Source organism: Tannerella serpentiformis (assembly GCF_003033925.1).
GTDB classification, from domain to species: Bacteria; Bacteroidota; Bacteroidia; order Bacteroidales; family Tannerellaceae; genus Tannerella; species Tannerella serpentiformis.
This window is the reverse complement of the sequence record NZ_CP028365.1, coordinates 2652885-2710555: the sequence shown is the minus strand read 5'-3', so window position 1 is coordinate 2710555 and position 57671 is coordinate 2652885. Positions and strand designations below refer to the sequence as shown.

Annotated in this window: 51 protein-coding genes, 1 other RNA gene and 2 pseudogenes (2 of these 54 cut by a window edge); 17 read left to right on the top strand and 37 right to left on the bottom strand. The window is 56.1% G+C overall.

From position 1 onward, the window contains the following. A protein-coding gene (gene ccsA, locus C7123_RS11470) for a cytochrome c biogenesis protein CcsA (RefSeq protein WP_069175127.1) crosses the window boundary here: on the top strand, nt 1-1771 show its 3' portion. 470 nt of this gene lie to the left of the window's left edge; the window shows 1771 of its 2241 coding nt (coding positions 471-2241); its start codon lies off the left edge, out of view; its stop codon occupies nt 1769-1771. Between the two features lie 140 nt (nt 1772-1911). Here the strand turns inward: ccsA and C7123_RS11465 are convergent, their stop codons facing one another. Beyond that, nucleotides 1912-3552, bottom strand: coding sequence for a dipeptidase (locus C7123_RS11465; RefSeq protein ID WP_069175126.1), 1641 nt, complete (start codon nt 3550-3552; stop codon nt 1912-1914). A 161-nt stretch (nt 3553-3713) separates the two neighbouring features. Between C7123_RS11465 and C7123_RS11460 the strand changes: the two genes are divergently transcribed. The 7 genes from C7123_RS11460 (at nt 3714) to C7123_RS13040 (ending at nt 11809) form a co-directional block, all read left to right on the top strand. Next, complete coding sequence (locus C7123_RS11460) at nt 3714-6104, top strand: outer membrane beta-barrel family protein (RefSeq protein ID WP_107490663.1); 2391 nt, start codon at nt 3714-3716, stop codon at nt 6102-6104. Between the two features lie 1081 nt (nt 6105-7185). Beyond that, nucleotides 7186-8415 carry a site-specific integrase gene (locus tag C7123_RS11455; RefSeq protein ID WP_069175124.1) on the top strand — a complete coding sequence of 410 codons (1230 nt, stop codon included), beginning with the start codon at nt 7186-7188 and terminating at the stop codon, nt 8413-8415. 12 nt (nt 8416-8427) lie between these two features. Continuing rightward, on the top strand, nt 8428-9675 hold the full coding sequence (locus tag C7123_RS11450) for a site-specific integrase (protein WP_069175123.1): 1248 nt from the start codon (nt 8428-8430) through the stop codon (nt 9673-9675). A 58-nt stretch (nt 9676-9733) separates the two neighbouring features. Next, complete coding sequence (locus C7123_RS11445; protein ID WP_069175122.1) at nt 9734-10039, top strand: helix-turn-helix domain-containing protein; 306 nt, start codon at nt 9734-9736, stop codon at nt 10037-10039. Nucleotides 10040-10377: 338 nt separating this feature from the next. Next, on the top strand, nt 10378-10719 hold the full coding sequence (locus C7123_RS11440) for a helix-turn-helix domain-containing protein (RefSeq protein ID WP_069175121.1): 342 nt from the start codon (nt 10378-10380) through the stop codon (nt 10717-10719). Then, the gene (locus tag C7123_RS11435; protein WP_069175120.1) at nt 10716-11168 is read left to right on the top strand and encodes a DUF1896 family protein; all 453 of its coding nucleotides are present in this window, start codon (nt 10716-10718) and stop codon (nt 11166-11168) included. Before C7123_RS11440 ends, C7123_RS11435 begins: the two co-directional genes overlap by 4 nt. Before the next feature lie 365 nt (nt 11169-11533). After that, on the top strand, nt 11534-11809 hold the full coding sequence (locus C7123_RS13040) for a hypothetical protein (protein WP_159049919.1): 276 nt from the start codon (nt 11534-11536) through the stop codon (nt 11807-11809). Between the two features lie 51 nt (nt 11810-11860). On the opposite strand, the gene C7123_RS11425 is transcribed toward C7123_RS13040, so the two are convergent. From C7123_RS11425 to C7123_RS13035, 17 genes are all read right to left on the bottom strand, one after another. Then, the gene (locus C7123_RS11425; protein WP_069175118.1) at nt 11861-12382 is read right to left on the bottom strand and encodes a lysozyme; all 522 of its coding nucleotides are present in this window, start codon (nt 12380-12382) and stop codon (nt 11861-11863) included. Between the two features lie 116 nt (nt 12383-12498). Beyond that, nucleotides 12499-12957, bottom strand: coding sequence for a TraQ conjugal transfer family protein (locus C7123_RS11420; protein ID WP_069175117.1), 459 nt, complete (start codon nt 12955-12957; stop codon nt 12499-12501). Nucleotides 12958-12969: 12 nt separating this feature from the next. Then, nucleotides 12970-13548, bottom strand: a complete 579-nt coding sequence (locus C7123_RS11415; RefSeq protein ID WP_069175116.1) for a conjugal transfer protein TraO — start codon at nt 13546-13548, stop codon at nt 12970-12972. After that, entirely contained in the window at nt 13539-14486 is a 948-nt protein-coding gene (gene traN / locus C7123_RS11410) for a conjugative transposon protein TraN (RefSeq protein WP_069175115.1), read from the bottom strand. The genes C7123_RS11415 and traN overlap by 10 nt, the downstream gene beginning before the upstream one ends. Before the next feature lie 24 nt (nt 14487-14510). Beyond that, complete coding sequence (gene traM / locus C7123_RS11405; RefSeq protein WP_069175114.1) at nt 14511-15737, bottom strand: conjugative transposon protein TraM; 1227 nt, start codon at nt 15735-15737, stop codon at nt 14511-14513. A gap of 15 nt (nt 15738-15752) precedes the next feature. Next, nucleotides 15753-16019 (bottom strand): hypothetical protein, encoded by a 267-nt coding sequence (locus C7123_RS11400; RefSeq protein WP_069175113.1) that lies wholly within the window; start codon nt 16017-16019, stop codon nt 15753-15755. A 3-nt stretch (nt 16020-16022) separates the two neighbouring features. Beyond that, nucleotides 16023-16646 carry a conjugative transposon protein TraK gene (gene traK, locus C7123_RS11395; protein WP_069176353.1) on the bottom strand — a complete coding sequence of 208 codons (624 nt, stop codon included), beginning with the start codon at nt 16644-16646 and terminating at the stop codon, nt 16023-16025. Between the two features lie 9 nt (nt 16647-16655). Then, on the bottom strand, nt 16656-17687 hold the full coding sequence (gene traJ / locus C7123_RS11390) for a conjugative transposon protein TraJ (RefSeq protein WP_038011010.1): 1032 nt from the start codon (nt 17685-17687) through the stop codon (nt 16656-16658). A gap of 6 nt (nt 17688-17693) precedes the next feature. Further along, entirely contained in the window at nt 17694-18323 is a 630-nt protein-coding gene (locus tag C7123_RS11385) for a DUF4141 domain-containing protein (RefSeq protein WP_069175112.1), read from the bottom strand. Between the two features lie 300 nt (nt 18324-18623). Beyond that, nucleotides 18624-21131 carry a TraG family conjugative transposon ATPase gene (locus C7123_RS11380; protein ID WP_069175111.1) on the bottom strand — a complete coding sequence of 836 codons (2508 nt, stop codon included), beginning with the start codon at nt 21129-21131 and terminating at the stop codon, nt 18624-18626. Next, nucleotides 21128-21463 carry a DUF4133 domain-containing protein gene (locus C7123_RS11375; protein WP_037999611.1) on the bottom strand — a complete coding sequence of 112 codons (336 nt, stop codon included), beginning with the start codon at nt 21461-21463 and terminating at the stop codon, nt 21128-21130. The genes C7123_RS11380 and C7123_RS11375 overlap by 4 nt, the downstream gene beginning before the upstream one ends. Continuing rightward, nucleotides 21463-21768, bottom strand: a complete 306-nt coding sequence (locus C7123_RS11370) for a DUF4134 domain-containing protein (RefSeq protein WP_037982607.1) — start codon at nt 21766-21768, stop codon at nt 21463-21465. The genes C7123_RS11375 and C7123_RS11370 overlap by 1 nt, the downstream gene beginning before the upstream one ends. Before the next feature lie 41 nt (nt 21769-21809). Beyond that, a complete protein-coding gene (locus C7123_RS11365; RefSeq protein ID WP_069175110.1) occupies nt 21810-22409 on the bottom strand; it encodes a hypothetical protein in 600 nt (199 codons plus the stop codon). Next, nucleotides 22406-22789 carry a DUF3408 domain-containing protein gene (locus C7123_RS11360; RefSeq protein ID WP_069175109.1) on the bottom strand — a complete coding sequence of 128 codons (384 nt, stop codon included), beginning with the start codon at nt 22787-22789 and terminating at the stop codon, nt 22406-22408. The genes C7123_RS11365 and C7123_RS11360 overlap by 4 nt, the downstream gene beginning before the upstream one ends. Further along, nucleotides 22786-23592 carry a ParA family protein gene (locus tag C7123_RS11355; RefSeq protein ID WP_083206854.1) on the bottom strand — a complete coding sequence of 269 codons (807 nt, stop codon included), beginning with the start codon at nt 23590-23592 and terminating at the stop codon, nt 22786-22788. The genes C7123_RS11360 and C7123_RS11355 overlap by 4 nt, the downstream gene beginning before the upstream one ends. A gap of 925 nt (nt 23593-24517) precedes the next feature. Next, nucleotides 24518-25933, bottom strand: a complete 1416-nt coding sequence (locus C7123_RS11350; RefSeq protein WP_083206853.1) for a matrixin family metalloprotease — start codon at nt 25931-25933, stop codon at nt 24518-24520. A 1-nt stretch (nt 25934) separates the two neighbouring features. Further along, the gene (locus C7123_RS13035) at nt 25935-26300 is read right to left on the bottom strand and encodes a hypothetical protein (protein ID WP_159049918.1); all 366 of its coding nucleotides are present in this window, start codon (nt 26298-26300) and stop codon (nt 25935-25937) included. Nucleotides 26301-27036: 736 nt separating this feature from the next. On the opposite strand from C7123_RS13035, the gene C7123_RS11345 reads away from it, so the two are divergent. Together C7123_RS11345 and C7123_RS11335 are read left to right on the top strand one after the other, a co-directional pair. Further along, on the top strand, nt 27037-27669 hold the full coding sequence (locus C7123_RS11345) for an HdeD family acid-resistance protein (protein WP_069175107.1): 633 nt from the start codon (nt 27037-27039) through the stop codon (nt 27667-27669). Nucleotides 27670-28388: 719 nt separating this feature from the next. Continuing rightward, nucleotides 28389-29975, top strand: a pseudogene (locus tag C7123_RS11335) (helicase-related protein); the annotation flags it as partial. A 277-nt stretch (nt 29976-30252) separates the two neighbouring features. Here the strand turns inward: C7123_RS11335 and C7123_RS11330 are convergent. From C7123_RS11330 to C7123_RS11295, 7 genes are all read right to left on the bottom strand, one after another. Further along, nucleotides 30253-31047 (bottom strand): nucleotidyl transferase AbiEii/AbiGii toxin family protein, encoded by a 795-nt coding sequence (locus C7123_RS11330; RefSeq protein ID WP_069175105.1) that lies wholly within the window; start codon nt 31045-31047, stop codon nt 30253-30255. Continuing rightward, nucleotides 31044-31847, bottom strand: a complete 804-nt coding sequence (locus C7123_RS11325) for a type IV toxin-antitoxin system AbiEi family antitoxin domain-containing protein (protein WP_069175104.1) — start codon at nt 31845-31847, stop codon at nt 31044-31046. The genes C7123_RS11330 and C7123_RS11325 overlap by 4 nt, the downstream gene beginning before the upstream one ends. Nucleotides 31848-31971: 124 nt before the next feature. Further along, complete coding sequence (locus C7123_RS11320) at nt 31972-32154, bottom strand: helix-turn-helix domain-containing protein (RefSeq protein WP_237269316.1); 183 nt, start codon at nt 32152-32154, stop codon at nt 31972-31974. Nucleotides 32155-32162: 8 nt separating this feature from the next. After that, the gene (locus C7123_RS11315; protein ID WP_069175103.1) at nt 32163-34205 is read right to left on the bottom strand and encodes a bifunctional DNA primase/helicase; all 2043 of its coding nucleotides are present in this window, start codon (nt 34203-34205) and stop codon (nt 32163-32165) included. Further along, nucleotides 34202-34582, bottom strand: a complete 381-nt coding sequence (locus C7123_RS13030) for a helix-turn-helix domain-containing protein (RefSeq protein ID WP_159049917.1) — start codon at nt 34580-34582, stop codon at nt 34202-34204. Before C7123_RS13030 ends, C7123_RS11315 begins: the two co-directional genes overlap by 4 nt. A 2088-nt stretch (nt 34583-36670) precedes the next feature. Then, nucleotides 36671-38245 (bottom strand): peptide MFS transporter, encoded by a 1575-nt coding sequence (locus C7123_RS11300; protein WP_069175100.1) that lies wholly within the window; start codon nt 38243-38245, stop codon nt 36671-36673. Nucleotides 38246-38284: 39 nt separating this feature from the next. After that, nucleotides 38285-39358, bottom strand: a complete 1074-nt coding sequence (locus C7123_RS11295) for a DUF4831 family protein (protein WP_069175099.1) — start codon at nt 39356-39358, stop codon at nt 38285-38287. Between the two features lie 127 nt (nt 39359-39485). Here C7123_RS11295 and C7123_RS11290 point away from each other — a divergent pair, with 127 nt between their 5' ends. Further along, nucleotides 39486-39803: a DUF3467 domain-containing protein gene (locus C7123_RS11290; protein ID WP_037982416.1), complete on the top strand. Its 318-nt coding sequence runs from the start codon at nt 39486-39488 to the stop codon at nt 39801-39803. A gap of 594 nt (nt 39804-40397) precedes the next feature. On the opposite strand, the gene C7123_RS11285 is transcribed toward C7123_RS11290, so the two are convergent. From C7123_RS11285 to C7123_RS13025, 5 genes are read right to left on the bottom strand one after another with little or no spacing between them, the layout of a single operon-like run. Then, entirely contained in the window at nt 40398-41657 is a 1260-nt protein-coding gene (locus C7123_RS11285; RefSeq protein WP_069175098.1) for a murein hydrolase activator EnvC family protein, read from the bottom strand. After that, a complete protein-coding gene (locus C7123_RS11280; RefSeq protein WP_069175097.1) occupies nt 41633-42493 on the bottom strand; it encodes a DUF4292 domain-containing protein in 861 nt (286 codons plus the stop codon). The genes C7123_RS11285 and C7123_RS11280 overlap by 25 nt, the downstream gene beginning before the upstream one ends. Next, entirely contained in the window at nt 42474-44225 is a 1752-nt protein-coding gene (locus C7123_RS11275; protein ID WP_107490702.1) for a tetratricopeptide repeat protein, read from the bottom strand. Before C7123_RS11275 ends, C7123_RS11280 begins: the two co-directional genes overlap by 20 nt. 25 nt (nt 44226-44250) lie before the next feature. Continuing rightward, on the bottom strand, nt 44251-44682 hold the full coding sequence (gene dut, locus C7123_RS11270) for a dUTP diphosphatase (protein WP_038012026.1): 432 nt from the start codon (nt 44680-44682) through the stop codon (nt 44251-44253). Between the two features lie 45 nt (nt 44683-44727). Continuing rightward, entirely contained in the window at nt 44728-45246 is a 519-nt protein-coding gene (locus C7123_RS13025) for a hypothetical protein (protein ID WP_159049916.1), read from the bottom strand. 70 nt (nt 45247-45316) lie between these two features. On the opposite strand from C7123_RS13025, the gene C7123_RS11265 reads away from it, so the two are divergent. From C7123_RS11265 to C7123_RS11250, 4 genes are all read left to right on the top strand, one after another. Further along, nucleotides 45317-46567 (top strand): serpin family protein, encoded by a 1251-nt coding sequence (locus C7123_RS11265; protein ID WP_159049915.1) that lies wholly within the window; start codon nt 45317-45319, stop codon nt 46565-46567. A 219-nt stretch (nt 46568-46786) separates the two neighbouring features. Further along, nucleotides 46787-48070, top strand: a complete 1284-nt coding sequence (locus C7123_RS11260) for a serpin family protein (RefSeq protein ID WP_069175096.1) — start codon at nt 46787-46789, stop codon at nt 48068-48070. Nucleotides 48071-48111: 41 nt separating this feature from the next. Next, complete coding sequence (locus tag C7123_RS11255; protein WP_069175095.1) at nt 48112-49389, top strand: serpin family protein; 1278 nt, start codon at nt 48112-48114, stop codon at nt 49387-49389. A 41-nt stretch (nt 49390-49430) separates the two neighbouring features. Beyond that, a complete protein-coding gene (locus C7123_RS11250; RefSeq protein ID WP_069175094.1) occupies nt 49431-50708 on the top strand; it encodes a serpin family protein in 1278 nt (425 codons plus the stop codon). 89 nt (nt 50709-50797) lie between these two features. Here the strand turns inward: C7123_RS11250 and C7123_RS11245 are convergent, their stop codons facing one another. The 4 genes from C7123_RS11245 to C7123_RS11230 form a co-directional block, all read right to left on the bottom strand. Next, entirely contained in the window at nt 50798-52168 is a 1371-nt protein-coding gene (locus C7123_RS11245; protein ID WP_069175093.1) for a YihY/virulence factor BrkB family protein, read from the bottom strand. Between the two features lie 65 nt (nt 52169-52233). Then, nucleotides 52234-52599, bottom strand: an RNA gene (rnpB, locus tag C7123_RS11240) — RNase P RNA component class A. A 200-nt stretch (nt 52600-52799) separates the two neighbouring features. Further along, on the bottom strand, nt 52800-53132 hold the full coding sequence (locus C7123_RS11235; RefSeq protein ID WP_069175092.1) for a hypothetical protein: 333 nt from the start codon (nt 53130-53132) through the stop codon (nt 52800-52802). Between the two features lie 2 nt (nt 53133-53134). Further along, nucleotides 53135-53437: a septum formation initiator family protein gene (locus C7123_RS11230; RefSeq protein WP_037985181.1), complete on the bottom strand. Its 303-nt coding sequence runs from the start codon at nt 53435-53437 to the stop codon at nt 53135-53137. A gap of 873 nt (nt 53438-54310) precedes the next feature. Here C7123_RS11230 and C7123_RS11225 point away from each other — a divergent pair. After that, a pseudogene (locus tag C7123_RS11225) lies at nt 54311-55414 on the top strand (DNA polymerase III subunit gamma/tau); the annotation flags it as partial. A gap of 197 nt (nt 55415-55611) precedes the next feature. Further along, the gene (locus C7123_RS13405) at nt 55612-56037 is read left to right on the top strand and encodes a hypothetical protein (protein WP_107490661.1); all 426 of its coding nucleotides are present in this window, start codon (nt 55612-55614) and stop codon (nt 56035-56037) included. A 348-nt stretch (nt 56038-56385) separates the two neighbouring features. Here the strand turns inward: C7123_RS13405 and C7123_RS11205 are convergent, their stop codons facing one another. From C7123_RS11205 to C7123_RS11195, 3 genes are all read right to left on the bottom strand, one after another. Beyond that, nucleotides 56386-56802, bottom strand: a complete 417-nt coding sequence (locus C7123_RS11205; protein WP_069175091.1) for a lipocalin-like domain-containing protein — start codon at nt 56800-56802, stop codon at nt 56386-56388. 15 nt (nt 56803-56817) lie between these two features. After that, nucleotides 56818-57408: a DUF417 family protein gene (locus C7123_RS11200; RefSeq protein ID WP_037982749.1), complete on the bottom strand. Its 591-nt coding sequence runs from the start codon at nt 57406-57408 to the stop codon at nt 56818-56820. A gap of 163 nt (nt 57409-57571) precedes the next feature. Next, nucleotides 57572-57671, bottom strand: the 3' end of a protein-coding gene (locus C7123_RS11195; protein ID WP_069175090.1) for a bile acid:sodium symporter family protein. 752 nt of this gene lie beyond the right edge of the window; 100 of the gene's 852 nt are visible here — the last part of the coding sequence; the start codon falls outside the window, past its right edge; the stop codon is at nt 57572-57574.

Here is a 57671-nt window from a genome sequence, read left to right as displayed (position 1 = left end):
GGCGATGAACCGCATCTTCACCTTCCGCTCTGTCCGGCTCTATCAGAACGCTTACGACCCCGACATGGCCGGCAGTTACCTGGCCGTCAACACCGATCCCTACGGCATTCCCATCACTTACACCGGCTACGGGCTGCTCTTCGCCGCCCTCGTCGGACTGCTCATCGATCCGCGCGGCACCTTCCGCCGACTGCTCTCCGACGCCCGCCTGCGCCGCGGGGCCTTCCTCGTGCTCGTCCTCCTGTCCATCGGGCGTGAGGCGTCGGCCGACCCCCTGATCGTGCCCCGCGAGACGGCCGACCGCTTCGGGCGCCTGCACCTCCTTTATAGCGACCGCATCGCCCCGGTGCAGACCTTCGCCATCGACTTCACGAAGAAGCTCTACGGCCGCGCCTCGTATCGCGGACTGACGGCCGAGCAGGTGCTGATGGGGCGCCTCTTCGACCCGCGCGGATGGGACAAGGAGCCGATGATCCGCGTCAAAGACGCCGCCCTGCGCCGTCAGCTGCGCCTGCCGCGCTACGCGTCCGTCAACCATTTCTTCTCGCCCGACCGGGGCTATATCCTCGGGACTTACCTGATGGAATACGAGCAGGGGCAGCGCGACGCCTTCCACACGGCCTGCGTAGACATGGACGCCAAGATCCGCCTCATCATGTCCCTACGCGACGGATCGGCGCTGGCGCTCTTCCCCCATGCCGACGTCTACGGCGCCGTCCGCTGGCGTCACCCGGCCACGCCCCTCTCCCCCGGCGAGTTGCCCCGCATGGATGCGCTCTTCCTGCGCAGCTACCTCAGCCTGCTCCGCGAGCAGATCGTCAAAGCCGACTATGCCACCGCCAACACGCTGATCGAGAAGCTCGACAAATACCAACGCCTGCACGCCGGCGGCACCCTCCCCTCGCCCATGGCCGAGCGCGCCGAACGCCTCACGAACGCCTTCCCCTTCGCCACGGTGCTCTTCATCGTCAACCTCACCGTCGGCCTCTTGGCGCTGCTTTACACCATCCGCCGACTCGTCCGGCGGCACGACGCGCCGCGCACCGATCGCCTCGTCCGACGCGCCACGCTCGGCCTGCTCCTCCTTTCCTTCGCCGCGCTGACCCTCTGCGAGGTGCTCCGCTGGATCGTGGCCGGCCGTGCGCCCGTGGCCAACGGTTACGAGACGATGCTGCTCATCGCCTGGTTCACCCTCCTCTTCGCCTTCGTAGCCGGACGCCGCTTCCCCATCGCCCTCCCCTTCGGCGCGCTCATCTCCGGCTTCTTCCTTCTGGTCAGCCACCTGGCCCTGATGGATCCGCGCATCACGCCCCTCATGCCCGTCCTCGGTTCGCCGCTGCTCAGCCTGCACGTCTCCGTCATTATGATGGCTTATGCACTGCTCAGCCTCACGTTCGTCTGCGCCCTCACGGCCCTCCTTCTGGCCGCCATCGGCCGCCGCGATCCGGAGCGCACGGCCGAGCGCATGGACGCGCTGCGCCTCCTCTCGCTCCTCTTCCTCTACCCCGCGCTCGTCACGCTCGGCGTCGGCATCTTCGTCGGCGCCATCTGGGCCAACGTCTCGTGGGGCACGTATTGGAGCTGGGACCCGAAGGAGACGTGGGCCTTGATCACGTTCATGGTCTACGCCGTCGTCATCCACACCCACACTTGGCCCGCCTTCCGTCGCCCGATGGCCTATCACGTCTACCTCCTCCTCTCCTTCCTCACGCTGCTGATGACCTACTTCGGCGTCAACTACCTGCTCGGCGGCATGCATTCCTACGCATAAACGGGCTGCGACCGCCCAGCGAATTGGGTCGGGTGCGCGCAAAAAAAGCCGGGTACACGATGGGATCCGATCCCAATCATGTACCCGGCGTGCTGGGGGGGGCTGACCGATGTGTCCGCCCCCTAACGGCCGATTCAGAATTACTTGGCCTTGAGGTTCTCTCCGCCCTCCTTGACAATGCTGCGATAGTATTCCTCGTCATAGCCGGGCCACTCCGGAGCAGCAGGCAGGCCGTACGGGTTACGCTTGAAGTGGCCATTCTCCTCCTTCTTCACATTGCCGTCGATATACTTCACCAGGAGGTACTCGCCCAGCTCCTTCCAGCGTGCAGTAGCGGACTCCGCCGTGGTGGTGCTAAACCAAGTCAGAAAGCGACGCGCCTCCTCGGGGCTCTTTTCGTAGAGCGTCTGAGCCGCCTTGTCGATGGCCGGGATACGATCGCGATAGCCATCCTCCAGCTCCGACTGCACCTTGCGGATGTCCTTAATCATGAAGCTGTACTTGTGGTAGGCCATGTTGGCCACCCAGTTGTAGATCCAGAAGGCCGATGTCCACGAGAAGGTCAGCAGGTCGCCGTTGCCCTCGCGATAGCACTCCGGCACAGCCAGCGTGGAGGAGTAAACGGGCGTGAAGACGGCCGTGTTGGCATCGTCGACACCGAACCAGAGGATGCCGCCGATCTCGTCCGGCAACCAGTTGCGCATCTGCGGCACGATCACGAAGCCCGTCTGCTGCGTAGCGATGGCGCGTTCGTGGAGGTACTTCTGCCCGTCGACGGTGAAGTTCATCGGGCGCCAGCGATAAGGCACCTTGTACGCACCCGATCCGGGCTCCTCGACCATGTCCATGCTTGTGCCCTCGTAGTGGTCACGCATAGCGTTCTGCACATCTTGTACAGAGATCTTACGCGTGGGGCGCACGTAGAGCGGCATCGGCTCCTTCGAGGCGTCACCACGGACGAACTGTTCGTACTTGCTCATGTCCGTGAACTTGCGGAAGAAGGCCCACACGCGAGCCTCGCAGGCACGCAGGCCATCAAATTCGTAGGGGCAATAGGCATTGACGAAGCTGAAATCCTTGTCGGCGCCCTTGAAATAGCCCTTCTCGCGAGCAAAGGAGACGATGTCCGGCGAGTACATGCAGTTCTCCTTGTCGCCGAACGGGATGTGGTGGATACGCGCCTGATTGGCGTGGGCCGCGATGCAGTCGTCCGGGATGCGGATAGCTACCCATACGGCGCCCTTACGGCCGGGTCCCTTGCCGATCATTTCCATGATCCATGCCTCGTTCTTGTCGGCGATGGTGAACGATTCGCCGCTGCTGTAATAGCCGTGCGCAGCCACAAGGTCGGTCATCACCTTGATCGCTTCGCGGGCTGAGCGCGAGCGCTGGAGGGCGATGTAGATCAGGCTGCCGTAATCCATGATGCCGGTCGAGTCCACCAGCTCGTGGCGCCCGCCGAAGGTGCTCTCGGTGATGGCCACCTGGTGCTCATTCATGTTGCCCACGACGGAGTACGTCCGTTCCACCTGCGGGATGCGCCCGAGCGGTTTGCCCGTGTCCCACTCCACCACGTCGAGCATGGCGCCCTTTGGGTGAGTCGCTGCCGGCCAACGATACATCACGCCGTACAGCGTGTGCGAGTCGGCCGCATAACTGATAATCACTGATCCGTCAACGGATGCTTTCTTGCCCACTATCAAGTCGGTGCAAGCCTCGGCCTTCGTCCCGCCCATAGCCAGGAACAATGCGGCCGCTAATGCGATAGCATACTTCTTCATACGATACTGTTTGATGTTTCTCTATTGTGTAAATAAATCTTGTGGCCAAAGGTAGATGAATTGTCAAGGGGAGGCTCAACCGACTGCGTCTTACCGTCAATTGCCCACTGCGCCCCCTATTTTTGTCATCCGATTATTCACTCTATTAAACAACAGGCACAATGGAAACACGAATTCATCATGCACACCCCATGCGGCGTGGGATCATCCCCGCGCTCATCCTTTTTGTTTCACTCCTTCCGCTGCTCGCCGCCGCGCAACTCCACGACGTCCGGCTGCGGGTGCTGGAGCCAGACGGTACGCCGGCGGCCAACCTGATGTGCGCGCTTAAAGCGCCCGGAGCCGCCGATGCCGCCGCGTTTGCCTTCACCGACAGCACGGGCGTGACCGTCCTGCGCGTCGCGGCGACGGGGCACTACGGACTGTCGGTCTTGTCGTTTGGCAAAGTCCTTCACGAGCAAGAAGTGGACATCGCGGGCGCCGTCGATCTGGGCGACATCACCCTCCGCACGGCCACACAGCAGCTGGACGAGGTGATGGTGACGGCCGAGCGGCGCGCCGTGAGCAACCGCGAGGGACGGCTCATCTTTGACGTCTCCTCGTTACCCCTCAAAGCCGACTATACGGCTGTCGATGCCCTCGTGCGCACGCCGCTCGTCAACTTCTCGTCCGACGGTGTCACCATCGCCGGACTCGGCGCCGAGATCCGCATCAATGGCATCCGTCAGCAACGCGCCGGCGGACTCTACGCCTACCTCAGCGCCATCCCCATCGATCGTGTGGAGCGCATCGAGGTGCACGCCGGTCGTAGCGCCGACCTCGACGCCTCGAATAGCGGCGGCTACGTGGATATCATCCTCCGTTCGCTTTACGGCGTCTCCGGCTTCCTTCACGGCGGCCTCTCCTACTACGGCATGAGCTACGACGCCCGCCGTCGCGCCCTGTTCACCGGGTCGGGTGGCGCAGGCATCACGTACGGCAAAGAGCGGTGGAGCGCCTACGCCGACGTCAGCTTCGGTGCCGGACGCAGCACGGGTGTCAAAAGTCGGCGCGAGACGACCTTCCTCTCCAGCGGCGAGGAGCGCACAGGTACGAACACGACTTACGGCGACCGTCGCCGCGGCCTGAACATGAACGTGGGTCTGAACGTCCACCCGAGCGAGCTACACACCTTCGGCCTCGAAGCTTCCCTCGCGTACATGTTTCCACCCACGAATTATGCCGAGGGCGCGCAGCAGATCCAGCGAGGCAGTCGGCGCGAGCAGTACACTCGAACGACGGAAACGGACCGCACCACCTTTGCCGGTAATCTCTTAGCCAACTATCGTTACGCTTCGAAAGACGGTCGCCACAAGGTGAATTGGTTAGCGAACTACATCCACGATCACAAAGACGAAGAGGTGCGTTGGGATGTGCTGTACACCCTGCCCGACACGCTGCAGCGCCGCGAGGTCAACACTGACCGCAGTCGCTCGGAGATGTTTTACACGCAGCTCGCCTACATCCATCGCCTCAGCAAAGAGATCGAACTGATGGCCGGCGGCAAGTATGCGCGCACCGCCATGCAAAACGATAACGGATACGCCGAGGGCGATCGCCTGGCCAGAGAGAACCGCTTCCGCTACGTGGAGCAGATCCCCGCCGCCTTCGCCGAGGGCAGCTACTCGCACGGCCCGCTCTACCTCTCCGCTGGTCTGCGCATGGAGCAGACTGATCTCCGCTCGCACAGCGGCGACGTCCGCCAGACCTACACTGGCCTCTACCCCTCTGTCCGAGCGTCGTACAACTTCCCCAGCGGACTGTCGGTCAACCTCAGCTATTCGCGCACGCTCTTCCGCCCGCCGTTCCAGCTGCTCAACCACCATGTCTTCAAGCTGTCCGAACGTGAGTACTACGTCGGCAACCCGCTGCTAAAGGCCGAAGTGAACGACAACATCCGCCTCCGACTGACCTCCGGACCACATACACTCTACCTGCGTTGGGGCTACTCGCCGAACCCGATCACGAACATGTTTTACAGCAGCGGCGACACGCTCTATGGCACCAACCTCAATGCCGCGCGCAAGTATGAATACGCCGCCTCGTACAGCTTCAACAGCCACCTCCGCCCGTGGTGGCACATCGCGGCCGAAGTGGAGTTGCAACACATCCACCTGCCCGAAAGCCAATACAAGCAGCGCATCACACAGCTGTACGCCTCCATGCGCCACACGTGGACGATCGCCCGCACGGTAAGCGTAGACCTGAACGCGAATTATGGTTCGCCGTGGATCATGAACGACAAGTGGGTGGCGGATCGCTTCAAAGTGGATTTAAGCGCGCGTTACACCTTCCCGAAGAGCGGTATCACCCTCTCGCTGACGGGCCGCAACCTCTTGGCCCGCCGCCGGACAGAGAGCATCATCCACAACGCCATGCTCCACAACCGCAACTGGAGCGAAACGGCACCGCTCTCCATCCTCGCCAACCTAACGTGGCGCTTCTCTGCCGGACGCAAGAAGGTGAGCCAAGAGCGCATTCAGGATAACAACATGGATCGGTATCGGTTGTAATCGACCTTCGGTGGCGGGACGACATCGAAAACACATATAGAAAACGTGTGTTCGACGAAAGCATAAAGCCGGCAGAGTGTTTCTACGGAAGCTACGCGAGGGTCAAAACGTTTTTGGAAATGCCCTGCGGAACTTCCGCAAATGCCGAAAAGCATTTTTTGTCGCTTGCGGAACTTCCGCAAACGCCAAAAAGTTTCTCGAGAGACTTGCGAGACTCCCGCAAACACCAAAAAGTTTCTCGAGAGACTTGCGGAACTCCCGCAAACGCCAAAAAGTTTCTCGAGAGACTTGCGGGACTCCCGCAAACACCAAAAAGTTTCTCGAGAGACTTGCGGAACTCCCGCAAACACCAAAAAGTTTCTCGAGAGACTTGCGGGACTCCCGCAAACACCAAAAAGTTTTTCGAGGCACTTGCGGGGTTCCCGGCATTCGCCGAGACGTTTGCGCAGGCCGCGCAAGTATCCCGGCATTTGCCGAGACGTTTGCGCAGGTTGCGCGAGGCTCCCGGCATTTACCGAGACGTTTGCGCAGGCTGCGCAAGTTCCACGGCATTTACCGAGACGTTTGCGCAGGCCGCGCGAGGCTCCCGGCATTTGCCGAGACGTTTGCGCAGGCTGCGCGAGGTTCCCGGCATTTGCCGAGACGTTTGCGCAGGCTGCGCGAGGCTCCCGGCATTCGCCGAGACGTTTGCGGGGCTCCCGCAAACGCCAAAAAGTTTTTCGGGACACTTGCAGCGTTCCTGCAAACACCAAAAAGTTTTTCGCGGCTCTTGCAGCATTCCTGCAAGTCTATTAGTATGGAGGAAGCCTAAGGAAGGCAGTGGGAAAAACGATCGGGTTTTGGGTGATAAGTGCATCGGTTCTAACGGATTTGCATCGGCAAAGAAAAGGCAAAGCGTTGGGATCGATGAAGACGGAGCGTAACCAAATCGTTACCTATGATTCGAGAGGTAACGAAAACGCAAAATACGGCGGTAAACATCTTTTGGTGAAACGTGCGTATTGCGCTTATTTGTAGCGTTTTGTATAACTCTGAACACTTCGCTGACAGGTAACTTTGCACACCCTAAAAACCCGAAGTAATGAAGAGAGAAACGATGAAGGTTTTGCTCTACCTAAAAAAGAGCAGTATTGACAAATCGGGACGGGCACCAATCATGGGGCGCATCACGTATGCCGGGACAATGGCTCAATTCGGTAGCAAATTTTCTTGCCCGCCCGACCTCTGGAATCCCCGCGAGAGCCGCCTTAGAGGCAAGAGCCGGGAGGCCGTCGTCACCAATGAGAAGTTAGACGATCTGATGCTGGCCATTAGTCAGGCTTACCGGACACTGGCCGATCGGGGTGTGGCCTTCACGGCCGCCGACATCAAGGAACGATTGCAAGGCAATGCCCACAGTCGGACGACCTTCCTCGAACGCTACGACTGGCTGTTGGAGGAAGTAGATGCACGCGTCGGCGTCGATCTGACGAGGCATTCGGCGCTGAAATACCATCAAGCGAGAAAGCACTTCACCCGCTTTATACGGAGCCGTTTCGGCCGGGAAGACATGACTTTCAGTGAGATGACGGAGGACTTCTTCCCGCAGTTCGAGCGCTATATCAAAGGGGAGTTGGGGCTCTCTGACAACTCCTTTCTTCGGCTGTCTTGCATGCTGAAGAAGGTGTGCCGGCTGGCTTACCGGGAGGGTCTCTCCGACCGACCGCTCTTCGAAGGAATTCGCATCACGCGTGAGAAACGAAGTGCACCGCGGTCGCTCGACCGGACGGCCTTCGACCGACTGCTGGCACTCACCTTTCCACCCCATCAAAAGGACTTGGCGATTGCCCGCGATCTGTTCGCGTTTACCTGCTACACCGGGGCGGCCTATTGCGACATGGTGCGGCTTACGCGCTCACACCTCTTCCGAGACGATCGCGACGACCTGTGGCTGAAGTTCAAGCGGCAAAAGACGGGGGCGCTCTGTCGGGTGAAGCTCCTGCCCGAGGCCGTGGCGCTCATCGAGCGTTACCGCTCCGACGAGCGAGAGACGCTTTTCTCGCCGATCCCTTACTACACTTACCTCATCCGACTGAAGGCCGTCGGACTGAAAGCAGGCCTCGCATTCCCGCTGACGGCACACATCGGGCGACACACGTTCGCCACGCTGATTACGCTTGAAAACGGTGCACCCATTGAAACCGTGAGCCGCATGTTGGGCCACGGTAGCCTCAAAATGACCGAGCGATACGCCCGAGTCACGTCGCGCAAACTCTTCGAGGAGTTCGATCGTTTCCTCGCCTTCACCCAAGATCTTCGTCTGACTCTTTAACCCCGGAATCTCATGCGCAGCACATTTAGAATCCTGTTTTACATCAATCGAAACAAGACGAAAAAGAACGGAAAGGCGGCCGTGCTCTGTCGAATCACCGTGGACGGCCGTTCGGCGGTTATCGCTACGGGCGAGGAATGCGCGCCCGAGGCGTGGCAGACGAAGTCAGGTGAGACGGGCGACCGGAAGATCAATCTTCGCTTGCAGGCCCTTCGCGAACGAATCGAAGCGAGCTACACGACGCTCCTTCGGCGGGAGGGTGTAGTTAGTGTCGAACGACTGAAACTCCGATTGCAGGGGGTGAACGAGACTCCGACGATGCTTTTGGAAACGAGCACAGAGGAACTGCGGACCGTGGAAGCCTGCGTGGGCCGCTCAAGGAGTCCCGGCACTTATCAAAATAACCGCCGTTCTGACAGTGGACTGCGGGACTTTGTTCGCAGCCGTGGCGAATTGGACATTCCGATCCCGACACTCGCGCCGGACTTCTTCGATACGTATCGTTTATTTCTGAAGCGAAGGGGCTACGCTGTGTCCACGACAAACCGGCACCTCCATTGGCTCGGCCGATTGATGCGCCGCGCGATTGCCCGCGGCGTGATCCGTTTCAACCCTTTCGAGGGAGTGCGATACGAGACGGAGAAGTATCGCCCACGCTTTCTGCAAAAGCATGAAGTGGAGCGTCTCCTGGCCTTTTCCGTCCGAGACGAAGCCACGGAGCTGAGTCGCCACATGTTCCTCTTTTCGGTCTTCACAGGGCTGGCTTACGCCGACTTGCGGACGCTCCGAAGGTCACAGATCGAGACGGACGGCACGGGTCGGCGATACATCCGAAAGGCGCGGCAGAAGACCCACGAGGAGAGCCTCATCCCTCTTCACCCGATCGCCGAACAGCTCCTTTCGCTTTACCTGAAAGATGATAAGACGGAAGACCGCAGGATCTTCCCTGACGCGAGTTACTTCCTATTAACCCATCGCCTCAAGGCTATTGGTAAGGCATGCGGCCTCCACGAACCGCTAACATTTCACGTCGGGCGTCACTCGTTCGGCACGCTCACCCTCGAAGCAGGGATCTCTATGGAGAGCATCGCCCGCATGATGGGCCACGCCTCCGTCACCACCACGGAACTCTACGCCCGCATCACCGATCAGAAGATTTCGGAGGATGTGGATCGGCTCATTGCCCGAAGAAGGAAGGCGGGGGAAGGCGGTGCCGCGCCGGGTAACCGGATGGGAAAAAGCCCGGAACAGGGCGCATAGGTTTGCAGTTGTGATTGTCAGATAAGACAGAAGAATAACCCCAAAAAATGAAGTGATTATGGACTATGTTATCATCGAATCGTCCGCATGGGAGGCGCTGAAAAGCCGTATTGAAGGGCTGCACGAACGCATGAGCGAATTGTTCGGATCGAGAGCCGAACCGACAGAATTGCTGCCCGGCGAGGCCGTTTGCCGGATCCTCGGCGTCAGCCGTCGCACGTTGCAATACTATCGGGATACGGCGGCGCTACCCTTCGTCCGCATCGAGCACAAGTGTTACTACCGGCGAGAGGACGTGGCGGCACTGCTCGCCGAAAGCGGAAGCCCCGAGCCTCCCCCCAATCGGTTGCCGGAAGGAGTGTGAGGAGCCATTGTATCATACAATCGCGCGGAAAAAACTTTTTCGGCCCATTGTATCGTACAATCGCGCGGAAAAAACTTTTTCGGCTCATTGTATCGTACAATCGCGCGGAAAAAACTTTTTCGGCCCATTGTATCGTACAATCGCGCGGAAAAAACTTTTTCGGCTCATTGTATCGTACAATCGCATGAAAAAAACTTTTTCGGCCCATTGTATCGTACAATCGCGCGGGAAAAAAAACTTTTTCAGCCGAAAAGCAAAGGCTATGGAGCCTCACAAAGCGTGCGTCCCTCCCATCCGTTTTTCTAATGACCAAACAGGAATAAACCAAGCAGAAATCAATGACAGAAGAAGAAATCATCCGGCAAGAATCGCCTGAAATGGGAGCGCTCTTCGACGGGCTCGCGTCCGTCGCGGAGCAGATGAGCGAGATTGCCGCCACGCACCGCCCTCTCTTCGGCGGTGATGTCTACCTGACGGGTAGCGAGGTGACGGAAAGGCTTTTCATCAGTCGCCGCACGCTGCAGGATTATCGCGACCGCGGCCTCCTGCCCTATACCCGAATCGGCGGAAAGATGCTCTACAAACTCTCCGATTTGGAGCGCCTGCTCCGAGAGAATTACCGGACGCAGACACCGCCTCGCCTCCTCCATCGTATCACCCACAAACCCCAAACCCCATGACACAGAGAAAAAAGGAATTCTCCTATTACCGACTGCGATTAGAGACCTATTTGAAAGATTATCACCCCGAACGGCTGGCCGACGAGGCGTTTATCCGTGACCGATCGGACGCCGCGGCACAGGCCTATGAAGACGCCTTTCGGCAAGGCTATCCTGTTCTCGAAGCCGGGCATATCGCCACGGAGGTACTCTTCGTAGGACTGCATTTTTCGCCGTACTACATGCTCGAACAGATCATCGAGAACGAGTTCGCCAACGTGGTTCCGCCTGAACGCGCCGCGGATTTTGCGCTGCGGCTGTTGCAGAGCAACTCCATCCGCGAGACCATCGAGAAGTACGAGCCGGGCGACGATTTCGACGGAAGCCCGGAGTACGACCAGCTCTACACCGAGCTGACGGGCGTCATCGTTGAGCTGCTCGAAGCAGACGGCGTGAAGGTGCTCCCGTAGCCTCCGCCCCTTCTGCATCCCGTTTTTCATTCGGCCGTGGCATCGCGCTGCGGCCGATTTTATACCCCAACATCTGCATATCCTATTCCGAGGATCTTTCCTCTACGGGTTTCCCTGCTTCCACTTTTTGTTTGCGGCTCGGAGCCGATGTCGGTTCCCTTGTCTTCGGGCAAAGGTCAGCAGACGATAAGGGTGACGTCAAGGCCAAACGCCCCAGAGCGTTCGCCACCGATAAAATCTTCCTGCTTCACAGCGTATTTTATCGGTGTAGAGCCTTGCCTTATCCCCTCATCGTCTGCCCTTTGTTGCCCTCGAAACGAAACCGGCATACTCCGAACTTTGAACGCAAAAAAAATGTCAGCACGATGAAAACGGAAAGATCCCATCACCTCCAAAACAGATTTGAAACGAAACGACGCCTCCTCGCATTACCGCAAAAAATCGTTTGGATCGTCGTCTGTGTTGTGGCGTTGAAAGCCATAGGCACTTCGGAAGAATTGACCGCTATCTTGACGCTCCTTGCCGTCTTCTATCTCGTGCATGCAACACTCCAAATGGTTCTTCGGGTGCTGTTCTACCTTATTCGATGGCTTTGCATCGCCGCTGCATTGGCTTGGATCGTTTATCGACTGCTGTTTTGAGACGTTACAATAACAATGACGGGGAGAGACTCCATCGGAACCCTCTCCCAGTCACTTTTCATAGAGCAGCGCAAGCTCCACACGACGTCGTAAATGCAGCGCCTTCAGCTCTTTGCCGCGGTAGCGGCAGAACAAAATGTACTCGCTTCGGATGTCTCTGTCGCCCGATTCTAACTTCTGAACGAGGCGACTCTTCGGCTGTTTGCCGTAGCCTAAGAGGCGGTATTCACCGACGTTATACGACAACACAGCAAGGAGTAAGGAGTCGCGACCGAAGCGACGAAACGTGACGAGCCGTTTCTTTAGATCTGCGCGAAGCAGAGAATCCGCCTGCCGTCTTGTCATCGTACACGAAAGCCGCTCACCGGGCAGCAGACGGTGACCGTAGCCGACATAAGGGTAGTTTTTCGGGCCATGTAGCCCTTCGTAATGTTTGATGCACGCGACGGCGCGCTCGAAGCGTGGAAGGCTGAACAGCCGATCGGCTCCGCGCTGTGCCTGCGCGTTGGGCGCGGCGAGCGCTTGGACACAAACAAGGAGCGCAAGCAGGCCGCGTCCGATTTTCGTTTTCATAAGGTAGTCAGATGTTTTTTTGGGGGTGGATAAAAAGACAAAAGCACCGATCCGTCGCGGACAGATGCTCTTCATGTCAGGGTTATGAACAAAATAGGCGATGAAAAAAGATGTCTTCAGGCAGATCGATCTTCCGAAGAGACTTTGTTCTCCTTATGGTTGAAGTCAAATGCGAGTGTTTGACTCTGGCCGTGATTGTCCTCGATCACGACTTCGAGTGACTGTCGCTCGACAGAGAGTGAATGGTAATAGAGGGTGAAATGCCCCGGCGCGATGACGTAGCGATCGTTCGGCGTGAGGGGTTTACCGCGTCGACCGATGCGCAGCGCCCCACTGCCGTCGTACTGAAAATAGCGCAGGGTGTAGCGTGTGCCATTCACGATGCGCTCGAGCGCAAGCGTACAGCGTATCTCGACTTCTTCACCCGGCGCGAGGGTTTTCGGGATGGGCATCGTCGTGACTCGGAACGGGTAAACCGTTCGCACGTCCAGACGGCGATCACAGCTGACCAAACAAAACCCGGCCAGGAGCAGGACGCCTATCGCCCATGCCGCATTACGGATATTCGTTTTCATGATTCATTGGGGTTAGAGGTTAATGCGAAAACCTGCCGAGATGGCAGGTCGAAAGAGATGTACGTCCGAGCCGAAGAGGAACAGTCCGCGGCCACCGAAGACAAAGAGCAGGTGATCCGACAGGAACAGCTCTACACGGAGATGCAGCCCGCCGCCCCCAACTATGCGCGAACGGTCGAGTAGCTCCGCACCGTCAGGCAGCACGGACTCGCCGCGGTTAAGCTCCTCGTAGCCCGCCAACGCGGAGAACCCCGCATAGACAAAGGCGTTCTTTCCGCCGTCCGAGAGCAGCGGGTGCATGTATCCGGCCAGCAGGAGCGCGTCACTCAGCGGTATGTTCGACTTCCCGTAAGGCAGATTTTGCCGTTCATACAGGGCGGAGAGGAAGGTATAATTCTCGGCTTTGAGGTAGCGAGTGAATGAAATATTTGCGGTGAAAGTCTCGGGTTGGATCAACTTTTCGTTCTGAATCACCGGGACGCCCACCGTGATTTCGACACCCGTTTGCCGAGGTAAGAGGCGCTGTGCATGCGACGAAATGGCGGTCGCTACGACACAGCACAACAGGAGAAATGTCCGTTTCATCGCCATTGGAGTTTGAGGTGATCGATGCGGCGGGCACGAAGAAGGTCTTCGTTTTGCACGCGGAAAGAGAGCGTCCGGCCGCCGTTTCGTTCGTGGATCGTGACCTCCAATTGCTTGTCGTCGGGCAGCGAGAAACCCTCAAAAGCGAAGACCATGCGCTCCGACCCGTTGCCACGCACACGCATCGGCTGGTTGTAGGCACGCAGGGGCTGCAGCACGCGTTCCTGGATAGCCGTTCGTTTGACCACTTTCTTGTCGATGACTTTGAAGGAGATCATGTCGATCGGGTAAGGCAGGTAGGTTTCGTTTTTTACCGACAAGTGGAAATAGAGGAGATTGTTGTGGACGTACAGGCCGCGAAGTAGGAACTCAAGGCCAAACTGCCGCGCGCCGATATGGCGGATCGTGCGACGGTTGCTCTGCTTGATCGTTTTCATCAGCAGTTTGACGAGCATGGGCGATTCGCGGCCCAGTTCCTTGAAATAGATGTCGGCGCGATTGGCGGGAAGTCGGCCATCGGACTGCGAGAGAAAATCTGCCATCTCGACAGACAACTTCTCGGGTTCGTCGGCATACTTTACGTTGAAAGAATAGAGTGAGCCATCATCGCAAATGACCGAGAGGTTCGTCTCTGTCTCGAAATCGCGTACGGCTGCCTTGACGCGGAGCACGTTCTCAGCGCCTTCGGCTTTGCCCGCGATCAGGTTGTTGCTACCTAAGTCGACGTAGCAGATCGCAGCGGGGAAAATGAGATGCGTCGTCTTGTCAAACGTCACTTCGAGACCGTATGGAACGACCATTCGGCCGTTGGGGATGGCACGGCTTATACCTTGATACAGGTCGCCGGTAGAGCGCATCTGCGTGCGCAACGTGTCGGTACTTGTGGCGAAGGTTGTGGTGATGAATCCGCAGCAAAGGACAGTGGATAGGAGGAGTTTTTTCATGGGGATCAGATGATGAAATGAGGATTACTTGGCTTGGACGAGGAAGAGTCTGTGACCGCTTTTGACTGTCACCTTGATCGTACGGAGCTTCTTCTGTAGAAGCTGACTGGCGCCCTGCATCACGCCCCGGGCGGCTTCGGCGATGAGTTGGTCTTTGGCCGACGAGGCGAAGGTGAAGCTCGTTCCGATTGTTCCACCGACGCCCGCGCCCACTTCTTTGAGGGCCGAGACCTCCTCAGAGCCGGGGATAGCTAAGCCTTCTTGCCCGTCGAGATCGAAGGCGGAGAGCTTGACGGCGAGGATACGGCCGGCGTGTTCTACACTCGTGACATGGAGCTTCATCCGATTGCCGTCGATCGTAGATTGAGCAATAAGCACCGTGTTAGGGGGCAGCGTCATGCCCTCAATGCGGGCCGATTCTGCGAGACGGAGACGGAGAAAGTCGCCTTGCCGGATGGTCGTCGTGCGATCGACAACGACCGACAGCGTATTGCGGGCAATGGAGGGCGTGGCCTTCCCTACGGAGCGGAAGCCCATATTGCGCTCTTTGTAACCGTACTCGGCGATAAAGGCGGAGTCACTGATCGGCTGATCGAGTGAGGAGACGACCGTCTCCCGTTCGGGCGATAGCTCCGCCGCGGGTAGTTCGGATGCAGGTGGCTTGACCGTCGACTTATCCGAACTGTTCGCTGACGGATTCGGTGTCGCGTTTCCGGAGGGGAGATACTTCGCGGCCATCTGATATGACTTCTCTAACAGTTCTAATTGATCGACTTCGCCGTTCGCTTTGACTTTCTCGTCCTTCAGCGCACCGAGTTCGGCGCGGAGGGCATTGAGTTCACGTTTGACGTCGTCGTCTTCCACGGCGGGCAGGTCGTAAAACGATTCCAATTCGCGGGTGGTTTCTTCGTACTTGTCGATCGACCGACCGATAGCCGCGGGGACTTCTTCGCCCGGTTCCGGTTCGGCTTTCGCCTCGCCTTCCCTGTTGAAGTAGTCAGCGAGCGTGCCGAGGAGCTGGCTCTTGCGACCCTCCGCCTCTTCGTCTCGCCCTAACTCGTAGGCCTTGAGCTTGCTTGTGGGCAGCTCATCGGGCGAGGCTTGTGGAACGTCCTTGTTCAGCCCTTGCTCCGCGGCTGACTGTTCATTGGCAGACGGTCTGAAGATGAACCAGATTGAGAGGGTAAACAGCAACCCCAGTCCGGTGAAAACAAGGGTGCGCTGTAGTTGTTCTTTACGTTTGGTGTCCATGATATTTAAGGTGGGTCAGGTGGGTGTTTCTTGGAAAAGGTTTCTGTGCAGGCTGTCCCGCTGGATCGGGCTGTCTGCAATCTTCCCTGTATCAATGGGCAGCCGTTCCTCCTTTTGTGGAAGGAAGAGCTGCGCAATCATGGCTGCTGCACAAGCGAAATAGACGATGCAAAGCCCGAAGACAATCCGCTTCTGCCACTTGGGACTGAGTCGGTCGCATTGTCTGTGCAGCCATACGTGTGCCCGCAAGTAGCGGCGGGTGAGGGTGAATCTGGTACTCATGGTCTATCTCTTATACGTCTGAATGTCCCTATTCTCCCTTACAAGGAAGTGCTCCATCAGGAAGCCTTGCGGGTTGTTGTCTGAGCGGACGGCGTTTTGCAGCGTGCACGTCGTAATCAGGTTGCGCTCCGTCACGTTGCTCGGACGGACGATGAACTGACGGGCGTAGGTCGTCACCTCATACGGGTAGCGATCGAAGTCGCAGCGGATCGAGTCCACCTCCACGCGCTGGTTGATGTTGCCCGAGATGATGCGATTGAAGTAGCCTTTCTCGACAAGGTCGCGGTAGTAGTCGTATGCCGTTTTGTCGCACAAGAGAAAGGCGCGCTCCATGTTCTTCTCGATGGCATCCTTGTCGGGTGCGACGGTGAAGAAGAGTTCGTGGAAGCGGCGGACGTGCTCGCGCGCCTCCACGGGACGATTGGCGGCCGCATCCTGACTGAGGGCGAGGATGAGCGACTTGCCGTTGTCCAAGACGTAGATCTTCTCCCGCTGACGGTTGGCAAAGGCGTACGACGAATAGACGACGATGCCCGTAATGACTATGCACAACACAACGAAAGCGGCGGCGTAGAGCCGGATCTGCTTGAATGAGGTCTCTATGTTGGTGAGTGATCTGAATTCCATCATACATGCTTATTTAATGAGTAAACCCTTGATCCGTCCGCCGGCATTGCCGAGTGCGGCACCCGTTCCGGCCATCGTCACCTTGCCGCCGGTGTACGCGCCTTGCACACCACGTTGCGCCGTCTGATTGACATTGCGACCGTAGTTACCGATACCGCCTCCCGCCTCGATGATCCAGCCCGCGACCGTCGGCACGCAGAAGAAGCCCACAATGCCAATGAGGAAAAAGACGATGTAGTACCAGTCGCCGGAGTCGGGGACGTAGCCGGGATTCTGTAGCTCGGCGATGTCTTTGCTGATCATCAGCACCTGAATTTTTGTCAGGAGCGCGGTGAGGATCGAGCTGACGGGCAGCCAGAGGTAGACCGAGATGTACCGCGCAAACCACGCGCTGAGCGATCCGCCGAGGCCGTCCCACACGGCAATGCCGAAGACGATCGGCCCAAGGATGGAGAGGACGATGAGAATGAACGTGCGGAGGGTGTCGATAACGAGCGAGGCGGCGTTGTAAACGAGTTCGAGCGCTTGATAGATCTTCTTTACGAACCACCGCTTGGTGTTGAAGGCCGTGCGTTCGGCGTACATGCCGGCCAGTGTGATGGCGTCCTCCGGGCCGATGAAGCCCATCTCTTGCACCTTCTCGTCCCACGCCGCATCGTCGACTAAGTAGGCCCGCGACTTGTCGCGCCGGTAGGCCTCTTCTTCGAGTTTGTCGCGCTGGTCGCGGAGCGATTGGAGGTCGTTTTGCTGCACGTGAACGAGCTTTTCGGTGCCTTGCACGACGGGCGAGAGTACGGCGTTGACCGTACCCAAGACGACCGACGGGAAGAACATGATGCAGAAGCCGAGGACGAAGGGGCGGAGGAGCGGGAAGACGTCGATTGGTTCGGCGCGGGCGAGCGACGACCAGATGCGTAGGGCGATATAGAAGAGTGCGCCGAGGCCGGCGATGCCCTTTGCGATCCCTGTCATATGGGCGCATAGGGGCATCATCTCCCCGTAGGTGGCGTGCAGCAGCGCGTGCAGGTCGGTAAAGTCCATCGTGCATCACCAATAGTGGTTATCGGCCGACCCGTAGAGCGCATTGACACGGGCCATCTCGCCCTTCTTGGCCGCCCGTACGAAGCTGACGGAGATATTCTTACGCGTGAAGTACGACGTGGCCGCGCGGTACTCCTTCACCTCGTTGTAGATGCGATCGATCAGCTCGATTCGCTCCTTATCGTTCATCGAGAGGGCGCCGCTGCGGACGAGCGATTTCAGCTCTTTGAGCGACTCGCTGGAGCGCTCCATCAGCTTGGCATAGCCCGCCGCCATGGCCGACAGCTCCTCGGGCGAGTAGTTCGGATCGGAGAGCATTTTCTTGTACGCGCCGACGTACATCTCCGTCATGTCGCCCACCATGAGTATGGTTTCCTTGACTTTATAGGCGTCGCCGATCAGGTTGTTGACCTTCTTCAGCGCGTCGTAATAACGCTTGGTGTCGTTGTAGAGCTTCTCGACTTCCTTGAAATTGCTCAGCGTGTTGTTCACCGTTTTGGAGGCGGTGGCGATCTCTTTGATCGTGTTCGCGATGTTGCCTGCCAGATTGACAGGGTCGGTCACGATCCATTGGGCGTGTGCCGTTCGCATAAGCAGCAGGCAGCACACGAGGCAGAGGATAAGTTTATGTTTCATGAGGATTGGGGGATAAGGGGAATGAGGGAATAAAGTAGTTCGGTATTATACGGGTGATCGATTCACTCTTCTGTGATCAAATTTTGATGACGCGCGAGCTTTTTTACCTCTCGAGTGATCAAACTTTGATGACGCGCGAGCAACAGGAAGCTGGCGTGTGATCAAATTTTGTTCACGCGTGATCGAATTTTGATGACGCACGAGCTTTTTTACCTCTCGCGTGATCGAATTTTGATGACGCACGAGCTTTTTTACCTCTCGAGTGATCGAATTTTGATGACGCACAAGCTTTTTTACCTCTCATGTGATCGAATTTTGTTCGCGCGCCAACCTGCTAATGGCCTGTTCGATGTCTCCGCCGAGGCGGTCGGCCAAGCGCATCACTTCGACCTTCTCCGTCTCCTCGGTCGTGTACGCGAGGTACTCCTCGCGCGAGACCTCCGTGGCGTAAACGGCCGACTGCATGCCGCCCAGACCGATCCATACCTCCTTGTAACGCCGCTCGGGGTCGTTGTTTTGATTGATCGAGAGGATCTGGTTTTTCTCCTTCTCCGACAACCCGAGCAGCGCCTGTATGCCGTCGAACTTGGTCATGTACTTCCGCTGGTCGAGCAGGATCTTGCAGTCGGAGTTGTTGATGATCGACTCCTTGACGATGGGCGACGAGATGATGTCGTCGACCTCCTGCGTCACCACGATCGCCTCGCCGAAGTACTTGCGGACGGTCTTGTAGAGGTACTTGATGTAGTCTGCCATATTGGCTGATGCGATGGCTTTCCAAGCCTCTTCAATGAGGATCATCTTACGTACGCCCTTGAGCCTTCGCATCTTGTTGATGAAGGCCTCCATGATGATGATCGTCACCACGGGGAAGAGGTCTTTGTTGTCCTTCACCGCGTCGATCTCGAAGACGATGAAGCGTTTGGAGAGCAGGTCGATGTTGCGATCGGAGTTGAGTAGGAAGTCGTAACGCCCTCCTACATAGTACTGTTTGAGGGTCGTCAGTAGGTTGTCGATGTTGAAGTCGGAGAGGGTGACGCGGATCTCTCTGCGGCCCATCTCTGGGCGATAGACATCGCGCAGGTACTCGTAAAACGTGTTGAAGCAGGGCGTGATTTTCCGGTTTGATCGGATCGTTTCGATGTACGCATTGACGGCCGAACCTAACTCGCCCGCCTCTGTCTTTGTGACAGGTTCGTCGGCACTTTTCCACAGTGTAAGCAGCAACGTGCAGATGCTTTCGCGCTTCTCCACGTCGAACACGTAGTCGTCGGTGTAGAAGGGGTTGAAGGAGATCGGCTGGGCATCGGTGTATGTGAAATAAATCCCGTCTGCGCCTTTCGTCTTTCGGTTGATCAGGCCACACAGCCCCTCGTAGGAGTTGCCCGTATCGACGAGCAACACGTGCGCGCCCTGCTCGTAATACTGCCGCACCATGTGGTTCGTGAAGAACGACTTGCCACTGCCCGAGGGCCCAAGGATGAACTTGTTGCGGTTGGTGATGATGCCCTTTTTCATCGGCAAATCGGAGATGTCGAGATGGATCGGGCGGCCGGAGAGGCGGTCAGCCATTTTGATGCCGAAGGGGGAGAGCGAGTCGCGGTAGTTCGTTTCGGCGGTGAAGAAGCAGAGTGCCGGATCGATGAAGGTGTAGAAGGATTCTTCGGCAGGGAAGTCGGCGGCGTTGCCGGGGATACCCGCCCAATAGAGTGTTGCCGCATCGACCGTGTTGTGCCGCGGACGACATTCCATGAGCGCCAAGGCCGAGCCGACGTCGTTCTTGATTTGGCGCAGCTCCTCCGCATCGTCGCTCCACGCGAGGACGTTGAAGTGCGCACGGATGGAGGTCAGCCCCTGCGACCGAGCGAGGTTGAGGTACTCCTGAATCCACGCCTCGTTGATCTGATTCGAGCGACTGTAACGCGCCAGCGAGTGCATGTTACGCGCCTGCTTCTCAAACCGGTTCAGGTTCTCCTCGCTGTCCTCGATAAAGAGGTATTGGTTGAGGAGGTGATTGCACGAAAGCATAAGGCCGACGGGCGCGGCGAACGAGAGGCGGCAGTCGCTGCGGTCGGTCGAGAGGCGTTCGTAGCGGCTGTCGGTGGAGACCACGGCGGGGAGGTCGTCGGTGTCGCTGAGCGTGTGCAGGCAGAGCCGGTTGTCGCCCACCCGAACGAGATCGGCGCCGAGGCGGATGTCTTCTAAAGAGGCGTGACCCATGTCGGAGAGCGAGAAGTAGCGATCGAGCAAACCGCTTTTCTCCTTCGTGCCGACGAGTTCTTCCTCGGTCATGCGCGTCAGGCGGATTCGGTCATCGTCATTGATGATCCGCTCGAACTGGTCGACGGCCTCCATGAACTTGGTCACCTCCTCGCGGTTGCCCACTTCCTTCGGCAGGATCGTTCCGCGACAAAGCGAGGAGAAATTGCTTTGCCGAGCCATGCGCTGGCGCGTCGTTTTCGTGAGGAAGAGGTAGCAGGCATGGTCGAGGAAGGGTCGTTCGTTGAAGTGGCGTTCGGAGGCGCGAGCGAGGAAGCTCAGCTCACCGTCCGAGAGGCGGCCGGCGTAGCGCTCCTTGACGAACCAATCCTGTTTGTGCACGATGGTGAAGTCAGGTAGCACCTTGACGGCCTTGTGCCACGCCGCGTGCATGGCCTCGTACTCAGCCGAGGTGACGGTGAAGAGTTCGGGCAGCTCGACACGGAAGGCGACGGTGATGTCAGCGTCTTTCGAGACGATGCACCCTTGCTCGACAGCCAAGAGCGGGAACTTAGATTCTAAGGTGGTGACCTTGGTGGTGTTTCTCATGAATGTTTGCGTGTCGATTTTAGGCAATGAAGAATGTGGCGGACAGAGCGGCGATTCAGGAGGTAGCGTGGGTGCATGCGGACGGCGGCGCGTTTCATCAGACCGTAGCGACCGAATCGGCGGTTCAGCGCGAACGTTTGCCACACTACGAGCGTGGCACCCGTTGCGCCAAGGCCGAGACAGAGGTACTGATCCATGCCGCACATGTAGCAGATGACGACAAGGAGGAATGTCGCCAGCAGTCCACCGGCGAAGAGGAAGAGGTACTGCGCCTTCAGCCCCTTGAACTCCACCGTCCGCCCCACGCCTTTATTGATCTCCCACGAAGCCATCAGAGGAAGAAACTTCTAAGGATCGTGGCGGCGACGATCAGGAAGATACACGCCCCGAACCACGAGGCGGCGGTCTTGCTGGTGTCTGGGTCGCCGGACGCGAACTTTTGATACACCTTGATCCCTCCGATCAGTCCGATGACAGCGCCGATGGCGTAAATGAGTTTCGTCCCCGGGTCGAAATAGGAGGTGACCATTTTCGTGGCCTCGTTGATGCCCGACAGCCCGTTGCCCTGCGCGAAGGCGGAGGGGGCGAGGGAAAGCAGTAATGCGGCGGCAAACAGTCGCCCGATTCGTTGTTTCATATGGTTCTGGATTTATAGGTTTTCATTCATGTTGCTATCTGTTACAAGTAAGCCATCCATGCCGTGTCGTCGACGTCATTTGAGCGAGACTTTTTCGATGCTTCGGAGGGCGAGCGAAGTAGCTCGTCGAGCACCCGAGCGCGTTCCCGCTCTTTCGACGCATACTCGCGGAGCTTCTCCATGAAGTCCGTACCTCGGAGTTTGACGGCTGTCTCTTTGGCTTGATCCAAGTCTTCCGCGGTGAGACGATCCGGCGTTTCCACAGCCGTTTGCAGGCGGCGAAGCTCGCGGATCGTTACGCTTTCAGTCGAGACTTCAATATCTTCCTTGAGTAATAAGGAAATCGCTTCGTCTTCCGGGGCAACCTCCGGTTCGTCTGCCTGTTCATCTTCGGCGACGGCGTTTCGATAGGCAAAACTATCCTTCGATTCCGTCCCTCCGTAAACCGATTCCCCGGCTTCCTTCACGCTTCCCTCCAATGGCAAAACCGTACGCGTTGCCCCGACCAAACCGTCGTCCAAGGTGTCATCCGAGGTGTTATCGGAAGGGACATCTTCTCGAGTCGGTTGCTCTGTCCGATAGAGATCACGCAGCAAGACACCTAAAAGGATCGCCCAAGTGACGAGCAGAAAAAGTGTCATGGCAAGGAGGTATTAAAGGGGTTCTTTCTGTTGCGCTCGATGGCCTCGGAGAGGAGCGTGCGGTGGCGGTCGATGTGATCGGCGAGGATGTTCCCGATGTAGGCTGCGAGGGAAGTCCTTGCATCGAGGGCGTTCAGCACGCGTCGCAAACAGTCGATAAGCGCCCGATCGCAGGAGAGGGTCGTCCGACTTTCTGACAGGCGAGGTGTAAAAAATCGATCTCGATAAGTCGATAGCGATTCGTCTGCAAACGGTGTTTGAACACTGCTTAAATCGCTTTTCAACGGTGTTTCTTCGGGCGTGATGGGCGGCGCATCGTCGCCTGCCATTTGTTGAATCCGCTCGGCGATTCGCCTACGGCGTTGTTCTTCGATGGTCATGGGCGGGCGGTTTTCAGGTTGCATTTCTCGATGAGCTCCTTGACGAACAACTCGATGCCGCTACCCTCGATCAGACTTTTGTCTGGTGGTAGGTAGGTGGAGCGGAAGGCGGGACGACCGTCTGCGGTGAGTTCCTTTTTGAAGCGGGCGGAGCGCGGCAGCTGCGTATCGAACAATCCCAAGCCTTCGCGCTTGATCGCCTCGTTGTAGAACGCGAGGACGTCCGTCCGCACCCGTCGGTCGATCTTGTTCCAAACGAGGTAGATCTCTTTGATACGGCACCTATCGTCCGACACGCCGAGGTCACGGATGGCCGGCGCGTAGGTCATGGAAGCTACCAGCGATTGGCGGTCGGGCTCGATCGGCGAGATGAGATAATCCATGCCGAGGGTGAGCTCGACGAGTCCGGGATCGTCCGCGCGGCCAGGCAGGTCAAAAAGGATCAGGTCGAACGTTTCACCCGCACGCTCGGCCATAAAACGGCGGACATCCTCCTCCGCACGTGCAGCGGTGCTTTTGATGACACGGTAAGCCTCCCGGCCGAGCGCTTCAAAGTGCTTCTTCATCCGTGCCTGCAACGCCGGTTCACCGTTCTGTACGGTTTGTTTGTCGCGTTCGCGCAGTCCGAAGAAGGAGTATTGCGAGTAGTCGCAATCGACGACGAAGAGGCGCAGCCCTTCAGTGTAACAGAGGTAGCTGGCCGTGATCTCCGCCAGCGTGCTTTTGCCCGTGCCGCCTTTGAGCGACCCGAAGCCGATCCGGATCGGGCAACCGGGCGGAGTGTTCATGGTTTTTTCTTTCATGGGTTCAAGGTCTGAGGTATATTATTAATAGTACGCGCGTACATTATATATGTAGACGCACTTGTGAGTAGCTGTGTAAGTATATTCATATACTCACTCACTTATATGCTTATACAGTTACTCACTTATATGCTTATACAGTTACTCACTTATATGCTTATACAGTTACTCACTTATATGCTTATACAGTTACTCACTTATGTAGTTACTCACTTATGTAGTTACTCACTTATGTAGTTACTCACTTATGTAGTTACTCACTTATGTAGTTACTCACTTATGTAGTTACTCACTTATGTAGTTACTCACTTATGCAAAGACTCACTTATGCAGTTACTCACTTATGCAGTTACTCACTTGTGCAGTTACTCACTTATACAGTTACTCACTTATACAGTTACATGTGAGTAAGTGAGTAACCACACAAATAAACAGCTGCACAAACACAGCTATATATAAAGGCTTTCGGGGGCTTCCCCGGCGTGGCTTCCGATTGAAAACAAACGTTTTACCCACGAAAAGCGCTACCCTAATTTTGCCGCCGAATTGAAAGACTTTGGAGAGCCGAACCTTCTTCTCAGACACACGGCCCAAAGGCCGGGCAAGGTGTGTTTTTGTGCTACAAAAACCGTTTTGTGCTACAAAACGCCTTGCCCCCGGAGCCTTCTCTCCGCGGCGGTTTGGCTCCAAAGTCGCCACCTAATCTTATACGAAAAACCAGAGCCCCATGAATCACCCCAAGCCCCCCGAAATGGGACGCTAGCATCAAAGCCGACCCGGAGCTAAGGGAGCGATGAAAGGAAAGTGAAGGGGGCGATGCCGTTTGTCCATACGAAAATCGGGCAGACCCGAGGGACTTTCATCCCTTCGGCCTGCCCGATAACAGTTCACTTGCACGCAGCTTTTACACGGTGAGCCTCCAACGCTAATTCTTGATCAACTTCTCGGTATAGGTCTGTCCGTCTTTGATCACACGCACGAAATACAGTCCTGCCGGAAGTCCCGCGATCGGGATCTGGAAAGTCGGCTGATTCGTCTTGAACGATTTTAATATCGTTAGCCCATTCCAAAGCTGAATCTCATACGTACTTGTAACGCCCCTTGTGGTCAAAGAGCCTTGACCTTGGGGAGACAGAATGCCATCGTCGGGATCCGTCAGTTTGAGTGCCACAACATCCGTGGCGGGGTTGGGGAAAAGAGAGAGGTGCAACTTCCTTTTTACCACGTTTACCGTAACATATGCAGGGTTCCCTGTACCACAATCATTTAGCGCAGTCATTGAAAATATACCACTTCCTTCTTGACGGGGTATGATTGTAATGTGTTCACCGTTTCGATTCAGACCAAATATGTTTTCGTTGTGATTCTTAAGCACCCAATTTCTGGGATCAACTTTAGTCCCTTGCGCACTGAATGAAACCATGTTATCAATAATGGTTGCAGGATTATTCAATATCAATTCGACAGTTGCCGAAGTGACATTTTTATACTCTGAGGTACTTACGGTAGTTTTAGGCACACCAGCCCAAACAGCCAATGAAATGGGAGCACTTGTCCCAATAGCTGCCTTAATAGTACATTCTCCCGTTCCGTTCTTCCGGAATACAGCCGTTTTCGTTCCCTGTCCTGAAACCAATTGCAGATTCCCATTGCTTGTGCTCCATCTCACAGATGCTCCTGACGGCAAATTTTGGATGGTATACGTCTCTTGATTGCAAACAAGTGAAGAGCCGGAGATAGAATATGGAAATCTATACAGGCTCCATAGAGCTAAGCAATCATCAGCATGCAACGACCTCCTTTTTTTGTAATAAGTTGGATACATTAATGCTTCCGGAACACTAGAGTGATCTATTCCCAACAAATGGCCTATTTCATGTGCTGCCACTGTAACTAAATCAATACCGGAGCCATTTACAGACCAATCTTCATCATCATCAAAATGAGCCTGACCTGAAAAACGTCCCCCCGCTGGTGGTGGATAAAATGCATGCGCCAATACACCTGAACTCCCATCAAAAGGATTTCCATCTCCATGATTTCCCTTTGCCCATTTGATAGTTATATCTGCAATATTGGGATTGTATACTTGCACAAACGTCAAAGTTGATACGTCACTCCACAACTTAAACGCCTCTCTAATAGCATTCTCTCTTTCTGAATACGTCAAGTGAGAAGAACTATTGTATATATAGTACTTCAAAGTCTCCTTGTTCCACTTTGAGGGACCAAGAGCGTAATTATTACCATCTCTAAGAATCCCATGATCATACAAACGTTGCGAATAAACGCCCGACAATATGACAGTGAAAAGAAAAACAAAAATAATAAACCGTCTCATGTCAATTGATTTTATTGATTGATGTCAGATTGATACAACTACATGTGGTTCCTGCAGGAACCGTTACGTTAAGCATAAGTCTATAAGTAAGTCCTGAGAATGTTACAGTCTTTCCATTTTCCATATATTCATGATCTAAATTGCACGGGAAAAAGATCTTTACGCTATCGTAACCATCCATATTGGATGCTGAAATATACCATCGTTTAATTTCCGAATTAAAGAAAATAACACCTTTCACATTGGTTACACTATCCAATATTTCATCTCCACAAGATTTGCAAATGGATTGATTTTTCTCACACCCTGCTCCAATCGACAAAAGAAGAGAGAGTGTGCTAATCCATAAAATGAACTTAGTCTTCATTTCTCATCATGCTTTCCGTTAATCACAAGCCCCGCTTCCGGATCGATTTATCTCACTGCGCCTCCGGGATGCGGATACTAAGGGCGCCCTGACTGGTCTGGTGGAGTATCCTCTATAGTTTTCATATAAATGGCCTGTTGAATATTCGACACAAATGTAGCATGTATAGTTGTAATACGAAAGCTATTTCCTGTAATTCTTGATATTTTACTCCCAAAAGCTCTCTTTTTTCCTACAAATCAAACTTTTTAATCGAAGAAATACTTCGCTTTCCCCAGATTCTCGCTTCTCGTGTCCTATGAAACTTGCAGAGAGGGAGAACTTTCTGATAAGTGATCATTCGTCAGGCGCCCGTCAAGTCTGATATGAACGCAAGAGGAAATACCCTCCGCCATCGACAGCATTTCGACGAGGAACTGCTATCTGATCATCGAAGGGTGAGCCTTCGTAGCCATTGCAGGATTTTCGCATGCCTTCAAACTTTTGCTGTGACGTTTCTTGAAGATTTTGGCGTCCTTTGCGGGCGAGAAATGAGATGTCTTATGACTACTGCAAAGTAACGAAAGCAGGCGCACCTCGCTCGTTTCTTATTCGTTCCCTTTGGGTGAGTAGAGCAATCAGTATTCACTCATTGACAAACACTTACCCCCCCCATTCTCTTGTTTTATGGGGAAATATTTGGCTAATCAATAAAACATCCTTATCTTTGCTCCATTAATTTTTAAACGATAGAGTTATGTTGTATTTTTTCAAATCCATCAGAAGATCAGTAAAACACTGGTACATTCCCCTTATATTAGGGATTTTGTTCATTCTTTGTGGTATAGGGGTAATTATATCACCACAAGATTCTTATCTTACCCTTTCAATACTCTTTAGTCTTTCGTTCTTAGTATCGGGGATAATTGAAACCTTCTTTGCCCTACAGAATACTAAAAATCTTAATGGTTGGGGCTGGTATTTGGTAAGCGGACTTATTTCATTGATAATGGGTATCTTTTTACTTATGTATCCTGCCCTATCAATGTTTATATTACCATTGGTAGTAGGTTTTACGTTGCTATTCCGTTCGTTTGAGCTACTTGGTTTTGCCTTCGAAGAAAAAGAAGCAGGCGTACTGAATTGGGGGAACTTAGCCATAGTGAGCGTATTGAGTATTATCCTCTCGTTCATTTTGATTGCTAATCCTATCTTTACAGGTATCTCATTAGTAGTATTCACAGGTTTAGCATTTATCTCCACAGGTATTTCATCTGTAATACTTTCGTTCAATCTGAAAAAGTTAAAAGGTTCTGCTCAAAAGTTATCAGATGATTTAAAGAACCGCATAGAAGACCTCGAAAAAGAAGTGAAAGAAGCTACGAAATAACAGCAAATTAGTAAAATACCACTGGCACAAGTCTATAGTTATACCTATGATTACAGAGCTATAGTGCTTTTTTGCAGAAAATACCTCCAAAGAATTAATACTCTTTGGAGGTATTATGATTTTATAATTGACGCGCCTACGTCCAATATCCAGCACTCTTTTTAAGAGTTGTCTTTATCTTATCTTTTATCTTCAGTAATTGGCATTATTGGCTTTGTGGTATTAAAAGAATACTCCATTGGTAAACCCATACCACCGCAATACCGTTTCGCCCCACAAGAGTATCATCAACCAACTGATAAACATCATCGTAATACCAAACTTGAAGGTATCGCTCCAGCTGTATTGATTGGTAGTGTACAGTAGGGCAGCAGGTTTACTGTTAAAAGGCAGTACATACACATGTCCCACAAGCATTGCCACCGGGAAAGCAAGACTCATAATCGGATACCCGTTTTTCTGAGCTCCCCTATGGCAATAGGAATGAATATGGGGGTAAGCATTGTTTTAGATTGAAATATAAGCGAGAAAAGCAAAATCCCTCCTGTGAGTATCATATACAATACCCAAAACGGAGTGGCTTGAGTTATCCCTAAACTAACGTGAGTTCGATGAATTATAACAGTCTGTAAAATTGGTGATTAGCGAAAATTGTTGTATCTTTATAGTGTTGAAATACAAATTTCTTTCCCTGAAACTCCGTCTTCACTTCTTCTACGGCAAGATTGTATGGGGAGATTTACGATTTCCGCACGGCCAAGGACATCGGCATCGACCGTCCGGAGAAGCGCGAGATCCTGCATCACATCCCACCCACGCCCGAGCAAGAGGCGTTCATTGGTAAGCTGATGGAGTTTGCTAAGACAGGCGATGCTACAATCTTAGATCGTGCCCCGCTGAGTGAAAAGGAGGAGAAGGCCAAGATGCTTATCGCCACAGATCTCGCGAGGAAAATGAGCCTCGATATGCGGATGATCGATCCGATGAAATACTCGGATCACATTGACAACAAAGCCAGCCATTGCGCCAAGCTGCTCAGCGAGTACTATCGCAAGTATGACGAGCAGAAGGGCACGCAGTTCGTCTTCTCTGACCTCGGAACATACAAGCCGGGCGAATGGAACGTGTACTCGGAAATCAAACGCAAGCTCGTGGAGGATTACGGCATCCCCTCATCAGAGATTCGCTTCATCCAAGAATGCAAGAATGAGAAAGCCAAGAAAGCGATGGTAGAGGCCGTGAACCGTGGTGACATCCGTATCGTCTTCGGCTCGACATCCATGCTCGGCACGGGCGTGAACGCCCAGCAACGTGCGGTGGCAGTCCATCACCTCGATATAGCTTGGAGGCCTTCCGATCTCGAGCAGCGCAACGGGCGAGCTGTTCGCAAAGGCAACGAGATAGCCAAACAGTTTGCCGATAACAAAGTGGACGTGATCATCTATGCCGTGGAGCGCTCGCTCGACAGTTACAAGTTCAACCTGCTACACAACAAACAGCTCTTCATCAACCAACTCAAGACGAACACGCTCGGCAGTCGCTCCATCGACGAAGGTTCGATGGACGAGGACAGCGGCATGAACTTCTCAGAGTATGTGGCCGTGCTGTCGGGCAACACTGATCTACTCGAGAAAGCGAAGCTGGATAAGAAGATCGTCACTTTGGAATCGGAGCGAAAGGGCTTCCTTAAAGAGCGCGACACGGCGGCGGCCAAGCTCGAGGAGATCAAAGTTTCTATCGCCTTCCATTCAGACAAGATCCGAGAAGCCCGGGCGGATCGAGCACATTTCGAGAGCCAGCTACAGCGTGACGCCGACGGTGTGCCGATCAATAAGCTGTCGGTAAAAGGTGTGCCGGACGGTGCAGACATCAAGGCCGTGGCCGCGCGCTTGCAGGAGATCGCGGAGAAAGCGCGCACCGAAGGCGAGTACAACAAGATCGGTGAGATCTACGGTTTCCCGGTCATGGTGAAGACGGAAAGCACGGCGAAGGACCTTTTCGATTGCTCCGTCAACCGCTTTTTCGTGCAAGGCCGCAGCGGCATCCTCTATACCTATAATAATGGTCGTCTGGCTGCTGATCCGAAGCTCGCCTGCCAAAACTTCCTGAACGCACTAGAGCGGATCCCGAAAGTCATCGAGACGCACGAGAGGGAGTTGGCCAAGGTGAAGGAGCAGATCCCAGCCTTCGAGGCCGCTGCCTCAGGCGTCTGGCGGAAAGAGGACGAGCTACGTACGCTGAAGAGGAACGCGGCGGAGCTGGATCGGAAGATTGCACTCTCACTTGCACCACCGACGACGGAAAAAGAGGGGCAGGCAGCGGACAAGAACGTGGTCGAAAAAGGAAACGGTGCCAGTCTTCGTCAAGCGGACAAGGTGGAGCAGGATGTAGCGAGTCGTGTGGTGATTGGGAAGGTGGGATGGAGATAAACAGGCCCTGTTTACCCTTGCGCAGGCCTCTGCCGAGGCAGAGAAGTTTGCCTGATACAAGAAATAGTGGCGATTTATTCGGTACCCGGCCAAACTTCGCCGGCGGCCGCAGCCGCCCCCAAACAGGCGCCTGTTTATACTTCTTCTTCATGCCCTATTTCTTCAGCCCATCTATCAACTGTGCCCGCACCGCTTCATATCCGGCTTGGGGGTCGAACGGCCGCTCGGGGCGTAGAAAGACGCGCGTATCGCCGAGAAAATCTGGATCAGCCATTTTCGCCTCCATGTTCGCCACAAACTGCTTATAGGTCGGGGGCTGCTGCACAGAGAAAGCCATGTAGCGGTTGTAGCACTGCAAGATTTCGGAAGTGTCCACTTCAGCTTCCGTCAGAGCCACATACAGATCGAAGAGGTCGCGCCCCTTTTTGCGCTGATACAGCGCGCGGAGCTTCGTGCCCAACAACTCATTCAGCGCATACGTCGTGATCGCACATTGCCCCGTAAACCAATGACTCTCCACCGCGAACGGCATCTTCACCAGCCCCAGTTCGTTGAAATGCTCGACACAATTGATCTCGATTTTCAATCGTATGGGGACGACCGGAGGCACCTCCGACTCCATCCGAAAGAGCATCGTGTTATTGTATCGCTTTTGCTGGGTGACACGATCGGGCAGGAAGTCCAACACCTCCCCGAGGCGGAAGAGAATCGGCTTAATCGGGCCGGGGTGAATCTGTACCAAATCAATGTCTTCGCTGTATCTCGGCTGGGGCGAGAGGTACAGTTTGTGCAGCGCCGTGCCTCCGCGAAAGGCAAGCTGCGAGGCCAAGAACTCGTCGCTGAAGATGGCCACCAGTGCGCGGGAGATGATCAGATCTTGCTCCACTTGAGCGGGATCGTTCCAGGGCACCCAGCCGGCCCATTGCGTGATGGATGCGCGGTCTATCATACGTCGTCCGGCTCGATAGTCATATTGACGTCGATCTTCCAGCGATCGTTTTTTGCCGCCATCACCTCCGTGCTGCGCGTGGACAGCGGTACATACCGCAGCCTTCCGGCATACGCACGTAGCTTCTCATACAGCACGTCGGCCACTTCCGTCTGCAGCAAAACTTCTTCTAAGACATACCCCAATCGTTGGAGGGTGGCTTGCGAGGTGTAGTCGAACAGCCGCCCCGAGACACGACGGAAGTCCAGCCTCTCCGACAGCTCAGCCAAGACCGTCGCCGCCTCAGACAAACCGCCGATATATTGCTCGTATTGTATCAGATCGACGGCCGTCAGTTCGGCATTGGAGTAGCGGATCGTGCCGGTCTCCGAGTTTTTCGTCAGCAAAAAGTCCGACGGAATCTCTTTGCGATACGACCACACCAGCAGGTTGTTTTTGGAAGGGGACACCGAAGGCTTCGGTAAAACGGTGGTGACGAAAAACTTCTGCGGCCGTTGGTGCGCAGCCCCCAGCAATGCCGCCGCGCTGAGCAGGCTGATGTAGTAAGGCTTGTTTTGATGGGCCATCAGCCGATCGATGTAGTAATGCGGAGGGATGACGCCTCGGCCGGCATAGTGCGGCGGCATGATCACATAAAATCCGCGGTATACGGATACGATGATTTTCTGCGCAGACAACCGGAACAATTCGTTCTTGACGACTTGCTCCGAAGCGTTGGGAAAGGCTTGGCGCACCTCCCCGAAAGTGAGCGTGGGCATCCCGCCGATCTCCCGCTTTCTGATCCATTCTCTGACTGTCATATGGGTTTGTTTTGAGGCAAAGGTAATCGCGACCGGATTACCGTTGCACCAATTTCGCGCAGAAGAGACGGGGACACAGGCATGGATCACATCCTTCCAAAGGATCATTCTTTTCATCGACAGCTCACTTCTCCTGCTTTTTGAACGCCAAGATGCCCTCAGCGGGAAAGTAGCGGCGGTTGCCGATCTTGACGGAGGGCAGCATACCCCTCTTTCCCCAAATTAGGGCCGTCTTGTGGTGGATGCGAAGGATTCGGGCCACGTCAAAGGCGTCGTAATATTTCGGTTCATCTGGTTTGGTTTTCATCTCGTTCGTCATTTCTTCAATGTGTAATGGTTGTCTTTCTGTAGCTCTATCAGGCCGCTCTCTTGCATGTGGCGGATGTAGTCCTTGGCGGTCCGCTCTTTTACTTCTACTGTCTGCATGATCAATCGAAGAAGCTCGTCGATGGCCAAGCGGTCATGTGCGCGGAACACTTCACGGGCGATCAGCGACAGCTCGGCCGTCTTGCGTCGCTCACGCTCTTCTTCCGATTTCTCGCCGCGGGAGACGTGCATGTCACGCTGCTTATCCCACCCAAAAAGCATAATCGGGACGTCAAGCGGACTGCCGTCACGCACCTTCAGCGCCTTCACGACCGACAGCGCTGGGTTGTCGTCCTTCTCGATCGACAGGATGGCGGCCGACTTGCGTTGCAGTTCCGATCCGATGTGTCCGCGTAGCTTGATGCCGTTGGGGACGAAGTGGAGTACGCAAAGGATACACGTGTGGTAGATGCCCGCCAGCCGATAGAGCTCGTCCACCACAGCGATGCTCTCGGCTTCGTCGTTGGCCGAACGGATCAGGTCGGCGATGCCGTCGATGACAACAAGGTGGATGCCGCCGTGCCGATGATGGTAGAGGTCGAGGCTGTCTTTGATGAGCTGCAAGCGATCCTTGCGAGAGAGCGCAGCGAGAAAAACGGGGTGGTAAAACGTCGGCATTGCATCGAGTCCGACCCGCCGCAGGGTTTTCCCCACGTTGCGGTGAAGCTGGTACTCGGATTGCTCTGTGTCGTAGTGTAGGACGGCCTTGTGCGACGTGTTGGGCGTAACCTCCAGCCCGAGCAGATCGGGTGGAGGTGTTGGAATCTCGGTCAGCAGTGTCCCGGCGATCAACGCCGACACATAATTGCTTTTCCCCGTCCCTTCGCCCCCGGTAATGCAAAACAGGTTGTCGTAGGTGCCCAACGGGACACCGCGTGACGCGATCACCGTTTGAGAGCGGTCGGGCGGATGGCGGTAATCGATCTCGCACGAGTCGAGCAGCATGAGCGTTTGCGTATAAAGCTGCTCCAAGCGGTCGGTAATTAGGTGATGGAAGTCCTCCGCGCTGTATCCCAAACGGAAGTAATCAGAGATGTCCTTCTCAGCCTTCGTTCCGACCAGTGGCAGCTCGATCCGTCGGACGTTGTAGGGGGCGAACTGTTCGCATCTGAGGGTGGAAGCCTTCACGCCCGTCTCGTCAGCGTCGTAGAGGAAGAAGACGTGACGGAAGCGTCGGACGAGCATCTCGATGATGGAGGCGTCGATCTCAGCCGTCTCGCTGTTGAAGCAAATGGCGTGAAAGCCGTGTGCGGCAAGCGACATCACATCCTTCTCGCCGCCGGTGATGAACAGCATGTCACCCCGTTGCGGGAGTTGCTCCATGCCGAACGTGTAGATATCCGGCAGGCGGCCACCATAGACAAATCGGGTCGCACTTGAAGGGCGATAGATTTTCACGTAATCCTTGCGCACGTAGCCGAATAGCGGCTCGTGGGCGCTGCTCATAAAGCCGTAACGCTTCCCTTCGGCCGTCTCGCTGCGGAAGCTGCGGAGCGATCGGACGCCATAGCGCTGCAACACGTTCGGCGTGATGCCGTACTGTCTCCAATAAGCGCATTCGCTTTCGTCGAAGGCCTTTTCCTCGATGCGGTAAGGTCTGCCGGCAGGCTCCGCAAGCGTCGGTGTTGGTCGAAGCGTTAGAACACTTTCGACTTGTGTTCGAATGGATCCGGGTGCGCACTCCGGCAAGGAGATGGACAGGGATAGGTCACGGATGATCTTCTCCAAGATGCGGGGGAAGTCCTTTTGCAAATCAAGGTCATGCAGCGCCGCTACAAACCAGAAGCAGTCACCTGAACAAGTCGGATCTCCGAAGTCATTCATGCGGTAAATGCCTGTTTGCGGCACCTTGTAGATGAAGCACGACGCCCGCCGATCGTCGTAGAGCGGATTGCGGAACTTCTTCCCTGGTGTGATGGCGAAGGGAATGTAATGGCGAAATACCTGCAATCCGCCATCTGTGGCATGCAAGATCAATGCTTTCTCTTTCATGCTTCTTCTCCTTTCTCTGACTTGTGCACCTCTCTTTCGTCTAATATCTCCCGGATGAGATCCTTTATGATCTCTCGAAAAAGCGCGTTGTTCTTCAGGAGGCCGATGATGATGTTGGAACATATCAATAGAATCTTCTGCAGATACTTCATCAGCTCTCGGTACTTCCCTTCCATTGCAGAATCCGCAAAAAGCTCTGCCGGATCGATCTCCAATAGCTCGCAATAACCGACGAGAAGCGCCGTACGGAAGCTCTTCGCCTTATTTTCCATCCGATAGATCGTGGTTGGATTAACTTGCAATTTTCCAGCGACATACTCCATAGAATAACCTCTAGTCAGTCGCTCCTTTCTAAGTCTATCTCCGATGTTGTACATATGTGTAAAGTTAGAGTGCACCTTACGACAGCCTTCCTGCATCGGACACCAATCTATTGCGTTTTTCGCAGGAAATATTGCGTAAAATGCAAGAGTTATCTTCTTCACCAAAAGGGAGGGCCTAGAGCAAACCGTATCAAGATCGAAACCACGACGATTTGAACTTTTCACTGCTTTGATGTGGTTGTCCCGCACAAGGGATCCTTTCCTTGATGGGCCACTCCCGCCCATAAACAAGAAAAATCTCCGATACAACCCACTTGAAGGTGTTAGCCGTACCGGAAAATCTATTTGGGGTATGAGGCAAGAGCAATTATGCTTGGATCGTTACTTCATCAGAACCATCTTTGAGGATGACGTGAATGTAGATCATCTTGCTGTGCGACCAGACGACTGTGTCCACCCTAGTGACATCGATCACGGGGTCATGGATCCACAGCTGGCTCGTCGGGTCGGCCACAGGGGCAGAGAGGCTTGAAGTGCACGTGCTTGGAGTAAAGACCCGCTAATCCTGCTTTTGTAGAGGAGGGGGAAAACAAAGAAGTCCACCAGAATCGCAGTTCGTCACAAACTGTAATCTGGTGGACTTCTTTCAATCGAATTGAAGCCAAACATCTCGTTTCCATTGCATTTTACAAAGGAGGCAAGATAAGCTGGGTTCACATGCCATCATACATCTCAGTGCGGTCGCATAAAGACATGAAAAGGGAAGGAGACCATTGGACAAGATTGTGCAAAGGCACTCTCTTAGTCTCTTAGAGAGCTAACCTTCGCATATGTGCAAAAGCATCCACGTACAGACAGAGTGAGCACCTCACTCATATGGGGGTGTAAATACACAAGAAGTAAGGCTTTTAACAATTGGAAGAAGAGATGTGAATACAGGTATAACTGCCGAGACCAAATGAATTGGCCTTGTCTATCCCGTTGATCAGATAGGTCAGGAGAAATGTTCCAGCCCGTATAAACACTTGCTTTTTCCATGTCTTTTACTCCGTTTGTTCGTCTAACTGAGAGCAAATGTAAACCGTATTCTAAACACAAAAAAGGTGCTTTTCTTTTCCCCATAAGGATATAGACCCGTCTGCAAGCAGAAAGTCGGCGGATAACACGCCTAAAGAGGCAGGCAATCTCTTTAGGCATCATTCGGGGAAAGGGACGTCTCCCCAAAGGGGCCATTCCCCCGTAAGGTAAAAACACCTCCACAGGTGGATACCCTCCGAGAATACGGTAGCAGGCAGCATGTGCAGGTTTTGTGCCTAAAGGCAGAAACCTATCCCCATAAGGTAAAAACATCACCACAGGCAGAGACCCTCCGAGATGGCGGCAGCAGGTTTGCAGGCTTTACACCCAAGGTCAAAACCTGTGCGACAACATTCCGTCATTCGCACAGAGCACAGGGATGACAGACCCCATCCTGATTTTTGTCTTCATCTTGGGGGTGCAGTATTCAAACCCCTTCTGGGTGCACGGGCACGTCCCCCCTTAAAGGGGGACGTGCACCGTGACACATGAAGAGGGGTATGAGACTGCAGAGAAAAAGAGATTACGTGATTTGAAAAGAGAAGCATCCCGCATAGATCAATTAACAACCTTGCTGTCAATACATTACGTGGTAAAATAGAGATGATCTACCTTGTCGTTTCACGACATTTGACCGTTATGACTATGGGGAAAAGACCGTTTACACCTGCTTTTGTTGGTCATGAAAAGGGCATCCAAAGAGCAATCGAGAGAAGATTGTAGTGTTCTGCGCATATGAAAGTCGCAGCAAAACGGCAACGTTCTCACGAGGGAAAACTATCTTTGCGGGCAGAAAGTGAGTGTTCTCTGTTATACATGAACAAAGCAGGTCGAAGCACTTAGCTCATTACCTAATCGTTACCTATTCCCTTTTACATTATAGGTAACATTCTCCCATTCAGATAGATAGGCTCTCGATGCAGAGTTCCTGCAAACACCAAAAAGTTTCTCGAGAGACTTGCGGAACTCCCGCAAACACCAAGGCAAAAAGAGAGCGTGCGGCGGGTCTTGTTTTCCCGTGCACGCTCTCTGCTCTGCGTCTACTTTATGGATGGATGGAGCCGGTTACTTGGCGATCTTCTCAAGCCATTTCAACATGCCGAGCATGACGAACATGGAGATGAGGCAGATGGTCAGGAAGACGGTCCAGCACTGCCAGATGGGCATCTTGTTATACATCAGCGGGCCGATCCAGAGGAAGAGGTTGCCAATGGCGGTGGCGCCGAGCCAGAGGCCTTGACAGAGGCCTTGCAGATGTTTCGGGGCGACTTTCGAGACGAACGAGAGGCCCAGCGGCGAGATAAATAGCTCGGCCACGGTGAGGAAGAAGTAAAGCACGATCAGCACCCAAGGGCCGGCTTTGATGGCCATCTGTTCGCTGTCGGATAGTCTCTTGAATTCGGTTCCCGAGGGGTAGCCCTGCATGAAGGAGAAGATGGCCAGGAAGAGGAAGGCCAAGCCGGCGATACCCATACCGATGGCAATCTTGCGGGGGGTCGAGATCTCGCGGCCGCGCTTGCTGAGGGCACCGAAGATGAGCATGACAATGGGCGTGAGCGTGATGACGAAGAAGGGGTTGACGGCCTGCCAAATCTCCGGGGCGAGGTTGTCGGTCTGGACAAAGTCGCGGGCGAAGAGGGAGAGCGATTGGCCGTTCTGGTGGAAGGAGAGCCAGAAGAAGATGACGATGCCTAAGACGGCAAAGAGGGCGTACATGCGGCGCTTGATCTCGCCCGCCATCTCGGCCCGCTCCTCCGGGGTGTAATCCTCCACGACCTGCTTCTCTTTCTTGGCGGGCACGGGGAATATCTTCTGGTTGACCATGAAAATGATGAGCGAAATGAGCATGGCGGCCACGGAGGCGATGAAGGAATAGTGGATGCCGGTGTTGAAGATGTCGAGGTAGCTCTCGCAGAAGGCACGAATGGAATCGGGTGAATTGGCGTCTACCGTGCCGCCGACCTTACCGATCAGCCCGAGCAGATTCTTCATCGGATCGCCAACCATGGAGGCTCCTTCTAAAATGTACTGGTGGCAGGCGGCGGGCAGGGCAGCGTTGTAGATCAGGCCGTGCGTGTTGAGCCACCACTCGCGCAGCAAGGGGGCAACGAAGGGCGCGATGAGTCCGCCGACATTGATAAAGACGTAGAAAATCTGGAAGCCTGAGTCGCGTTTGCCTTGCACGCGGCGATAAGCCTCGGGGCCTTGGGCCAGGGCTTCGGCCTCGAAGTTGTCATACATCTGTCCGACGATGGCTTGCAGGTTGCCCTTGAAGAGGCCGTTACCGAAGGCGATGAGCAGCAGGGCGAAGCAGGTCAGGGGCAGCAGCCAACCGATGTTGCCTTGGGTGGAGAGAATGGGGATGGAGAGGATGATGTAGCCGGTGGCCATGATGATGAGGCCGGAGCGGATGACGGCTTTATAGTTCTGGGTGCGATCGGCAATGATGCCGCCCACGAGGCTAAGCACATAGATGCCGCAATAGAAGACGGAGTAGATGATGGCACTGGCCTCGTCGCTCAGTCCGAATTTGGAGCAGAGAAAAAGCACCAGCACGGCATTCATGATGTAATACCCGAAGCGTTCGCCCATGTTGGAGAGGGCGGCAGGGATGAGTCCCTTGGGATGGTCTTTGAACATAAGAATCAGTTTTTTAGTCGGTAATGTATGGATGAGTAGTTATTGAATGATCTGCTTGATGGCGCCCGTTTCGGGGTAGAAGATGACCTTGATCGGCGCCTTTCGGTCTTCAAACATGACGGGCGCCAGGGCCTCGTGCGAGCCGAACTGCACCACTTGCACCTCGCCGCGATAGAGCTGTTTGTCGCCCATTTCGATCCGCGCGTCGGCCTTGCCGGGCACATTATAGATGATGCCCTTCATGGACTTTTCCTTCTTCTCGGCCTCTTTAGGGTCGAGGGCGGGAGCGCGATTGATGGCATGGAGGCTGAGGTAGATGGGGGTGCCGCCGAGGTCGTCGGGATCGAGGAGGCCGAGCTTCTCGGAGAAGCGGAAGAGGACTTCGCGATCGAGGTCGTCGTCGGGCACGATGCGGGTTTCATGGAAGGTGGTCTTGCGATGCTTTTCGCCGACGAAGAGGGCGGTCAGGGCCTGCTCCTGGTCGGTGAGTTGCTGGAGGACGATCTTCATGGCCTCGCCGTCGGGGGGCATGTTGTCGGCCTCGCCGGAGAGGATGTCCATGCGTGTTTCGCGCAGCTTGTAGATCTGTCGGGCGGCCACTTCGGCCTGTCGGGTGACGGATCCGGCCATCAGCAGCTCCTCGGTCATCAGCGCGGGCACCTGTTCCTTCTCGGCGGCTTGCGCGCTGCGTTTGGCTACGGCTACGACAGATTCCGTGGGGCTATAGTCGGCATTGATGGTGCAGAGCAGGCCGTCATCGGTCAGGTAGACGAAAGGGGCGGTGGTTTTGGGTTTGAACTCGACGATGTAGGTATTGGCCTCGTCGGGCACGCCTTTGTTTTGCAGGTAGACTTTACTCAGTTCGTAATACACATGGTCGGACATGACGGCATCCTTGACGCCGAGATACTTTTCGGCATACTTGTAGTAAGGCCCGGCCTTGCAGGTCACTTGGGTGATTTCGGCCGTTACGACCAGCGATGTTTTGGGGAGGGAGTAGGTGACGCCGTAGCCGTTGCTTTTCATCGCTATTTTCTTCTCCACCCGCGTTTGCGAAAAGGCCGGAGAGGCCATGCCGAGCAGGAGGCAGATCGTCCAGATGCTGTATTTCATATTCGTCTTCAGTTTATGTTGCCTGCGTTTATTAATGCAAAAAGGTGCGCAAATCTATCTCTATTTTTCACCGGCACAACGTTTCTCTACTTTCGCGCCCCGTAATTCAAATATCAATTAGCTGTTTATGGATACACACACGACTTCTAACGAGATCCAAATTGAACTCACGGACGAGGTGGCACAGGGTACGTACGTCAACCTGGCCGTCATTGCCCATTCGGAGGATGAGTTCGTCTTTGACTTTATCCGCCTCGTGCCCGGGGTGCCGAAGGCGAAGGTGAAGTGCCGCCTCATTATGACGCCCGACAATGCCCGCCGACTGCTCCACACGCTGGACGAGAACCTGCGCCAATACGACGAAACGCGGCAGGGCGGAGGCGCTGACGACGCGAACTCGTTCGGCGGCATGCTCCCCCCGATCGGGAAGCCCGGCGAGGCCTAAACGCATCGTGCGCATCGTGCGGCAGGACGCGGACGACCGTCGAAGCCGCGTCTGGTGACCCGAAATGGCCGCGAACCTCTTTTTAGTCGTTTCTGGTGGCCCGAAATGGCCGCAAACCTCTTTTTAGTCATTTCGGGTGACCAGAAATGGTCTTTTTGGCCGCGTCGTGTCGCATGAAATGACATTTCCAGCCGTCGAAGCCGTTTCGTGTCGCATGAAACGACATTTCCGACCGTCGAAGCCGTTTCGTGTCGCATGAAATGACATTTCCGACCGTCGAAGCCGTTTCGTGTTGCATGAAATGACATTTACGGCCGTCGGAGCCGTTTCGTGTCGCATGAAATGGCATTTCCGGCCGTCGAAACCGTTTCGTGTCGCATGAAATGGCATTTCCGACCGTCGAAGCCGTTTCATGTCGCATGAAATGACATTTCCGGCCGTCGAAGCCGTTTCGTGTCGCATGAAATGGCATTTCCGACCGTCGGAGCCGTTTCGTGTCGCATGATGCGTAATGCCTAAGCCGATAGCCCCCCCTCAGAAAAACAAAAGGCGCCGATTGATGTGGAGTTCAATCGGCGCCTTCCGTTTCTTGGGTTAATCCAACCAGACGAGGGGGTTGAGCTTGCGCTTTTCACGCCAGAGCTGGAAGTGGAGCACGGTCTCGTCACGGTTTTCGACGTCGGAATAGATGCGGCCGATGGACTGGCGGGTGGCGACGCGATCGCCGACCTTGACGTAGACGCGGCCGAGGTTGCCGTAGACGGTGAGGTAGCGGCCGTGGCGGATGATGACGTTGTAGTTGTAGCCCGGCAGGACGAAGACACGCGTAACGGTGCCCGTGTAGACGGCTCGCGCATCGGTACCCTTCGAGGTTCGGATGTCGATGCCATTGTTGGTGGTGCGGACGTACGTCCAACGTTTGTGGCGGTGGCGGCCAAAGCTCTCGACCACCTTATAGCGGCCGTCGAGCGGGAAGGGCAGGCGGCCACGGTTGGCGGCAAAGTCGTCCGATAGCTTGCGGTCCTGACGCGAGGGGGCGTCCGGTTTGCGACGGTTCTTACGGGCCGTCTGCTCGGCGTTTTTGGCGCGCGCAGCGGCAGCCATCTCCTCGGTGGCCAGCTGCTCGATGCGACGGTCGAGGGCCTCGGCCTGTTGCTGCTGGCGGGCCAGGTCGCGGGTGAGATCCGTCTGGCGCGCCTCTAACCGGCGGACGCCGGTGCGCTGCTCCGTCTCGGCGTCTTTGAGCCGGCTCAGCTCCGTGGCGCGCACCTCGAGCAGGTCAGCTTTCTCGCCGCGAACAGCGGCCAGGGCGGCCCGTTTCTCGTCGATCTCCTTCTGCCGATCCACGATGGCGAGCGCCTGTTGCTTCTGCCACGAAGCGTATTCGTGGAGGTAGCGCAGGCGACGGATGAAGCGGGCGAAATTGTCCGACGAGAGCAGGAAGATCCATTTGTTATGCGCCGTGCAACGCTCATAGAGGGTGCAGACCAGGTGGGCGTACTGCTGTTTCCGCTCGCCGAGGCGCTTCTCGAGGCGCCGGAGGTCGGCGTTGGCCGTGGCGATGCGGCGGTCGATGGCGGCGAGGTCTCGGTTGAGGCCGTCGATCATCTGCTTGTGTTCCGACACCTGCCGTGTGAGCTCCTTGAGGCGCTCGGCCGAAAGGCGGGCGGTGCGGGTGGTCTCGTCCAGCTGGCGACGTGTCTTTTTCATCTCCGTGCGGACGTTTTGGCGTTGGTCTTTGAGTCGTTTTTTCGACTGCTTCTGCCCGGTGAGTGAGCCCATGAAGCATAGCATGACGGCTACGATCGCAAGGTATCGCGCCGCCTGCTTTAGAATAAGTCGAAGAATTGCCATAGCTGTTTGGGTACAATGCGTTGGTATTTATTGGGGATGGGAAAGCTCATTTCCACGGGTGCGTCTATATCTACGTTGTTGAATTCGATCGAGAGTTTCTTGTGTTCGTCTACCTCCGCTTCCATGTCCATGGGGAAGGGGCGGCCGCCGATGGTGCGGAAGCGGCTGTAGCTCCAATGCAGCTCAACGAAGGGGCAGATGATTTCCGTGTCGATGAGGCGCACGTGGTTGTCGGTAGAGAAGTCGTACGACACGCCCGCGGCGTCCTTGGTGGTGAAGAGCCGATAGCCGAAGGGGCGCTTCCGATTGTCGAAGCGATCGAGGTCGAAGGCGCTGCCGTCGGGCATGAAGAGGCGGTTAGTGAGGAGGGCCTCGAGGTGCTCGTAGCGGAAGTCGTAGGGGCAGGTCCGCTTGTAATAGGTCGGAATCTCCTTCGTGATTTTCTCAATGGGTTCGGCGAGGTAGCGCCTCCCGAGCCGGTCGATGACCTTCAGGCTGTCGCGGCTGACCTCGACGCGAAACATCTCAATACCGACCAGCGGCGTGATGGAGATTTGCAGGCGCTGGCCTCGGATGACCTTCAGGCGGGCGCGCGAACTCATCTCGTCTTTCGTTTTGGGATTGATCGTCACATCAAGCGTGGCCGTGAGCGTGCGATAGTCGGGCGTAGAGAGTCGGCCGACCTGCTGGATGTATTCGGCCTCCGAGAGGGCTTCGGCGACGGCCTTGTCAGCCTTTGTAGCCGCCGACCGCGTCGTCCGACAGCCCGCAAGCGTCATCGCCAGAAGTACGCTCGAGAGGGCCAGGGCGCGCAGATTAGTCGTCGCCCGATTCATCCTCCGGCCCCTCCAGATAAGCCTCTTCAGCGATCTTCCGCTCCAGTGTCTTCGACTTCTTTCCGGCCGCGCGCGCCTGCTTCCATTGCTCGACGGCCTTGGCCTTGTCGCCGGTCATAAAGAGGATGTCGCCAAAGTGCTCGAGCAATTCGGCGCTGTTCGTGGTGTCCTTCCCGACGGCGTTTTGGATATAGATCAGCGCCAGAGAGTAGTTCTGCTTCTTGAAGAAGACCCAAGCGTAGGTGTCGAGATAGGTGGCATTGTTCGGCTCCAGCTTAATGCATCGGGCGCTCATCTGCTCGGCCTTATCGAGGTCGCCCGTGGGCCGCAAGATGGTCAGGTAATAGGCGTAGTTGTTGAGCACGGCCGTGTTGTTGGGGTTGTACTGGAGCGATTTATCGTAGGCCTCAAACGCCTCCTTCCGCCGCTTGATCTGGAAGTAGATGTCGCCGATCTGGCCGTAGAAGTCCGAGCGCATGTGAACGTTCTCCTCGGGGATCTTCTCCAGCCCCTCGCGATAGGCGTCGAGGGCCTTTTGGTAAGCCTTCTCCTCGTAATAGAGGACGCCGAGATAGAAGAAATAGACGGGCGACTCGGGGAACATCTGGCGACACTTCTGGCAGATACGCATGGCCTCCTTCGTGTCGTTGGCCTGAATGGCGATGACGAGCAACTGCTGCCAGGCTTCTTCGTTGTCGGGCTCCATCTCGGTGACGAGTTGGTATTGATAGCGGGCCTCCTCCGTCTTGTTTTGCATCATCAGTAGGCCGGCGTAGTATCTCTTCAGCGAAGGCTCCTCGGGGTGTTGCGCCAGGAGGGTGCGGAAGAGCGTATCGGCCGTCATCATGGCGTCCGGCGTCTGGTGGAGCTGGCGGAGGTAGCGCGCCAGGATGCCCATCTTCGTCTCCACGTCCAGCTCCCGATCGACGAGTGCGGTGCGGATCTGATTCTCGGCCGCCGCCCGATCGCCCACGGCCTCGTAATAGTTGGCCATCGAGACGGGATAATAGGGCGACGTGGGGTCGATCTCATGCGCCGCCTCGTAGGACGAGAGCGCCCCGGCCGTGTCGCCATTCTCCAGCAGCAAGTCGCCGATCATAATCGGGTATCGCACGTCGCCCGGATTGTTGTCCGCCAGCCGTTGCAGCTCGTTGTAAGCCTTATCCCGCTGCTCCATCTGCATGTAGAGCTTGTATTTCTGCATAGAGAGCGCCTCGTTGACGCCCAGCGTATTCTCCAACTCATTGAAGCGGTCGATGGCCTCGCCCGTCTGGCCGGCCTGATTGAGGGCTTCGGCCAGGTAATAGATCAGCTCAGGCTTAGCCGGATGCTCGTGCACCAGCTCACGATAGAGCTCGGCAGCCTCGCCATACATACCCACGTTGAGCGAGAGCGAAGCCAGCGCCAGGCGATAGGTGTAGTTCGTCGGATCGTACTTCACGGCGCGCCTGAGATAGTCGAGCGAGAGCTCCGGTTTGCGTAGTTGCAAGGCGTAGACGGCCAGCTCATAGAGCGGCGCCGCGGCCGTGGAGTCAAGGCTGATGCAGTAACGGAAGTGGTCGTAAGCGACGTCGTGTCTTCCGGCCTGCTTGTCTTTGAGCCCCTCGAAATAGTAGTAGTCCACCTTGCGCTGCTGCTTTTGGGCTTGGATCTGCTTATCGTCGGCCCGCCCTCCGGGCACAACAAAGGCGGCGCAGAGCACGGCCGTAATCAGTCTATATATCGGTTTCATCGTCATTGCGGTGCTGCCTCCCTGTTCATATACCTGTGTGTCCAAATCCGCCGCTGCCGCGCTCGGTCTCGTCGAGCGCCTCCACGGGCTGCCATTCCACGTGCTCACAGCGCGCCACGACCATCTGCCCGATGCGCTCGCCATCACAGACCGTGAAGGGCGTGTCGGAGAGGTTGACAAGGACGATTTTGAGCTCGCCACGATAGTCGGCATCGATCGTTCCGGGCGAGTTCAGCATGGTGATGCCATGCTTGAGGGCCAGTCCGCTGCGTGGGCGCATCTGCGCTTCATAACCTTCGGGCAGGGCGATGTAGAGCCCCGTGGGGATGAGTCGGCGCTCCAAGGGGCCCAGTGTGACGGGCGCGTCGAGAAAGGCACGTACGTCTACCCCGGCCGAGAGCGGTGTGGCGTATTCGGGCAGCGGGTGACGTGATGTGTTTACGATTTTCACTTTCATATGATAGTCATTATTTGATGGCAAAAGTAGCGGCCTTAAACGCTTTCAAGAAATGGCATTATACGACACGAGGCCGATCATGGGATTTCTGAAACGCGAAAATGAGACGCGAAACCGATCCCGTGATTTCTGAAACGCGAAAATGAGACGGGAAACCGATCGCTGACCTTCAAAAACGCCTTCCCGCCGCGGGAAACCGATCAAAACTTTCGAAAAACGCCTTCCCGCGGCGGGAAATGGGGAAAAATCTCCGAAAAACGCCTTCCCGCGGCGGGAAAGGGAAAAAATTCTCAGAAAAACGGTTTCCCGCGGCGGGAAAGGGGAAAAATCGCTCGAAAAACGGTTTCCCGCGGCGGGAAGGCGGTAAAATTTTCTGGAGATCGGTTTCCCGCCACGGGAAATGGGGCTTTTTTGCCGAAAAACGCTTTCCGCCGCGGGAAAGGTGTTTTCTATCGAGCGATGTTTTTGTCGCAAAAAAAGGACGGTCCACGATGCGCAACATCCCGCCGCGGGAAGGAAGTGCCGCTCCATGTCGCCCTCCCCCGCTAATTTTACCACATCCATGCAGCATATAGGGGCGGATGGACGTCCTTCAAAGCGTACGCACGATATGTTACACCAACACGATTATAAAATGAAGAAACAAATGATGATTGCCGGGCTGACCCTGCTGTCGGCCGCTGTCGTTGGCGCCTGCGCCACGAAGAGAGAGAAACAACGTATAGACGGGATGACGGCCGCCACGCCGGCCGAGCCTATCCGATTAGAGCACCCGGAGAAGGTGGCCGACGACAACGCCTTCACCTTCGACCTGCTCCGGGCCGTCAGGAAGCACACGGACAAGGCGAACGTCTTCATCTCGCCCCTTAGCGTCGGCATGGCGCTGAACATGACACTGGGTGGCGCCGCCGGCACTACGGCCGATGAGATGCGCACCGCACTGCACGAATCGGGCTATTCGCAGGCCGACATCAATGCCTACAGCAAGCGACTGCGCGAGGCCTTGCTCCGGGCCGACCCGCAGACGACCATCGGCATCGCCAACTCCATCTGGTACCGCCAGGGCGAGACGCTCCGCACGGCCTTCACGAACGCTAACCGCACGTATTACGGCGCCGAGGTGCGCCCGCTGGACTTCGCCTCGCCCCGGTCGCCGAAGGTGATCAACGACTGGTGCGCCCGGCAGACTCGCAAACGCATTCCGCAGATCGTCGACCGCATCCCCTCCGACGCCTTCCTCTACCTCATCAATGCGGTCTATTTCAAGGGCACTTGGGCCAGGACGTTCGATAAGAAGAACACCAAGCCAGCCGAGTTTCACAAGGCCGACGGATCGACCGAGAAGGTGCAGATGATGTACCGCCAAGGCGACTATCGCTACGGCACGAACGACGTCTGCCGCTACCTGGAGATGAGTTACGGCAACGGGGCCTTTGGCATGGTCGTCATGCTGCCCCAAGAGGGAAAGACGACGCGCGACGTGATGGCCTCGCTCAGCGGTGAGCGTTGGAAGCAAATGCGTCAGATGAACAACGAGGAGGTGCAGCTCTACCTGCCGCGCTTCCGCACCGAATGCACCTACGACCTGGCCAAAGACATCCTGCCCGGAATGGGCATGAAGGCCGCCTTCTCGCCTGAGGCAGACTTCTCGGGCATCGCCTTGAAGCCGCTGCGCGTCTCAGGCGTCGTCCATAAGACGTTCGTCGAGGTAACGGAAAGTGGCACCGAGGCAGCAGCCGTCACAAGCGTAGAGATGGTGCTCATGTCCCTGCCCGTTGACAAGAAAGAGCCCGTCCTCTTCCGCGTCGATCGCCCCTTCGTCTTCGCCATCTGCGAGCGGAGCACAGGCGCCATCCTCTTTATCGGAGAGATCGGGGAAATCTGAATTAGCCCCAAGTTGGCCGGGACATGTGAGGAGGATCTCCATTATGTACCCGGCCAACTTAGCCGGCGTCCCTGACGCCTTGATCTTCTTTTGCCTCCTTTTCTTCCATCAAGGGAAGAAAAGGAGGTGGGGGATCAGGGGCAAAGCCTCTCCATAGATTCCCCTCTCTGCACATCATTCCACACACGCTATGTTTCATTCCCAAATACACATCGCTCTATGAAAAAGTTATTCCTCTACGCAGGGCTACTCGCCCTGCTGGTCGCCGCCGGATGTAAGTCGGACGGCGACGAACCGATCCCTGAGCCGAAGCCAAAGCCAACGCCGGGAACAACGGTGGACACAACGCGACACATCACGCCAGTCGTCCCCGTCGAACTGAAGAAGGCCGAGAAGGTGGCGCGTGACAACACCTTCACCTTCGATCTGCTCCGCGCCGTCAGGAAACATACAGACAAGACGAACGTGTTCATCTCGCCGCTTAGCGTCAGCATGGCGCTGAACATGACGCTCAATGGTGCCGTCGGCGCTACGGCCGACGAGATGCGCACCGCCCTCCGCGAGTCGGGCTACTCGACGGCCGACATCAACGCCTACAGCCGCGAGCTCCGCGAGGCCCTGCTCCGGGCTGACCCAAAGACGACGATCGGCATCGCCAACTCCATCTGGTACCACCAAGGAGCAACCGTCAAGGCGCCCTTCATCGAGGCTAACCGCACGTATTACGACGCCGAAGTGCAGGCTATCAATTTCTCCGCGCCATCAGCCACGGCTACTATCAACGGCTGGTGCGCCCGCAAGACGAACAACAAGATCAAGGAGATCGTGAAGCGGGTGGATCCCACGACCTTCATGTATCTCATCAACGCCGTCTATTTCAAGGGTGCGTGGACTACTCGCTTCGAGAAGAAAAACACTCGCAGCGGAGACTTCCGCCGGGCCGACGGATCGACGCAGCAAGTGCAGATGATGCGCCTCAGGGATACCTTCCACTGCGCCTCGAGCGACGTCTGCGATTACTTGGAAATGGACTATGGCAATCACGCTTTCAGCATGGTCATCATGCTGCCCAAAGACGGAAAGACTACGCGTGACGTGATCGCCATGATGGACGGAAAGAAGTGGGCCGACGCGATGCAAAGTCTTACCCTGAAAGAGATCCACGTCCTTCTGCCGCGCTTCAAGGCTGAGTGCGAATACCCCATGCACGAACACATCTTGCCGGATATGGGGATGAAGCTCCCGTTCAATTCTGAGCTGGCTGACCTCTCCGGCATAGCGGACATCGGTGCTTTCGGGCGTCTGTTTATTTCCTCCGTAATCCATAAAACCTTTGTGCAGGTGGACGAAGAGGGCACTGAGGCTGCGGCCGTCACGAGCATTGACATAGTGGGCAGTAACGAATCGTCTTTCTTCATCGTCGATCGCCCCTTCCTCTTTGCCATTCGCGAGAAGAGCACGGGCGTGATCCTCTTTATCGGGGAGATCGGAGAGATCCAATGATTCCACACACGCTATGTCTCATTCCAAATACACATCGCTCTATGAAAAAGTTATTCCTCTACGCAGGGCTACTCGCCCTGCTGGTTGCCGCCGGATGTAAGTCGGACGGTAACGAACCGATCCCTGAGCCGAAGCCAAAGCCAACGCCGGGAACAACGGTGGACACAACGCGACACATCACGCCAGTCGTCCCCGTCGAACTGAAGAAGGCCGAGAAGGTGGCGCGTGACAATGCCTTCACTTTCGACCTGCTCCGCGCCGTCAGGAAGCATTCGACGGACGCGAACGTGTTTATCTCGCCGCTTAGCGTCAGCATGGCGCTGAACATGACACTCAATGGTGCCGTCGGCACTACGGCCGACGAGATGCGCACCGCCCTCCGCGAGTCGGGCTACTCGACGGCCGACATCAACGCCTACAGTCGTGAGCTCCGCGAGGCCCTGCTCCGGGCTGACCCAAAGACGACGATCGGCATCGCCAACTCCATCTGGTACCGCCAAGGAGCAACCGTCAAGGCGCCCTTCCTCGAGGCCAACCGCACGTATTACGACGCCGAAGTGCAGGCCTTAGACTTCTCTTCGCCATCGGCCACGGCTACGATCAACGGCTGGTGTGCCCGCAAGACAAACAACAAGATCAAGGAGATCGTGAAGCAGGTGGATCCCGCAACCTTCATGTATCTCATCAACGCTGTCTATTTCAAGGGCGCGTGGCATTATCCCTTCAAGAAGACTTTCACTACGGAAGCTGACTTCCACCGAGCCGACGGTTCGACACAGCACGCGCAGATGATGCGGCAAGCCTACTCCTTCAATTATGCCAAAGACGAACTGGGGCAATACCTCGAAATGAATTTCGGCAACGATGCCTTCAGTATGATCGTCATGCTGCCCGATGAGGGTCGGACGACACGCGACATGATTACGGCGATGAACAGTAATCGGTGGGAGGCCACGATAAAGCGCATGAGTCCGAAGGCGATCGCATTAATCCTGCCGCGCTTCAAAGCGGAGTGCGACTACCAGCTGCAGGAGGGCATCCTGCCCGACCTCGGTATGCGGCTACCGTTCTCCAACGCGGCTAACTTCTCCGGTATCACCAATGCGCCGCTGTTCATCTCGACCATCATCCATAAGACGTTCATCGACGTGAACGAGTATGGGGCAGAGGCGGCCGCCGTGACCATCAACGATATGGTCGGATCCTCCGACCCGCATCAATACAAAGAATTCACCGTCGATCGCCCCTTCCTCTTCGCCATTCGTGAGAAGAGCACGGGCGTGATTCTCTTTATCGGGGAAATCGGAGAGATCCAATGATTCCACACACGCTATGTTTCATTCCAAATACACATTGCTCTATGAAAAAGTTGTTTTTCTACGCAGGGCTACTCGCTCTGCTGGTCACCGCCGGATGTAAGTCGGACGGCGACGAACCGATCCCTGAGCCGAAGCCAAAGCCAACGCCGGGAACAACGGTGGACACGACGCGACACATCACGCCAGTCGTCCCCGTCGAACTGAAGAAGGCCGAGAAGGTGGCGCGTGACAACGCCTTCACTTTCGACCTGTTCCGCGCCGTCAGGAAGCATTCGACGGACGCAAACGTCTTCATCTCGCCCCTTAGCGTTAGCATGGCGCTGAACATGACACTCAATGGCGCCGTCGGCGCTACGGCCGACGAGATGCGCACCGCCCTCCGCGAGTCGGGCTACTCGACGGCCGACATCAACGCCTACAGCCGCGAGCTCCGCGAGGCCCTGCTCCGGGCTGACCCCAAGACGACGATCGGCATCGCCAACGCCATCTGGTATCGCCAGGGAGCAACCGTCAAGGCACCCTTCATCGAGGCCAACCGCACGTCTTACGACGCCGAGGTGCAAGCCTTAGACTTCACCTCACCCACGGCCACGGCTACTATCAACGGATGGTGCGCCCGCAAGACGAACAACAAGATCAAGGAGATCGTGAAGCGGGTGGATCCCACGACCTTCATGTATCTCATCAACGCCGTCTATTTCAAGGGCGCGTGGACTACTCGCTTCGAGAAGAAAAACACTCGAAGCGCAGACTTCCATCGGGCCGACGGCTCGACGCAGCAAGTGCAGATGATGCGCCTCAGGGATACCTTCCGCTGCGCCTCGAGCGACGTCTGCGATTACTTGGAAATGGACTATGGCAATCACGCTTTCAGCATGGTCATCATGCTGCCCAAAGACGGAAAGACTACGCGCGACGCCATGGCCGCACTCGACGGACAGACGTGGGCCAAGGCAATGGAAAGTCTTGCTGAAGCATATGGAATCGTCAGGCTGCCGCGCTTCAAGGCCGAGTGCGAATACCCAATGCACGAACACATCTTGCCGGATATGGGGATGAAGCTCCCGTTCAATCCTGAGCTGGCTGACCTCTCCGGCATTGCTGACGTCACTGGCTTGTTCATCTCCAAGGTGATCCACAAAACCTTTGTGCAGGTGGACGAAGAGGGCACCGAGGCTGCGGCCGTCACGAGCGTTGACGTATTGCCCACCGGCGAATCGCCTATGCAAGTGTTCACTGTCGATCGGCCCTTCCTCTTCGTCATTCGTGAGAAGAGCACGGGCGTGATCCTCTTTATCGGGGAGATCGGAGAGATCTGAAAATCTGAAAGCTGAAAACAAAACAGCCGGGTACATGTGAGGGGGGAATCCCAATCATGTACCCGGCTTTTCATTTTTAGCCTTTCGCTTCACAGATCCTTCACCAACACCGTGTCGCCGGCGGCGAGCAGGTCACGCCGCGTGCGGAGCAGGGCCTCCCACTGGGGACGGTAGGCGGCGGCGATGTCGACCGGAAAACGCTCCGAGCCGTGCTCGTCGATGCGACGGAGGATAAGCCCGACCGTGATGTGACCGATGGCGAAGGCGGGTTGATAACGCACCGTGCGGACGCTGTCGCCCTCGAAGCGGACGGAGGCCAGAATCTCCAGCTCGGTGAGCTGGGCGAGCGTTTGGGCGGTGAGGCTGGGCGGAATGTGACAGAGGTCGGAGAGCTCGTCGGCTGTGTAGGGCTTTTCGCAACGCTCGAAACGTTTGGCCACGACCGAGCAGATGAGCAAGGCGAGGAAGTCGCGGTAGCGACGGCTGACGTTCCGCACGTCGGGCTCGAAGCTGAAGAGGCGAACGTTCTGCGAGGCGTGAACCAGCTCGGCGCCGAAGAGGCAGATCACCCATGAGAGTTGCAGCCAAAGCATGAGCAGCGGCAGGGCGGCAAAGCTGCCATAGATGGCGTTGTATTTACTGACCCAGATCTGACCGTTGATATAGAGGTACTGGAAGATCTGAAAGGCACAGCCCACGAGGGTGCCGGCCACGAGGGCGTTGAGGAAGCGCACACGCGTGTTGGGCGCCAGGAGGTAAAGCAGGGTGAAGAAGAGGATGATGATGGTGTAGGGCACGAGGCTCAGTGTGGTGTCAGCGATAGGCGTGAGGAAGATGTAGGGGCTGAGCAGGGCGCGGCGCAGGGTGGAAAGGAAGATGGAGAGACCGCTGGAGATGGTCATCAATACGGGCAGGATGATGATCATGGCCGAATAGGCCGTCACTTTGCGGTGCCAGGTGCGGTCTTTCTCCACCTGCCAAATGCTGTTGAAGGTGTGCTCTACGGTGGAGATGAGGCTAAAGACGGTGTAGAGCAACAGCACCAAGCCGATGCCGAGAAAGACGCCACCGCGGGTCATGGAGAGGTAGTTCTGGGCAAAGTCGAACCCGCGCGCGATCTGGGCCGACTGGGAGGGAAAGGAGTCGTAGAGACTCTCTTCGATCATGTCCTTCACGCCGAATCCGCTGGCGACGCCCACCACCACGGCCAGCATGGGCACGACCGAGAGGAGGGTGCTATAGGTCAGCGCCGAGGCGCGCGTCTGGAGGTCGTTGCGCTGATAGCCTCGGATGGCTAGGATGAGTGTCTTGGCCAGGTAGATATAGACGCGGCGCGGACCGCTGACATCGCTGTCGGTGATGCGCCAGATGTCGTACGTGACGAAGCGGATGGCATCCGTTACCCATCGGACGGCACGATCCACAATCGAGGGCTTCTTCTCTTCTTTCTTTTCGGACATAGGTGGGATGAGGGGGAGGGTTATGGAACCGCGGTGCGTGCGAATTGATTCGGGGGAAATAAAAAAGGGACAGCCGGCCTATAAGCCGGGTTCTGTACGCCACCGCGGGGAGCGGCGGTGCGTCTGTCATTTATCTTGGCCTTGCCGTTGCCGACAGGCTCTGTGCAGTCTACCCCCCGGCATTGGGCGGGCAGCCCTTGATGCGCCGGTATACATGACCTTACAACCCATCAGGCGTACTGTCCCCCCGTATTCCGACGGGGGCGGTGAGCTCTTACCTCGCCTTTTCACCCTTACCGAGCGCAGCGCGCCCGGCGGTTCTTTTCTGTTACGCTTACTCTGCCGTCGCCGACAGCTTCCCGTTAGGAAGGATGGTGCCCTGTGTTGCCCGGACTTTCCTCTCGGGGGATGCGTCATAAATGGCGAATTGCTGCGTTGCCTTCGACTCTCAGGCTGCGGTCATGTGCCTTAGCACACTCCCCCAGCCTTCGGTCTCGGACGCCTTGCACTTCATCCATTTCTGAGCGCATCCCGTAGCCGGTATTTCAACACGGCTCCACGAGCGACAGACCGGCCGACTGTCCCGGGCGCAAAGGTAAGCGAGGGGCCCACCTCTGCGCCGTATGTGTGGTTATTTCTTCCCCTTATCCGTGGGCACGAACGAGGTGTAGAGCTGGATCAGGGCAGCGATAAGCAGGAAGGCCACCCACTCCATCCGCCCGCGAAACATGAAGACGGAGGCCACGACCATGGCCAGCCCCGCGAAGACGTTCCAGCGGGTGAGCCGACGGCGGCGAAAGTCGAGATCGCCGCGGCGTGTGTCCGTCATATAGCCCACCGTCACGCCTGCCGCACCGACGGCGAAGAGCCACGGGGCGTAAATCCAATGGGTGATATAAAGCGCTGACCCGGCGACAACCAGCAGGCCGGAGAGCATAAAGATGAAAGTGCGTGTTCGGTCCATTTTCAGTCTTCGATAATAAATACGTCCTCGTTTGCGCGCTTCATGTAAAACTCCTCGCGGGCGTAGCGCTCCAGCCCCTCGCGATTGGTACGGATGTCGTCCAGCTTCTTGCGGTCGGTTTCGATCTCCTTCTTGTAATGGCGGATCTCACGCTCCAAGCGGCGGATCTTTTCGTCGTACGTATATCGCTTGTAGAGGTTGCTGTCGCCCACCACGAAGGTGATGAAGAGGAAAAAGACAACGACCACCACGTAAGTATTGACGCGGGAGAGTTTGCGGATGATCTGTGATGTTCTGTCTGACATAAATAAGTGTGGATTCAGAGAGTGGGCGCAAAAGTATGGGGATCGCAAGGAACCCCAAGCCCGGGGGAGCTCAGAATCCACGGGGCGAAACCCTCCCGTCCGTTCGGATTCTGCCCCGTTTCTTCTGGGGGAACGCGCCGTACCTGTATGCGGCCCCGTTTCTTCTGGGAAAATCTGCCGTAATCCGGAAATCCGGCCTGTTTCTTCCGAGAAACACGCCCAAATCGAGAATTCTGGCCTGTTTCTTCCAAGCAACACGCCCAAATCGAGAATTACAGCCTGTTTCTTCCCAGGGCAACCGCATCAAATCAAAACCACCAGTCCGATAGATCTCCGTAGGGGTACGGAGATCAAAAACACTTGTCCGAGAGATCTCCGTAGGAGTACGGAGATCAAAAACACCAGTCCGAGAGATCTCCGTAGGGGTACGGAGATCAAAAACACTTGTCCGAGAGATCTCCGTAGGGGTACGGAGATCAAAAACACCAGTCCGAGAGATCTCCGTAGGGGTACGGTGATCAAAACCACCAGTCCGGGAGATCTCCGTAGGGGTACGGAGATCAAAAACACTTGTCCGAGAGATCTCCGTAGGGGTACGGAGATCAAAAACACTTGTCCGAGAGATCTCCGTAGGGGTACAGAGATCTCTCAGACGCGTGGTTTTGATTTGATGCGGTTGCCCTGTGTTTCTTCCGAGAAACACGCCCAAATCGGGAATTCCGGCCTGTTTCTTCCAAGCAACGCGCCTAAATCCTGAAAAACGCCCAAGTTTCTTCCGAGAAACACGCCCCAATCCCAAATTCCGGCCCATTTCCACCGAGGAAACGCACCCCAATCCGGTAATCCGGCCCACTCGCCTACTTTTGCCCCGCAATGGAAAAGACGGATGAATACATCGTATCGGCGCGCAAGTATCGCCCCGCTACATTCGACAGCGTCGTGGGGCAGGCCGCACTGACCACAACGCTCAAGAACGCGATCAAGAACAATAAACTGGCTCACGCCTACCTCTTCTGCGGCCCGCGCGGCGTCGGCAAGACGTCCTGCGCACGCATCTTCGCCAAGACCATCAATTGCATGAACCTCACCCCCGAGGGCGAGGCCTGCAACACGTGCGAATCGTGTCGCTCCTTCAACGAGCAGCGCTCGCTCAACATCCACGAGCTCGACGCGGCCTCGAACAACTCCGTCGACGACATCCGCTCCCTCATCGAGCAGGTGCGCATCCCGCCGCAAGTGGGGCGATACAAGGTCTATATCATCGACGAGGTGCACATGCTCAGCCAAGCCGCCTTCAACGCCTTCCTCAAGACCCTCGAGGAGCCGCCACACTACGCCATCTTCATCCTCGCCACCACGGAGAAGCACAAGATCCTCCCCACGATCCTCTCCCGCTGTCAGGTCTACGACTTCGCCCGCATCTCCGTCGCCGACGCCGTCCGCCACCTGCAATACGTGGCCCAGAAAGAGGGCGTCCAGGCCGAAGCCGAGGCCCTCAACGTCATCGCCCAGAAAGCCGACGGCGGCATGCGCGACGCCCTCTCCATCTTCGACCAAGCCGTCAGCTACACCGGGGGCAACGTGACCTACAAGGCCGTGATCGAGAACCTCAACGTGCTCGATTACGACTACTATTTCCGCCTCACCGACGCCATGCTCACGGGCGACATCCGCACCGCGCTGCTCATCCTCAACGAGATTCTGGAGAAAGGCTTCGACGGCCAACACATCGTCACTGGCCTGGCCTCCCACTTCCGCGACCTGCTCGTCTGCCGCGACGAGCGCACCCTGGTGCTCCTCGAGATCGGCGCCAGCATCCGCGAACAATACCGCACGATGGCCGCCCGATGCTCCGACGCGTGGCTCTATCAGGCCATCGACCTGGCCAACGAATGCGACCTGCATTACCGCGAAAGTCGCAACAAACGACTCCTGCTCGAGCTGACGCTCATCCAGCTCTGCCAACTCCGCGACGCACCCGAAACGACGATCGCGGAGGCTAAAAAAAAAAGCGACTGAGGTTCCGTCTGCTGCGGCTCATTGAGGACTATCCCGTCGCCACGGCCGCCCCTCAGCCGACGCCCTCCGTAGCCGCCCCGACGGCCACGCCCCCCGCTCCTACCCCCACACGCACCATCCCCCGCGGCCCGGCCAATACGTCGCTGACCGGACTCTTGCACCAACGCCATCAGGCGAAAACGGACGCTTCCGCCAACGCCGAGAAGGTGCCGCAGGAGAATCAGCCCTTCACCGCCGACGATCTCACCCGCGCCTGGGACGCCTACATCGAGACCGTGGGCGGCCGCGTAAACCTGAAGCACACGATGATCAACTGTCGGCCCGTGCTGAAAGGCGACGACACGTTCGAGATCGTCGTCCACAACCCCGGCCAGCGGGAGGTCTTGCTACAAAACAACGCGGCCATCCTCCAGTCCCTGCGTGGGCAACTGAAGAACGGCCGCGTACGCTTCACCGTCCGCATCGACGAGACGAACGAGAAGCGTCTGGCCTATACCTCAAAGGAAAAGTACGACCTCCTCCTCGAAGTCAACCCGGCGCTAGCCCGCCTCAAAGAGGAGTTCAATCTGACGTTTGATTAGAGTTTTAGAGGGTAGAGGGTAGAGGGTAGAGGGTAGAGGGTAGAGGGTAGAGGGTAGAGGGTAGAGGGTAGAGGGTAGAGGGTAGAGGGTAGAGGGTAGAGGGTAGAGGATAGAGGGTAGAGGATAGAGGGTAGAGATTAGAGAGTAGAGGGTAGAGATTAGAGAGTAGAGGATAGAGGGTAGAGATTAGAGAGTAGAGGGTAGAGGGTAGAGGATAGAGATTAGAGGGTAGAGGGTAGAGGGTAGTTCCTGGTACATGCAGTATCTAATCTCTACCCTCTAAACTCTAAAAGTACCAGGCACTACCCTCTACCCTCTACCCTCTAAAAACTCTACCCTCTAAAACCTCTAAAACTTCAGGAAGCTATACCGTCGGCCGTCGCTTTCGAGCTGCAAACGGCGACTGTCTACGTGCACGACGCGGAAGGTGCGCACCCCCGACGACCAATCGGTGAAGGGCAGAAACTGCTCCACCCGGAGCGTATAGTTGGCCAACTGCAAGCGGAGCGTACGGTCGTCGGGCTGTGTCTTGTAGCCATACGTATAGACGTAGCGCCCCGTGGCAGGCTGGTAAATCTGGTACATGAAGAGCGACTCGGACTGGAAGTTGTACCACACCGTGTCCACACGCTGCGTCGCACCGTCGGCCTCCACCGTCTGCAGTTGCCACTTGCCCTTCAGACGGTCGGCCACGTCATCGCTGCACGCCGCGCACCCCCAGAGGCACGCGGCGGCGAGGACGAGGTAACGCAGACTTCGCTTCATCACCCATGCGACTTCTTACTCCTCACGTTTTCTCAGGATCCGTCGTGCGCAGTCGGAGAGCACCACGATGGCACCGGCCAGGATGGCCGTGTCCTTGATCACGAGTCGGCCCGCGCCCGTCAGCAACGGAAAGCCGTGTTCGCCACTGCCCAAATCCGGCACCCATACCTCAGGCGTAGTGACGAGGAACGACAGGGTGCCGATCGTCATAATGATGGCCAGCGTAGCGCCGACCGCACCGATCTTCGGACAGAAGATGCCGAGGAAAGTCAGGATGCCGATCGACATGATCAGGATGCCCAGCCCGTGCGAGAAGCCGTACGTATTGTTCTCCACGTGCCACTGGTGCTTGGCCTCGTCCAGTTCGCCCTCCTTGAGCTTGTACTGCTTGTATTCAGGTGCACTTTTGGTGTAGAAGAAACTCATGAAGGGACTGTTGGCCACGAAAGGCACGATGCCCTCAGCCTCATAGTTCCAAAATTTCAGTCCGCCGATCCAAACGAAGATGATGAGGATCGCGACGCGAATCAGATTGATGCCCAGCTTCTGGGCCGATGCGGCCGCTTCAAGGGCCGCTGTGAGCAAGTTTGGCTTGTTCTCTTTCATTGTTCTAATGGAGTGAATTTATACTCGAATCATTTTTAGCGGGCGCAAAAGTATCCCTTCGCCCATACCCCCAAATACCGCAACTGCGGTAGGAGGCCGAAACGAGCCCTGTTTTCTACCCTTTTAGCAGTTACATCACCCCGGGCAACACCTGTTTCGATAATTACCCCCTCCGCTTCACCGCCGCGACATAGATGAGCAGGATGACGTTCATCAGCAGGGCGTAGAGGATGGCGGGGATGGCCATGATGTCGTTATGGAAG

Excerpts from the sequence above, each read along its gene's own strand:
- C7123_RS11465 (WP_069175126.1), bottom strand. The coding sequence starts at position 3,552 with ATGAAGAAGTATGCTATCGCATTAGCGGCCGCATTGTTCCTGGCTATG.
- C7123_RS11460 (WP_107490663.1), top strand. The coding sequence starts at position 3,714 with ATGGAAACACGAATTCATCATGCACACCCCATGCGGCGTGGGATCATC.
- C7123_RS11455 (WP_069175124.1), top strand. The coding sequence starts at position 7,186 with ATGAAGAGAGAAACGATGAAGGTTTTGCTCTACCTAAAAAAGAGCAGT.
- C7123_RS11450 (WP_069175123.1), top strand. The coding sequence starts at position 8,428 with ATGCGCAGCACATTTAGAATCCTGTTTTACATCAATCGAAACAAGACG.
- C7123_RS11445 (WP_069175122.1), top strand. The coding sequence starts at position 9,734 with ATGGACTATGTTATCATCGAATCGTCCGCATGGGAGGCGCTGAAAAGC.
- C7123_RS11440 (WP_069175121.1), top strand. The coding sequence starts at position 10,378 with ATGACAGAAGAAGAAATCATCCGGCAAGAATCGCCTGAAATGGGAGCG.
- C7123_RS11435 (WP_069175120.1), top strand. The coding sequence starts at position 10,716 with ATGACACAGAGAAAAAAGGAATTCTCCTATTACCGACTGCGATTAGAG.
- C7123_RS13040 (WP_159049919.1), top strand. The coding sequence starts at position 11,534 with ATGAAAACGGAAAGATCCCATCACCTCCAAAACAGATTTGAAACGAAA.
- C7123_RS11425 (WP_069175118.1), bottom strand. The coding sequence starts at position 12,382 with ATGAAAACGAAAATCGGACGCGGCCTGCTTGCGCTCCTTGTTTGTGTC.
- C7123_RS11420 (WP_069175117.1), bottom strand. The coding sequence starts at position 12,957 with ATGAAAACGAATATCCGTAATGCGGCATGGGCGATAGGCGTCCTGCTC.
- C7123_RS11415 (WP_069175116.1), bottom strand. The coding sequence starts at position 13,548 with ATGGCGATGAAACGGACATTTCTCCTGTTGTGCTGTGTCGTAGCGACC.
- traN (WP_069175115.1), bottom strand. The coding sequence starts at position 14,486 with ATGAAAAAACTCCTCCTATCCACTGTCCTTTGCTGCGGATTCATCACC.
- traM (WP_069175114.1), bottom strand. The coding sequence starts at position 15,737 with ATGGACACCAAACGTAAAGAACAACTACAGCGCACCCTTGTTTTCACC.
- C7123_RS11400 (WP_069175113.1), bottom strand. The coding sequence starts at position 16,019 with ATGAGTACCAGATTCACCCTCACCCGCCGCTACTTGCGGGCACACGTA.
- traK (WP_069176353.1), bottom strand. The coding sequence starts at position 16,646 with ATGGAATTCAGATCACTCACCAACATAGAGACCTCATTCAAGCAGATC.
- traJ (WP_038011010.1), bottom strand. The coding sequence starts at position 17,687 with ATGGACTTTACCGACCTGCACGCGCTGCTGCACGCCACCTACGGGGAG.
- C7123_RS11385 (WP_069175112.1), bottom strand. The coding sequence starts at position 18,323 with ATGAAACATAAACTTATCCTCTGCCTCGTGTGCTGCCTGCTGCTTATG.
- C7123_RS11380 (WP_069175111.1), bottom strand. The coding sequence starts at position 21,131 with ATGAGAAACACCACCAAGGTCACCACCTTAGAATCTAAGTTCCCGCTC.
- C7123_RS11375 (WP_037999611.1), bottom strand. The coding sequence starts at position 21,463 with ATGGCTTCGTGGGAGATCAATAAAGGCGTGGGGCGGACGGTGGAGTTC.
- C7123_RS11370 (WP_037982607.1), bottom strand. The coding sequence starts at position 21,768 with ATGAAACAACGAATCGGGCGACTGTTTGCCGCCGCATTACTGCTTTCC.
- C7123_RS11365 (WP_069175110.1), bottom strand. The coding sequence starts at position 22,409 with ATGACACTTTTTCTGCTCGTCACTTGGGCGATCCTTTTAGGTGTCTTG.
- C7123_RS11360 (WP_069175109.1), bottom strand. The coding sequence starts at position 22,789 with ATGACCATCGAAGAACAACGCCGTAGGCGAATCGCCGAGCGGATTCAA.
- C7123_RS11355 (WP_083206854.1), bottom strand. The coding sequence starts at position 23,592 with ATGAAAGAAAAAACCATGAACACTCCGCCCGGTTGCCCGATCCGGATC.
- C7123_RS11350 (WP_083206853.1), bottom strand. The coding sequence starts at position 25,933 with ATGAGACGGTTTATTATTTTTGTTTTTCTTTTCACTGTCATATTGTCG.
- C7123_RS13035 (WP_159049918.1), bottom strand. The coding sequence starts at position 26,300 with ATGAAGACTAAGTTCATTTTATGGATTAGCACACTCTCTCTTCTTTTG.
- C7123_RS11345 (WP_069175107.1), top strand. The coding sequence starts at position 27,037 with ATGTTGTATTTTTTCAAATCCATCAGAAGATCAGTAAAACACTGGTAC.
- C7123_RS11330 (WP_069175105.1), bottom strand. The coding sequence starts at position 31,047 with ATGATAGACCGCGCATCCATCACGCAATGGGCCGGCTGGGTGCCCTGG.
- C7123_RS11325 (WP_069175104.1), bottom strand. The coding sequence starts at position 31,847 with ATGACAGTCAGAGAATGGATCAGAAAGCGGGAGATCGGCGGGATGCCC.
- C7123_RS11320 (WP_237269316.1), bottom strand. The coding sequence starts at position 32,154 with ATGAAAACCAAACCAGATGAACCGAAATATTACGACGCCTTTGACGTG.
- C7123_RS11315 (WP_069175103.1), bottom strand. The coding sequence starts at position 34,205 with ATGAAAGAGAAAGCATTGATCTTGCATGCCACAGATGGCGGATTGCAG.
- C7123_RS13030 (WP_159049917.1), bottom strand. The coding sequence starts at position 34,582 with ATGTACAACATCGGAGATAGACTTAGAAAGGAGCGACTGACTAGAGGT.
- C7123_RS11300 (WP_069175100.1), bottom strand. The coding sequence starts at position 38,245 with ATGTTCAAAGACCATCCCAAGGGACTCATCCCTGCCGCCCTCTCCAAC.
- C7123_RS11295 (WP_069175099.1), bottom strand. The coding sequence starts at position 39,358 with ATGAAATACAGCATCTGGACGATCTGCCTCCTGCTCGGCATGGCCTCT.
- C7123_RS11290 (WP_037982416.1), top strand. The coding sequence starts at position 39,486 with ATGGATACACACACGACTTCTAACGAGATCCAAATTGAACTCACGGAC.
- C7123_RS11285 (WP_069175098.1), bottom strand. The coding sequence starts at position 41,657 with ATGGCAATTCTTCGACTTATTCTAAAGCAGGCGGCGCGATACCTTGCG.
- C7123_RS11280 (WP_069175097.1), bottom strand. The coding sequence starts at position 42,493 with ATGAATCGGGCGACGACTAATCTGCGCGCCCTGGCCCTCTCGAGCGTA.
- C7123_RS11275 (WP_107490702.1), bottom strand. The coding sequence starts at position 44,225 with ATGAAACCGATATATAGACTGATTACGGCCGTGCTCTGCGCCGCCTTT.
- dut (WP_038012026.1), bottom strand. The coding sequence starts at position 44,682 with ATGAAAGTGAAAATCGTAAACACATCACGTCACCCGCTGCCCGAATAC.
- C7123_RS13025 (WP_159049916.1), bottom strand. The coding sequence starts at position 45,246 with ATGGATGTGGTAAAATTAGCGGGGGAGGGCGACATGGAGCGGCACTTC.
- C7123_RS11265 (WP_159049915.1), top strand. The coding sequence starts at position 45,317 with ATGAAGAAACAAATGATGATTGCCGGGCTGACCCTGCTGTCGGCCGCT.
- C7123_RS11260 (WP_069175096.1), top strand. The coding sequence starts at position 46,787 with ATGAAAAAGTTATTCCTCTACGCAGGGCTACTCGCCCTGCTGGTCGCC.
- C7123_RS11255 (WP_069175095.1), top strand. The coding sequence starts at position 48,112 with ATGAAAAAGTTATTCCTCTACGCAGGGCTACTCGCCCTGCTGGTTGCC.
- C7123_RS11250 (WP_069175094.1), top strand. The coding sequence starts at position 49,431 with ATGAAAAAGTTGTTTTTCTACGCAGGGCTACTCGCTCTGCTGGTCACC.
- C7123_RS11245 (WP_069175093.1), bottom strand. The coding sequence starts at position 52,168 with ATGTCCGAAAAGAAAGAAGAGAAGAAGCCCTCGATTGTGGATCGTGCC.
- C7123_RS11235 (WP_069175092.1), bottom strand. The coding sequence starts at position 53,132 with ATGGACCGAACACGCACTTTCATCTTTATGCTCTCCGGCCTGCTGGTT.
- C7123_RS11230 (WP_037985181.1), bottom strand. The coding sequence starts at position 53,437 with ATGTCAGACAGAACATCACAGATCATCCGCAAACTCTCCCGCGTCAAT.
- C7123_RS11205 (WP_069175091.1), bottom strand. The coding sequence starts at position 56,802 with ATGAAGCGAAGTCTGCGTTACCTCGTCCTCGCCGCCGCGTGCCTCTGG.
- C7123_RS11200 (WP_037982749.1), bottom strand. The coding sequence starts at position 57,408 with ATGAAAGAGAACAAGCCAAACTTGCTCACAGCGGCCCTTGAAGCGGCC.